General features: G+C 68.9%; 51 protein-coding genes, 3 tRNA genes and 1 riboswitch (1 of these 55 running past the window's edge). Of the genes, 28 read left to right on the top strand and 26 right to left on the bottom strand.

The genetic code is table 11. The features are described 5' to 3' along the window. The 4 genes from ACZ6S0_RS27015 to ACZ6S0_RS27000 form a co-directional block, all read left to right on the top strand. Positions 1–146 carry the 3' portion of a phosphotransferase gene (locus tag ACZ6S0_RS27015; RefSeq protein ID WP_465922108.1) on the top strand. Its footprint begins 616 nt before the window's first position, so 146 of the gene's 762 nt are visible here — the last part of the coding sequence; the start codon falls outside the window, past its left edge; the stop codon is at positions 144–146. A 194-nt stretch (positions 147–340) separates the two neighbouring features. After that, positions 341–1,474, top strand: a complete 1,134-nt coding sequence (locus ACZ6S0_RS27010) for a HesA/MoeB/ThiF family protein (RefSeq protein ID WP_465922107.1) — start codon at positions 341–343, stop codon at positions 1,472–1,474. Continuing rightward, positions 1,431–2,855, top strand: coding sequence for an AMP-binding protein (locus ACZ6S0_RS27005; protein ID WP_465922106.1), 1,425 nt, complete (start codon positions 1,431–1,433; stop codon positions 2,853–2,855). The genes ACZ6S0_RS27010 and ACZ6S0_RS27005 overlap by 44 nt, the downstream gene beginning before the upstream one ends. Positions 2,856–2,877: 22 nt before the next feature. Next, on the top strand, positions 2,878–4,203 hold the full coding sequence (locus ACZ6S0_RS27000; protein WP_465922105.1) for a condensation domain-containing protein: 1,326 nt from the start codon (positions 2,878–2,880) through the stop codon (positions 4,201–4,203). Between the two features lie 124 nt (positions 4,204–4,327). Here the strand turns inward: ACZ6S0_RS27000 and ACZ6S0_RS26995 are convergent, their stop codons facing one another. Continuing rightward, complete coding sequence (locus ACZ6S0_RS26995) at positions 4,328–5,644, bottom strand: 2OG-Fe(II) oxygenase (RefSeq protein ID WP_465922104.1); 1,317 nt, start codon at positions 5,642–5,644, stop codon at positions 4,328–4,330. Positions 5,645–5,739: 95 nt separating this feature from the next. On the opposite strand from ACZ6S0_RS26995, the gene ACZ6S0_RS26990 reads away from it, so the two are divergent. Beyond that, positions 5,740–5,958 (top strand): hypothetical protein, encoded by a 219-nt coding sequence (locus ACZ6S0_RS26990; protein ID WP_465922103.1) that lies wholly within the window; start codon positions 5,740–5,742, stop codon positions 5,956–5,958. A 237-nt stretch (positions 5,959–6,195) separates the two neighbouring features. On the opposite strand, the gene ACZ6S0_RS26985 is transcribed toward ACZ6S0_RS26990, so the two are convergent. Further along, the gene (locus tag ACZ6S0_RS26985; RefSeq protein ID WP_465922102.1) at positions 6,196–6,645 is read right to left on the bottom strand and encodes a hypothetical protein; all 450 of its coding nucleotides are present in this window, start codon (positions 6,643–6,645) and stop codon (positions 6,196–6,198) included. Positions 6,646–6,911: 266 nt separating this feature from the next. On the opposite strand from ACZ6S0_RS26985, the gene ACZ6S0_RS26980 reads away from it, so the two are divergent. Both ACZ6S0_RS26980 and selA read left to right on the top strand, forming a co-directional pair. Next, a tRNA-Sec gene (locus tag ACZ6S0_RS26980) sits at positions 6,912–7,005 on the top strand. A 27-nt stretch (positions 7,006–7,032) separates the two neighbouring features. Beyond that, positions 7,033–8,313: an L-seryl-tRNA(Sec) selenium transferase gene (gene selA, locus ACZ6S0_RS26975; protein WP_465922101.1), complete on the top strand. Its 1,281-nt coding sequence runs from the start codon at positions 7,033–7,035 to the stop codon at positions 8,311–8,313. A 146-nt stretch (positions 8,314–8,459) separates the two neighbouring features. Here the strand turns inward: selA and ACZ6S0_RS26970 are convergent, their stop codons facing one another. The 7 genes from ACZ6S0_RS26970 to ACZ6S0_RS26940 form a co-directional block, all read right to left on the bottom strand. Further along, positions 8,460–8,948: a hypothetical protein gene (locus ACZ6S0_RS26970; RefSeq protein WP_465922100.1), complete on the bottom strand. Its 489-nt coding sequence runs from the start codon at positions 8,946–8,948 to the stop codon at positions 8,460–8,462. A gap of 50 nt (positions 8,949–8,998) precedes the next feature. Continuing rightward, positions 8,999–9,529, bottom strand: a complete 531-nt coding sequence (locus ACZ6S0_RS26965; RefSeq protein ID WP_465922099.1) for a MauE/DoxX family redox-associated membrane protein — start codon at positions 9,527–9,529, stop codon at positions 8,999–9,001. Next, positions 9,530–10,018, bottom strand: a complete 489-nt coding sequence (locus tag ACZ6S0_RS26960; RefSeq protein ID WP_465922098.1) for a hypothetical protein — start codon at positions 10,016–10,018, stop codon at positions 9,530–9,532. 72 nt (positions 10,019–10,090) lie between these two features. Continuing rightward, entirely contained in the window at positions 10,091–10,249 is a 159-nt protein-coding gene (locus ACZ6S0_RS26955) for a hypothetical protein (RefSeq protein WP_465922097.1), read from the bottom strand. A gap of 7 nt (positions 10,250–10,256) precedes the next feature. After that, entirely contained in the window at positions 10,257–10,754 is a 498-nt protein-coding gene (locus ACZ6S0_RS26950; protein WP_465922096.1) for a hypothetical protein, read from the bottom strand. After that, positions 10,751–11,257 (bottom strand): hypothetical protein, encoded by a 507-nt coding sequence (locus ACZ6S0_RS26945; protein WP_465922095.1) that lies wholly within the window; start codon positions 11,255–11,257, stop codon positions 10,751–10,753. The genes ACZ6S0_RS26950 and ACZ6S0_RS26945 overlap by 4 nt, the downstream gene beginning before the upstream one ends. Positions 11,258–11,261: 4 nt before the next feature. Beyond that, the gene (locus ACZ6S0_RS26940) at positions 11,262–12,050 is read right to left on the bottom strand and encodes a hypothetical protein (protein WP_465922094.1); all 789 of its coding nucleotides are present in this window, start codon (positions 12,048–12,050) and stop codon (positions 11,262–11,264) included. A 236-nt stretch (positions 12,051–12,286) separates the two neighbouring features. Next, positions 12,287–12,364: riboswitch (ZMP/ZTP riboswitch) on the top strand. A gap of 23 nt (positions 12,365–12,387) precedes the next feature. Here ACZ6S0_RS26940 and ACZ6S0_RS26935 point away from each other — a divergent pair. The 3 genes from ACZ6S0_RS26935 (at position 12,388) to ACZ6S0_RS26925 (ending at position 15,740) form a co-directional block, all read left to right on the top strand. Next, positions 12,388–13,647, top strand: a complete 1,260-nt coding sequence (locus tag ACZ6S0_RS26935; protein WP_465922093.1) for a benzoate/H(+) symporter BenE family transporter — start codon at positions 12,388–12,390, stop codon at positions 13,645–13,647. A gap of 163 nt (positions 13,648–13,810) precedes the next feature. Continuing rightward, positions 13,811–14,170, top strand: a complete 360-nt coding sequence (locus ACZ6S0_RS26930) for a hypothetical protein (protein WP_465922092.1) — start codon at positions 13,811–13,813, stop codon at positions 14,168–14,170. Positions 14,171–14,270: 100 nt separating this feature from the next. Then, the gene (locus ACZ6S0_RS26925) at positions 14,271–15,740 is read left to right on the top strand and encodes a serine/threonine-protein kinase (protein ID WP_465922091.1); all 1,470 of its coding nucleotides are present in this window, start codon (positions 14,271–14,273) and stop codon (positions 15,738–15,740) included. A gap of 61 nt (positions 15,741–15,801) precedes the next feature. Here ACZ6S0_RS26925 and ACZ6S0_RS26920 read toward each other — a convergent pair whose 3' ends face one another. Further along, a complete protein-coding gene (locus ACZ6S0_RS26920; protein WP_465922090.1) occupies positions 15,802–16,332 on the bottom strand; it encodes a GNAT family N-acetyltransferase in 531 nt (176 codons plus the stop codon). Positions 16,333–16,522: 190 nt separating this feature from the next. On the opposite strand from ACZ6S0_RS26920, the gene ACZ6S0_RS26915 reads away from it, so the two are divergent. From ACZ6S0_RS26915 to ACZ6S0_RS26900, 4 genes are read left to right on the top strand one after another with little or no spacing between them, the layout of a single operon-like run. Continuing rightward, positions 16,523–17,968, top strand: coding sequence for a DUF3375 domain-containing protein (locus ACZ6S0_RS26915; protein WP_465922089.1), 1,446 nt, complete (start codon positions 16,523–16,525; stop codon positions 17,966–17,968). Then, positions 17,965–18,546, top strand: coding sequence for a DUF4194 domain-containing protein (locus ACZ6S0_RS26910; RefSeq protein ID WP_465922088.1), 582 nt, complete (start codon positions 17,965–17,967; stop codon positions 18,544–18,546). Before ACZ6S0_RS26915 ends, ACZ6S0_RS26910 begins: the two co-directional genes overlap by 4 nt. Continuing rightward, complete coding sequence (locus ACZ6S0_RS26905) at positions 18,543–21,920, top strand: ATP-binding protein (RefSeq protein ID WP_465922087.1); 3,378 nt, start codon at positions 18,543–18,545, stop codon at positions 21,918–21,920. Before ACZ6S0_RS26910 ends, ACZ6S0_RS26905 begins: the two co-directional genes overlap by 4 nt. Further along, complete coding sequence (locus ACZ6S0_RS26900; protein ID WP_465922086.1) at positions 21,917–23,185, top strand: Wadjet anti-phage system protein JetD domain-containing protein; 1,269 nt, start codon at positions 21,917–21,919, stop codon at positions 23,183–23,185. The genes ACZ6S0_RS26905 and ACZ6S0_RS26900 overlap by 4 nt, the downstream gene beginning before the upstream one ends. On the opposite strand, the gene ACZ6S0_RS26895 is transcribed toward ACZ6S0_RS26900, so the two are convergent. Both ACZ6S0_RS26895 and ACZ6S0_RS26890 read right to left on the bottom strand, forming a co-directional pair. Then, positions 23,150–24,094, bottom strand: coding sequence for a hypothetical protein (locus ACZ6S0_RS26895; RefSeq protein WP_465922085.1), 945 nt, complete (start codon positions 24,092–24,094; stop codon positions 23,150–23,152). The genes ACZ6S0_RS26900 and ACZ6S0_RS26895 overlap by 36 nt on opposite strands. A gap of 66 nt (positions 24,095–24,160) precedes the next feature. Further along, positions 24,161–24,556 carry a peptidase inhibitor family I36 protein gene (locus ACZ6S0_RS26890; RefSeq protein ID WP_465922084.1) on the bottom strand — a complete coding sequence of 132 codons (396 nt, stop codon included), beginning with the start codon at positions 24,554–24,556 and terminating at the stop codon, positions 24,161–24,163. Positions 24,557–25,075: 519 nt separating this feature from the next. Between ACZ6S0_RS26890 and ACZ6S0_RS26885 the strand changes: the two genes are divergently transcribed. Next, positions 25,076–26,596, top strand: a complete 1,521-nt coding sequence (locus ACZ6S0_RS26885; RefSeq protein ID WP_465922083.1) for a hypothetical protein — start codon at positions 25,076–25,078, stop codon at positions 26,594–26,596. Here the strand turns inward: ACZ6S0_RS26885 and ACZ6S0_RS26880 are convergent. The 3 genes from ACZ6S0_RS26880 to ACZ6S0_RS26870 all read right to left on the bottom strand — a co-directional run bounded on the left by ACZ6S0_RS26880 (position 26,541) and on the right by ACZ6S0_RS26870 (position 29,912). Next, the gene (locus ACZ6S0_RS26880; RefSeq protein ID WP_465922082.1) at positions 26,541–28,814 is read right to left on the bottom strand and encodes a hypothetical protein; all 2,274 of its coding nucleotides are present in this window, start codon (positions 28,812–28,814) and stop codon (positions 26,541–26,543) included. The two genes, ACZ6S0_RS26885 and ACZ6S0_RS26880, sit on opposite strands and share 56 nt — an antisense overlap. A gap of 241 nt (positions 28,815–29,055) precedes the next feature. Continuing rightward, positions 29,056–29,316, bottom strand: coding sequence for a hypothetical protein (locus ACZ6S0_RS26875; protein WP_465922081.1), 261 nt, complete (start codon positions 29,314–29,316; stop codon positions 29,056–29,058). Between the two features lie 38 nt (positions 29,317–29,354). Continuing rightward, entirely contained in the window at positions 29,355–29,912 is a 558-nt protein-coding gene (locus ACZ6S0_RS26870; protein WP_465922080.1) for a nitroreductase/quinone reductase family protein, read from the bottom strand. 89 nt (positions 29,913–30,001) lie between these two features. On the opposite strand from ACZ6S0_RS26870, the gene ACZ6S0_RS26865 reads away from it, so the two are divergent. Continuing rightward, positions 30,002–30,637 (top strand): TetR/AcrR family transcriptional regulator, encoded by a 636-nt coding sequence (locus tag ACZ6S0_RS26865; protein WP_465922079.1) that lies wholly within the window; start codon positions 30,002–30,004, stop codon positions 30,635–30,637. A gap of 135 nt (positions 30,638–30,772) precedes the next feature. Here the strand turns inward: ACZ6S0_RS26865 and ACZ6S0_RS26860 are convergent, their stop codons facing one another. The 3 genes from ACZ6S0_RS26860 to ACZ6S0_RS26850 form a co-directional block, all read right to left on the bottom strand. Beyond that, positions 30,773–33,169 (bottom strand): GDSL-type esterase/lipase family protein, encoded by a 2,397-nt coding sequence (locus ACZ6S0_RS26860; RefSeq protein WP_465922078.1) that lies wholly within the window; start codon positions 33,167–33,169, stop codon positions 30,773–30,775. 148 nt (positions 33,170–33,317) lie between these two features. Then, entirely contained in the window at positions 33,318–33,743 is a 426-nt protein-coding gene (locus tag ACZ6S0_RS26855) for an organic hydroperoxide resistance protein (RefSeq protein ID WP_465922077.1), read from the bottom strand. A gap of 112 nt (positions 33,744–33,855) precedes the next feature. Further along, complete coding sequence (locus ACZ6S0_RS26850) at positions 33,856–34,911, bottom strand: hypothetical protein (protein WP_465922076.1); 1,056 nt, start codon at positions 34,909–34,911, stop codon at positions 33,856–33,858. Positions 34,912–35,180: 269 nt separating this feature from the next. On the opposite strand from ACZ6S0_RS26850, the gene ACZ6S0_RS26845 reads away from it, so the two are divergent. Next, entirely contained in the window at positions 35,181–36,134 is a 954-nt protein-coding gene (locus ACZ6S0_RS26845) for a helix-turn-helix transcriptional regulator (RefSeq protein WP_465922075.1), read from the top strand. A 294-nt stretch (positions 36,135–36,428) separates the two neighbouring features. On the opposite strand, the gene ACZ6S0_RS26840 is transcribed toward ACZ6S0_RS26845, so the two are convergent. The 4 genes from ACZ6S0_RS26840 to ACZ6S0_RS26825 all read right to left on the bottom strand — a co-directional run bounded on the left by ACZ6S0_RS26840 (position 36,429) and on the right by ACZ6S0_RS26825 (position 39,194). After that, positions 36,429–37,004 (bottom strand): GNAT family N-acetyltransferase, encoded by a 576-nt coding sequence (locus tag ACZ6S0_RS26840; protein WP_465922074.1) that lies wholly within the window; start codon positions 37,002–37,004, stop codon positions 36,429–36,431. An 85-nt stretch (positions 37,005–37,089) separates the two neighbouring features. Beyond that, positions 37,090–37,269: a hypothetical protein gene (locus tag ACZ6S0_RS26835; protein WP_465922073.1), complete on the bottom strand. Its 180-nt coding sequence runs from the start codon at positions 37,267–37,269 to the stop codon at positions 37,090–37,092. Between the two features lie 401 nt (positions 37,270–37,670). Then, positions 37,671–38,474 (bottom strand): tetratricopeptide repeat protein, encoded by an 804-nt coding sequence (locus ACZ6S0_RS26830; RefSeq protein ID WP_465922072.1) that lies wholly within the window; start codon positions 38,472–38,474, stop codon positions 37,671–37,673. A gap of 634 nt (positions 38,475–39,108) precedes the next feature. Further along, positions 39,109–39,194: transfer RNA gene (locus ACZ6S0_RS26825), tRNA-Leu, on the bottom strand. 402 nt (positions 39,195–39,596) lie between these two features. Here ACZ6S0_RS26825 and ACZ6S0_RS26820 point away from each other — a divergent pair. Continuing rightward, on the top strand, positions 39,597–40,235 hold the full coding sequence (locus ACZ6S0_RS26820) for a hypothetical protein (protein ID WP_465922071.1): 639 nt from the start codon (positions 39,597–39,599) through the stop codon (positions 40,233–40,235). Between the two features lie 467 nt (positions 40,236–40,702). Then, positions 40,703–42,823 (top strand): chaplin family protein, encoded by a 2,121-nt coding sequence (locus tag ACZ6S0_RS26815; RefSeq protein WP_465922070.1) that lies wholly within the window; start codon positions 40,703–40,705, stop codon positions 42,821–42,823. Positions 42,824–42,940: 117 nt separating this feature from the next. On the opposite strand, the gene ACZ6S0_RS26810 is transcribed toward ACZ6S0_RS26815, so the two are convergent. Next, the gene (locus ACZ6S0_RS26810; protein ID WP_103957247.1) at positions 42,941–43,126 is read right to left on the bottom strand and encodes a DUF5703 family protein; all 186 of its coding nucleotides are present in this window, start codon (positions 43,124–43,126) and stop codon (positions 42,941–42,943) included. Between the two features lie 189 nt (positions 43,127–43,315). On the opposite strand from ACZ6S0_RS26810, the gene topA reads away from it, so the two are divergent. From topA to ACZ6S0_RS26765, 9 genes are all read left to right on the top strand, one after another. Then, complete coding sequence (topA, locus tag ACZ6S0_RS26805) at positions 43,316–46,018, top strand: type I DNA topoisomerase (RefSeq protein ID WP_465922069.1); 2,703 nt, start codon at positions 43,316–43,318, stop codon at positions 46,016–46,018. Between the two features lie 96 nt (positions 46,019–46,114). Then, positions 46,115–47,419: a metallophosphoesterase gene (locus tag ACZ6S0_RS26800; RefSeq protein ID WP_465922068.1), complete on the top strand. Its 1,305-nt coding sequence runs from the start codon at positions 46,115–46,117 to the stop codon at positions 47,417–47,419. Positions 47,420–47,494: 75 nt separating this feature from the next. Further along, positions 47,495–48,052: a helix-turn-helix transcriptional regulator gene (locus tag ACZ6S0_RS26795; RefSeq protein WP_465922067.1), complete on the top strand. Its 558-nt coding sequence runs from the start codon at positions 47,495–47,497 to the stop codon at positions 48,050–48,052. A 141-nt stretch (positions 48,053–48,193) separates the two neighbouring features. Continuing rightward, positions 48,194–50,236: a dTMP kinase gene (gene tmk / locus ACZ6S0_RS26790; RefSeq protein WP_465922066.1), complete on the top strand. Its 2,043-nt coding sequence runs from the start codon at positions 48,194–48,196 to the stop codon at positions 50,234–50,236. A 69-nt stretch (positions 50,237–50,305) separates the two neighbouring features. Continuing rightward, a complete protein-coding gene (locus ACZ6S0_RS26785) occupies positions 50,306–51,481 on the top strand; it encodes a DNA polymerase III subunit delta' (RefSeq protein WP_465922065.1) in 1,176 nt (391 codons plus the stop codon). A gap of 113 nt (positions 51,482–51,594) precedes the next feature. Further along, positions 51,595–52,122: a SigE family RNA polymerase sigma factor gene (locus ACZ6S0_RS26780; RefSeq protein WP_465922064.1), complete on the top strand. Its 528-nt coding sequence runs from the start codon at positions 51,595–51,597 to the stop codon at positions 52,120–52,122. Next, positions 52,119–53,225: a permease-like cell division protein FtsX gene (locus tag ACZ6S0_RS26775; RefSeq protein ID WP_465922063.1), complete on the top strand. Its 1,107-nt coding sequence runs from the start codon at positions 52,119–52,121 to the stop codon at positions 53,223–53,225. The genes ACZ6S0_RS26780 and ACZ6S0_RS26775 overlap by 4 nt, the downstream gene beginning before the upstream one ends. A 119-nt stretch (positions 53,226–53,344) precedes the next feature. Then, positions 53,345–54,220 carry a PSP1 domain-containing protein gene (locus ACZ6S0_RS26770; protein ID WP_465922372.1) on the top strand — a complete coding sequence of 292 codons (876 nt, stop codon included), beginning with the start codon at positions 53,345–53,347 and terminating at the stop codon, positions 54,218–54,220. Between the two features lie 170 nt (positions 54,221–54,390). After that, positions 54,391–54,467, top strand: a tRNA-Thr gene (locus tag ACZ6S0_RS26765). A gap of 113 nt (positions 54,468–54,580) precedes the next feature. On the opposite strand, the gene ACZ6S0_RS26760 is transcribed toward ACZ6S0_RS26765, so the two are convergent. The 3 genes from ACZ6S0_RS26760 to ACZ6S0_RS26750 all read right to left on the bottom strand — a co-directional run. Then, positions 54,581–54,721, bottom strand: a complete 141-nt coding sequence (locus ACZ6S0_RS26760; RefSeq protein ID WP_465922062.1) for a hypothetical protein — start codon at positions 54,719–54,721, stop codon at positions 54,581–54,583. Positions 54,722–54,874: 153 nt separating this feature from the next. Beyond that, positions 54,875–55,345, bottom strand: coding sequence for an HNH endonuclease (locus ACZ6S0_RS26755; protein WP_465922371.1), 471 nt, complete (start codon positions 55,343–55,345; stop codon positions 54,875–54,877). A gap of 386 nt (positions 55,346–55,731) precedes the next feature. Then, positions 55,732–56,270, bottom strand: a 539-nt coding sequence (locus tag ACZ6S0_RS26750) for a tyrosine-type recombinase/integrase (RefSeq protein ID WP_465922061.1), incomplete at its 5' end; no start/stop codon positions are given.

The following is a 56,270-nucleotide window of genomic DNA, read 5'->3' as shown; positions in this document are numbered from 1 at the left end:
AGGCGCAGGAACGCATGCGGGCGCGGGCGGCGCAGATACGCAGATTTGGCCGGGGCCCCGACGAGCTTTACATCAGGCTGTTCAAACGCGGCGTCGCCGACAATCTCGACCAGGCGATTCAGGAGCTTTCTGACTTTCCCTTGTAAAAGAAACCTTCACTGGGCAGAATACACTCGAGGAAACCGTTCCGCGAAAGGGGTAGCAATGAGACGGCGTCCGGTCCTGGTGAAGCTCGAGGAAGCTGAACTGCGTGTGGGCGCGGTGACCGCTTCGAATTCTTCCGGCAACTGACAGCGCCACGGGTGAGGCGATCCCGCCTCACCCGTTCCAGGAGGAGCATGTGACGGAGTGGCGTCCTCGCCTGCGGGAAAGCGTGATCGTCCAGGCCGATGGCCAGGAACTGCTGTTCCTGTGCACAGCGGACAGAACTGTCAAGAGATTCGCCGCCGACGCCTTTGTGAAACACCTGATAACGCTTCTCGACGGCACTCGTACATATGCCGAGATCGAGCGCGCCGTAGGTGACCCGCAGGCGCTCGGTGAGGTGCTGCAAATCCTCACGGAAGAAGGGTTGCTGAGTCGCGTCGGGCACCTGGAGTCGTCCTTTTCAAGGCTTGGCGAAGAGCGTGCCGAATTTTACGACCGCCAATTGCGGCTGCTCCAGGATTTCTGCGACCAGGGCCGCGCCGACGTCACCAGCGGCGTACGGTTGCAGGAGCGGGTCGACCGCTCGACCGCGGTGGTGTGCGGCGTCGGCGGGCTCGGTGGCTGGGTCGCGCTCTCCCTGGCGAACGCGGGGGTAGGCACCATCCGCCTGTGCGACTTCGACCGGGTCGAGCCGTCCAACCTGACCCGGCAGACCCTGTTCGCCTTCGCCGACGTGGGAGCGCCCAAGGTCGAGGCGGCCGCGGCCAGGCTGCGGGCCGCCAATCCCTTTGTCACGGTCGAGACCTTCGACCGGCGCGTCACGTCGTCCGCCGACCTGACGGACCTGGTGGACGGGGCGGGCATCGTGATCAACGCGATGGACCTGCCCACGCCCAACCAAACGGCCACGTGGGTCAGCGAGGCATGTTGGCCGGACGTGCCGCACATACTGGGCACCGGCTACGCGTACCACATCGGGGTGCTCGGCGCGACGGTCCTCCCAGGCAGAACGGCCTGCTGGACGTGTGTGCGGGCCGAGACCTTCGCCGACCACGGGCGCCACCGGATGGAGTCGCTGATCGGCAAGCGGCAGAAGGCGGGCGCCATCGGGGCGTTGTGCGGGTTGGTCGGCACGATCCTGGCCTGGGAGGCGATCCGGGTCCTGGCAGGGCTGGACCCGGCGTTGAGCGGCCGGTGGAGCGAGGTGGACTTCTGGCCGCTGGAGATACGCTCGCGCCCCATCCCGCGGCGACCCGACTGCCCGATCTGCGGAGAGGAACGCGATGGAGCTCCGTTCCAGCGACCGGACGGCCCTGATCACTCCTGACGGTACCGAGGTCAGCTATCGTGCGCTGGCCAGGCTTGCCGACGACTGTGGCCGGGAACTGCCGTCGGCCGGCAAGGTGCTCGTCGCGCTCACCGGGGACCGGGAACTCGGCACCGTGGCGGCATACCTCGGTGCGCTGCGGGCGGGCCACGCGGTGGCGTGGCTGGGCCAGGCCCGCGCCCGCGAACTGGTGGCGCGCTATCGCCCCGAAGTGGTGATCGGTCCCGCTCGGCATCTGGGCACGATCCTGCCGCCGGACGGCTACCGCCTTCGAGGGGGCGAACTGGCCGGAGTGTGTGTGGCGGAATCGACATGTCCAGCCGTGGCGGAGATCCACGAGAACACCGACCTCCTCATGGTCACCTCCGGCTCGATCAGCGGCGGCCGCGGCGTACGTCTGTCGGTCCGTGCCCTGCACGCCAACGCGGAGGCGATCTGTTCGGCCCTGCTGCTCGGCGGGGCCGAACGGGCTGCCCTCGCCCTGCCCCTCCACTACTCCTACGGCCTGTCCGTGCTCAACAGCCACCTTCTGGCCGGAGCGAGCCTGCTGCTGTCGGCGCAGCCCGTCACGAGCACCCGCTTCTGGCAGCACTTCGCCGCCTCTCACTGCACGAGCGTGGCCACCGTGCCCGTGCAGGCCGAGTGGCTCGCGCGCACTCGCCTGCCGTGGCGTGCGGGGACGGTGACCGTTTCTGGCAGCCGACTGGCCCCGCCCACGGCGTACCGGCTGCATGAGCGCCAGGAACGGGTGGGCAGCCGAATCGTCAAGATGTACGGCCAGACCGAGGCCACCGCGAGGATCGCCGTCCTGTCGCATGAGGACTTCCCCGCTCATCCCGACTCCGTCGGCCGGGTGATCCGGGACGGTCGGCTCACCGTCGTGGACGAGCACGGTTCGACGCTTCCGGACGGAGTGACGGGCCGGGTGCTCTTCGAGGGGCCGTCCGTGATGCAGGGCTACGCCGAGAACAGAGCCGACCTCCGCCTCCCCCGTACGTCGGGTGAGGCCCTGGACACCGGCGACCTCGGACACCTGGCGGACGGCTACCTCCACCTCACCGGCAGGGCCGCCCGGCTCGTCAAGCCCGGCGGGAGGCGCGTGCACCTCGACGCACTGGAGGACCGTTTCCACGAATTCGGCGCGGTCGCCGCGATCGGCACGCCCGACGAACGGGCGCATGTCTACGTCGTCACCACAGAGAGCGAGGCCCTGCGCCGGCTGAGGAGTGAACTCACCGCTGAGCTAGGAGTCGAGCCCACCGCCATTCAGCTCCATCCCGTCGACGACCTGCCCTGCCTGCCCAACGGCAAGATCGACTACCGCTTCCTGACGCGGGAGGCGGCCGGCCAACGTCGGAGACGTCTTGACGAGTCCAGATGATCACGTTTCATGACAGGCAACCATGAGCGAACGAACAGAGAACGTTCCGATTCCCACTCCTCCGCTGCCGCCCACGGAGCTGGCACAGACCTGGGGGCAGCACTCGATCTGGGAGGGCGTCTCCAGGGCTCCCGGCCACTCGCGGAACCTCAACGTGGCCGTCTCCTGGCCGATCCCGCCAGGCTCGACCGTCGCGCAGGTGCTCCGAGCCCTCGGACGGACGGTGAGCGCGCACGACTGTCTCCGCACCCTGTTCTCCGCCCCTGGCGGGATCCCCCTGCAGACGATCGCGCATGCCGACTCCCTACCCGTCGCCGTTCTGGAGACGGACGAGCCCGAGGCCGACGTCGTCCAGCGATTCCGGCAGCACGTCGCGTTCGATCACGCACGCGACCTCCCGTGCCGTTTCGTCGTGCGATGCCGGGACAACCGGCCCGTCGGGGTCGTCGCGGTGCTCTGCCATCTCACGGTGGACCTCCAGGGCACGACCGCTCTGCGGCGAACCTTCGAGGACGCGATGGCGTCGACGGCGCCATGGCAACCCCGCGACCAGGCGGCAGCCGAGGCGAGTGCCCGATACCGGTCGATGAGCTGGGGAGCGTGCTCGTACTGGGCTCGTGAGCTGGCCGAACGCGGGGAGCCGCTGTGGGGCCGACCGTGCCGCACTCCCGAGGAGCAGCCGATCATCCATGCGCGGCTCCGATCGGGGACGTTGGCCGCCCGAGCCGGGGCACTGCAGGCGCGCCACGGATTGTCGCAGACCGCTGTGTTCCTGGCCGCGACCGTCGCCGTCCTGTTCGCGGCGCGCCCGCCGGTCCGGCCCCTCTCGGTCGAGGTGGTCTCGGCCAACCGTTACCTGCCGCACGCCGCCGAATACGCGGGTCCGCTCTCTCAGACCGGTCTGCTGTCCCTCAGCCCCCGCGCCGGGGCCACCTTCCTGGACCTGGCCGGGGAGATCACCCGCCGCTCCGTACGGCTGCACGCGAGCGCGTACTGGAACCCGGCCGAGCTGGCCTCGACGCTGCAGGGCGCCGGGCTGTCCGGCGACCACCACCGGCACACGAGCGTGATGTTCAACCACATCCGCGACGCCACCAGGAATGGTGGGCCTGCCGACGCGGACAGCAGTCTGGAGTGGCTGCCCAACTGGGATTTCCAGCCGAGCCACTGCTCCATCATGATCGGCGGCGACCGGGGGCGGGTGATCGTCTCCGTCCGTACGAACTCCGCGTACGCGGATCGCGCGGAGGCTGCCGGCATCGCCTGGGGGTTCGAGACCGTGCTCGGGGCGGCCGACGATTCCGGCGGTCAGGTGCGCATCGGCGACCTGGAGCTGCCGGATCGGTGAACGGCAAGCGGCTGGGCGAGGGACCTCCTCCTGATCATGGACAGGTGGTCCGACAATGGAGCGACCCGCTCACGGGCCTCCGGGATGTCCCTGGGCGAGCCATCGCGGTGAGTCCGTCCAGCGCCTACCCCGGAGACGCCCCAGCCCGGTCGGCGGAGCCCTGGCCGGCGGAGCCCTGGCCGGCGGAGCCTCGGTTGGCGGAGCCTCGGCCCCGAGGCCAGATGACCAGTGCCGCTCGTCGGTACCAGCGGTCCAGGGTGTTGCCGTAGTTGCCCATGTAGCCCTCGTACTCGGAGGAGTAGGGCGTCATGTCAGCCGTCGGGGTGGTCGAGGCCACCTCGGCGTCGCTGAGGTCCAGCGAGATGTCCTCGAGCCGCCCTGTTTCCGGGCCGATCCAGTGGGCGAGCGTGGTGGAGGTTTCGATCAGATCCTGAAGGACGTACCGCCTGTCATCCGCGCTGGGCGAGTCCTCGTGGTCGTCGGGGTCCTCGTCCTCATGGTCGCCGTACCACGCATCCTCGTCCTCGTCGGGATCGTAGGCGTCCCAGGTCTCCTGGATCTCCGCGAGGGCCAGCGTGATCTCGCAACCCGCCCGCTCCGCCGCAGCCCGCAGCAGGGCGCCCCGCCCGGCGTCGGAGCCCTTCAACCGGGACCAGCTCAGCCCGCGGGCGGTGTACTCATGGTCGAGGAGGTACGCCAGCCGCACCGGCGGATCGCCCCCGCGCCGGCTGTACGGGACGACGACCGGGGTGCTGAAGTGCGTGTGAAGGCAGGCCGCGAGGTCACTGACCAGCGGATGCTCGGCCACCGCGTCCTGACTGTCGCCCGACAGGAGCAGGTTGTAGGTGAGGGTGACGCGATTGCCCGTCTTCACAGGAAGAACCTGGTGCCGGCAGTCGGCGTAGAAGGCCACCAGTGAGACCGTGGTCTTCAGCCCTCGGTATTTCGTGGTCTTGCCCTGGTGCTCGATGACGAGTTCGCCGCCGGTGTGCGCGGACGGCAGCGTCACCACCAGGGTCGCGACCATGGCGTCGTCCTTCTCGGAGTCCTGGTGCGCGACGAAGAACTGCCCGGTCTCGTACAGGAGCATCGAGTGCAGGTCAGGTGTGAGCTCGCAGTGTGGCGGCAACCCCAACTCCTGGCGCATTCCATCGAGGACGGCCGCGAACGCCTCCGTCCACTCGACGCGCACCAACTCCTTGGGAATCTCCCAGGTGTCGCGTACTTCCGGGTCGGTCAGGGTCTGCTCGCCGCGCCCGAACCGCGCACGGCGCCCGAGCCCGCGCAGTTGGACGGCCTGCTCATCGGAGACGGGAAACCGCAGCGGGCCGACCCCATCGACCACCACCGACAGGTCGGTCTTGGGAAGCTTCCGACCGACGCTGGACGCGGCCGGCTCCGCCGACGCGTCAAGCAACTCGGCCAGTCGTTCACGGGCCATGCCAGGCACGGAGTCCCCCTTGTTGGTCGCGAGACCAACAAAGCTACTGCGTGGGGCGAGCGCTCCGGCGGGCCATTCAGGAACGCCGTCCGCGGATGCCGAAGACCACGACCGGGAACTCTTGCGCGGTACTCACCTCGGTCGGCGGTGACCTCACGCTCTCGACGTTGCGCGGCACCTCCAACTGTTCACGGGAGCAGGAGGCGGGCGAGTTGTTCGGCGCTGAGCGCGCGGATGCCGTGGTTGACGGCTTGCCGGTCGGCGAAGTCGATGCCGCGGTCGGTGAGGGCGGCGGCGACGTTCGGCTTCGGTAGCTGTTCTCGTTCGGGCCAGGCGGGCAGCGGGTCCAGGCCAGCGCCCGGTTGTCGATGAAGCCCGCTCTACACAGCGGCGAAACACCCCCGCGTGCGCGGGGCCGACACACCGTCCGTGCAGGCCGAGGTCAGTGCCCGGGGAACACCCCCGCGTGCGCGGGGCCGACGCTCAAGCTCTGGCGTTGGCGGCGCGTACGATCCATCCGGTCGGTCGGCGGATCTCTTCGCCGCGGCCGCTCACTCGGCGCCGTCGATGGACTGTCCGCCGCTACCGTCGAACGGATTGGCCAGGTCACGGGCGATCTCGGGATCGCTCCAGGCCAGAGCGGTGGAGGTCCACGATCGGCGGGCTCGGGCGTAGGGCAGCAGTTCGCCGGTGTCGGCTCCGGCCAGCAGGTGAGCGAGGAGTTCGCGGACACACTGCGGCCGCTCGTGCTCCGGGAGCCAGGTCAGCCAGGGGAGGTCCTCGGCCAGGGCTTCTTCCGCCAGGACCCGATTGGAGCGAGCCACGATGGTCATGGATCGGGCCAGCGTGAGGAGAGCGGCACGGGCCGCCTGGTAACGCTCGTCGCGTACCAGCCAGACGTTTTCGGCGTCTCGCCGCTCCAGGAGCACATCGGCAACGTCGAGTTCAGGGAAGACCTCGTTGCGGTCACGGGCCAGCGCGCTGAAAGGGAACGTCTTCATGAATCCAAACTACCCATCGAGTGCATCACTAGTGCAACACTAATGGTGAAGAGCGTGGGATAGGCGTTGAGATCCGCGTTCGCAGGTTGGGTGTTGACTCAAGGATCTGCAGGATTCCACCACGTCCAGGCTGGAAGCGGTCCCGGGCTGAGCAAGCCCGGCGACCAAGGTCATCCGGCTCGCCGGGAGGGATCTTGCAGCTACAGCCGCTCCCGGTGCCGTATTGCGTGAGTCTGATGGTGTTCGTAGGGTTTATGATCCATTTTGGAGGTGTCCAGGAGTCTGGTGGCCCGCCTGGTCTTCAAAACCAGTGGCACCGAGTGGCTCGGTGCGGCGGGTCCGAGTCCCGTCCGCCTCCGCTGATCAGCGCGTTCGGGATGGTCGTGAGTGGATCGACGCAGGTCTGTGCCGCGGACGGATGTCATGCTGGCCGACCCTCGGCTGGTCGCCGCGCGGGAGGTACTCGGCCGTAGCCTCGTCAAGGCCGCGGTGACGGATGCCCAGCAGCGGGTCCGCGAGGGCGTCACCGACCCCGGCGACGCGGTGGAGGCCGCGCTCGCCTTCCTTCCCACGTCCGCGGGCGGGCTCAGGAGTGTGGTCAACGCCACCGGTGTGCTCGTGCACACCAATCTGGGCCGGGCCCCGCTCTCACCTGCCGCCGTCGCGGCGGTCACCGCGGCCGCGGGCTACACCGACGTCGAGTTCGACCTGGCAGACGGGCGACGCGCCCGCCGTGGGCGTACGGCTCTCGCCGCGCTGGCGCAGGCGGTGCCCGAGGCGGGGGCCGTGCACGTGGTCAACAACAACGCGGCCGCGCTCGTGCTCGCCGTCGCGGTGCTCGCGCCGGGCAAGGAGGTCCTCGTCAGCCGGGGCGAGCTGGTGGAGATCGGCGACGGGTTCCGCCTGCCCGAGCTGCTGGAGTCCGCCGGTTGCCGGCTCCGCGAGGTCGGCACCACGAACCGTACCGCCCTGCGCGACTACCGGCACGCCTGCGGCCTGGACACGGGCTTCATCCTCAAGGTCCATCCGTCCAACTACCGGATCGAGGGGTTCACCTCCGAGGTCTCCATCCAGGAACTGGCCACGATCGGGCCGCCCGTGGTGGTCGACATCGGCTCGGGGCTGCTGCGTCCGGAACCCCTGCTGCCCGGCGAACCCGACGCGGCCGGCGCACTGCTCCAGGGCGCGGCACTGGTCACCGCGAGCGGCGACAAGCTGCTCGGCGGCCCCCAAGCTGGTCTCCTGCTCGGCGACGAGGATCTCGTGGAACGGCTGCGCCGCCATCCCCTCGCCCGCGCGCTGCGGGTGGACAAGCTCACTCTGGCCGCGCTCGAAGCGACCCTGCGCGGTCCGCTGCCGCCGGTGCACCGCTCGCTCCACGCGGACGTCGCCGAGCTGAGGGAGCGTGCGGAACGACTCGCGCGACGCCTCGGCGGCCACGCTGAGGCGGTGGCGACCGTGGCCAGGGTCGGCGGCGGGGGAGCGCCGGGAGTGGAGCTGCCCAGCGCGGGGATCGCCGTGGACGAGGACCTGGCCGCACGGCTGCGCTCCTGCGATCCTCCCGTGATCGGCCGGGTCACGGGAGGGCGGCTGGTGCTCGACCTGCGCGCGGTCGAACCCGGTCAGGACGAGGTCATCGCCGCCGCGCTGGAACGCGTGTGCAGGTGATCGCGACGGCCGTGCCCGGCGGGGATCGAGAGCGTCGCCGTCAGCGGGCGGACCGGGCAAGGGGCTTCCCGAGGTGGCGGCCGCCTTGGCCCGGCCGCCCCCAGGGCCGGTAGCGCCCCAGATCAGCTACCCGGCATCGTCGGCAGCTAGGAAGGGACGGCGTCCAGTTGGGTGCGCGAGGTCTCCGCGAACATCTGGAGGTCCGTCTCGGATCCGGTGCCGGCGAGCACGATGAACCTGTCCTTCGACATCGCCGCCACCTCCACCTCGCCGTCGTGGCGCGCGACGTTCTTGGGCCCGCCCACCGAGGTGACGGTGCCGACCGCTCCGCACTCCGCGTGGAAGAACTTGAACGCGTCCATGGCGTCCACCCCGCTCGCCACGACCTGCGTCATCGTGGTCCCGTCCGCCGCCGTGAAGGAACGCCACCAGGTCGCGGCCTCCATCGGCGCGATGGCCCGATTCCCGCAGGGCACCAGGCTCGCGTCCAGATCACGCCAGCTTCCCTGTGAGGTGCCCGTGACCGTCCACGTCCGGCCGTCCTGCAGTTGGCCCGGTTCCAGGAGGAGCGAGGGCGGGTCGGCCTGCACCGGCGTCGTGCCGCAGGCGGCGCAGAGCAGTGCGATGAGTGTCACGAACATACGGTTCAACGGCTGAATCCTCTCTCCGGCCTTCTTCACCTGATCTACTGCCCGTGAGCCGTGGAGGTTCCGAGAAGATCGGTCATCTTGTCGGCGACGATCAGGAAGCCCGCCACAAAGGCGGCGAGCCCGCAGGCGAGCAGCCGGGCGCCCGCCTCAGCCGGTACGGGCGGCCAGCCTGCGACGAGCGGTGCCGTGGCCAGTGCCAGCACCACGGCACGGCCGACCTTCATGGCCGAGACCGGGCTGGTCTCGTCGAGGCATCCGCACGGCACCCTGCCCCTGCGTCGCAGCAACACGGCCAGATAGGCGGCCAGTGCCAGGTACCAGAGCGCCACGGCCGCGGCGGCGAACCGCAACAGCCGCGCTTCCCCGGCCAGCCAGCCCGCCAGTACGGCGGCGCCGGCCAGGCCCTCGGCGGGGCCTGCCAGCGGCGCGAGCCGTACCAGGAAGGCAGGGAGCAGGTCGTGTGATTTGATCACCGCTGTCAGGCTGCCGCGGCGCACCGCGGCAACCACGAGCAGCACGGCGCCCGCCAGGGCGAAGCAGGCAGGCAGGACGTCAAATATGGTCATCTATGTCCATACGAGGGCGAGCGCGAGCATCAGCAGGAACCCGGCGGCGCACAGGCGTCCCACCCAGGCCGTCGAGGCCAGCAGCTTCGTGTCCCACTTGCGCGGGTCGCCGCTGAGCGCGCGGGCGAGTGGCATGAGCGTCCTGCCCACGCCGAAGCCCAGCCCGGCCAGCAAGCCCGGTCCGAGCCCTCCGGCCAGTACGACCACCAGGACGAGCAACTGAGGCAGCGCGGTCGGGGTGAAGGTGCGCACTCCCGTGCCCATCTCGAAGCCGAACTGCAGCGGCCCGGAGAAGTCGGCGCGAGGGATGACGTCCTGCGGCACGAGCCGACGGTTCTGCGGCAGCGACAGCGGCCGCCCGGCCAACTCGAAGAACATGATGACGGCGACGACCGGCGCCAGCGCCCACAGCCGCACCGCTTCCGGGATGATCGAGGCCAGCCCGCCGAGCGCCCCTGTGACGAGGCCGGCCAGCAGCGCGCCGATCATGAGCCCGGTGCTGAAAACCGGTAACTTGCCTCGCCAGACCGACGAGGTCAGCAGGTCCGCTGAGTTGAGGCTTCAAACGGAGCCGGACAGCGAGAACCCGGCCGTCACCCCCATCAGCGTCCAGGCGAGCAGGGCGAACGACGGGGTCCAGAACTGGTGGGCGGCCAACACCAGGGCCGTGCTCAGCGCGATGCCGAGCGCGACCCTGGTGGCGGCGAAACTGTTGCTCATCCGGTGCTCAGGGGTTGGACCAGGAGCAGATGTAGAAGTACGTGGAGCCGCAGGTGGCGACGTTTCCGTCAGCGCAGCGGTAACGGGTGCCGCTGTGCGTCCAACGCCAGGCGTTCCGGTCGGCCAGGCCGCCCGCTCCGCACGCCTTGATGGCGTAGCTGTTGTAGCAGGTGCCGGAGGAGCGCAGGAACCAGCCGTCCGAGCCGCAGTAGCTCCTGGAGTAGGTGCCGCCCACGCAGACCTTGGTGTTGTTGTTGTACCCAGAGGTGCTGTCGTAATTGGCGCAGTTGGTGTACTCGTTCCCCACGGCCGCCTGGGCGCTGTTGTTCCTGCCCGGCAGGGCGGACAGCACGTTCAGGGCCAGGGCGCCGCCCAGCGCGCCGGCGGTCTTGAAGATGGTTCTGCGGGAGGGCGCCGACCACGTCAGGCGGGGGCGCCTGCCGCTGTCCGGCTCGTCTTCCACGGAGGGCACCTCGGCCCAGTAGCGGTCGACATCGACTGTCATGCGTTCAACCTCTCTGAGGGGCTGACGGTGAGAAAGGCGTCGAGGTCGTCGTCGGAGCCGACGACCCTGCGCCATTCCTCCGTCCCGTCGGCGGAGTACTTGACCAGTGTCGGGGTCGCGCCGACGGCGACCGTGCCGAGCAGGGCGGCGTCGATGACGGGCAGGACCTGGCTGTCCGCCACCCACTCGGCGCAACGGTCGGCGGAGGCCAGCAGTACGGCGTGCGCGGACAGGTCCGGCCCTGCCACGGCGGCGAGGTGGCGGGCACGGTCCCGGCAGTTGGGGCAGAGTTCCGACACGACCAGGACGAAGGTCGGCAGCTCATCGTCGGAGCCGAACCTGGCCACCGACCTGACGGCCGGCGCCGCGGGCGCGGCCGCCTGCGCGCGCAGCAGCTTGCCCTGCAGTTCGCGGACCATGTTTAGCAGCGCGGCGAAGGCGAAGAGCAGCAGCACCGTCCCCAGGAAGGACAGGACCGCCAGCGAGTCCAGGAACGCCCTCATCGGCCTAGCTCAGCCTGCACGAGATGGACTCCACGACCTTGACGAAGCGCGCGTCGTTCGGGTCGGCGGCGACCACGGTCGTCGCGGTGGAGTCGTTGACCATGAAGGCGGAGCGGGTCTGCACGGTGCCGTTCGCGTCGCGCTCGTCGACGCGCCACATCGAGCCGCCACGCACCCGCTTGCCCGCGGCGAGCGGGATCGCCTCCGAGGCTTCCGCGACCGGCTTGACCTGGACGTTGCAGACCTGGTCGATGGTGTTGACCGCCAGCAGGTTGCCGAGCGTCTGGCCCGATCCCGCCCGGGGCAGCATGGTCAGCCCTTCCGGCGTGTCTTGGACATCGAACTTGGCCAGGATGTCCATGAAGATCTCGAACGGGACGCCCGTGCCGGGGATGAAGGTGGAAACCTCGTTGTGCGGTCCCACCCACACCATGGTGGTTCCGCCGTTCTCCGGGTCCTCGAGCGACATGATCCGGCCGCCGTTCCACTGGGCTTCACGCACGGTGTAGCGGGGCCAGTCGCCCATCTGCTTGGAGACGAGTTCGGCGGATCCTGCCGGTGTGATCTGGAACCGCATGCCGCCGGCGGGGCCGTGTGCCCAGATGAGATAGGCCCAGCCGCTGATGAAGGGCTCGGGTGCTCCGTCGACCGTGAGACTCTGTCCGTTGGGTGCACGTAATTGCAAGGGGGTGCCTTCCAGGAGGGTGGAGGAGGGTACGCCGAGTCGGTCCGCCTGGGCTTCGTGCCGGGGGGATGGTGTACGTGGGCCGGCGCTTTCGCCGGGCTCGATCAAGATCGAGGGGAATATCTCACGCGATCTTCAAGAGCGTCAAGATCTTGTCGAGCCCACGGATCGGGCTGCATACTCGCAGCAGCGAGACGCCGGTCGTAGGCGAATTCCTGGGCGGCGTCCCCGTCGGGCAGGCCCGCATGGCGTCCATCGGGAACACCCCCGACGCGGCGCTTCCATCCGCGCGGGCCGTCACCGCGGAACGGGCGCGCCGACACGAACCACCTGGGTGCCCGTATTCTTGACGTCGCGACTGGCGTAGCCGGATGTGACCGGCGTGGAGCGGGTGAGCGACATCGACCGCCTGGGTGTCCCTCGGTCATCAAACCGGAGGGACATCATGCACTTACGGGAAGAATCCACATCAAGCGGCGCGGGTGGCCGGAGGCGAGCCGCCGTGCGGGGTCGTCGCGTTACGGCGGCGTCGGCGCCGAAGGGTGTGTTCCCGCCGATCTCCGCTGGTGTGGTTTCGGCACTGGTCGGGTTCACCAGCGCCTTCGTGGTCGTCCTGGCCGGCCTCGCAGCCGTGGGCGCGGATCCGGACCAGGCATCGAGCGGGTTGCTCGCGGTGAGCGTCACCATGGGACTGTCCAGCGTCCTGCTCGCATGGTGGACCCGGATGCCGATCACCGTTGCCTGGTCGACGCCTGGTGCGGCACTGCTCGCCACGACCGGGGCAGTGGAAGGAGGGTGGCCCGTCGCGGTCGGCGCGTTCCTCGTCACCGGCGCGCTGATCGTGCTCACCGGGCTCGTGCCGCAACTCGGCGCGCTCATCGCCCGCATCCCCGCTTCGGTGGCCCAGGCGATGCTCGCCGGCGTGCTGCTCCAACTCTGCCTCGGACCGATCACCGGGCTGGCGACGAACCCCCTCCAGGTCGCGCCGGTCGTGGCCGTCTGGCTCCTCGCCGCGCGGTTCCTGCCCCGCTGGGCGGCCCCCTTGGCGTTCCTGACCGCCGCGATCGTCATCGGCGTCCACGTCGGGACCTCGGGGACCGCGATCGACCTCGCGACGCTCACGCCGCGGGTGGAGATCACGACGCCCATCTTCACGCTCGCCGGAGTGATCGGCATCGCTCTGCCGCTCTATCTCGTGACGATGGCCTCGCAGAACGTCCCCGGGGTCGCCGTCATGAAGGGTCTCGGTTACGAGGTGCCATGGCGGAGATCGATGCTCGTGACCGGCGTCGGCACCGTCCTCGGCGCGCCGGCCGGCGGGCACGCGATCAACCTGGCCGCCATCAGCGCGGCCCTCGCGGCCGGACCGGAGGCGGGCGAAGACCGCTCACGGCGTTGGATCGCGAGCGTGAGCGCGGGCATCGTCCTCGTCGGGCTCGGCATCGCCTCTGCGGCGTTCGGCGCCCTCGTCTCCCTGGCTCCGGCCGGGGTCATCGCCGCCGTGGCGGGACTCGCCCTGCTCGCCACGTTCACCGCCGCGCTGAGGGCGGCGATCTCGGAGCCGGACGAGCAGATACCCGCCGTCGTCACCTTCGTGACCGCCGCGTCCGGCATCGCGATCGCCGGGGTGAGCGCCGCCTTCTGGGCACTCGTCGCCGGGCTGGTCGTCCGCTCCGTCCTCCGACTCGGAAGACGGCCGACCTGACGATCCGGGCGTCGGTGCCGCGCCGGGTGGCCGCCCGCTCCGACGTTTCCACAAATTTGGGCAAGTCCGGCTGAATGCCCCAATATGGGCCAATCTGGTGAAGGATGGATCATCGTGTTGTCCGCCGCACCACGGCGGAACTCGCTACTCCGGAAGGAAACCGATGCGCGTCCTCACCCTCCTGGCTGTGGGCACCTCTCTCCTCTTCGCGGTCCCGTCGACCGCGCAGGCCGCCACCGGCTCGTCCGCCGCCTGGCCCTCCTGTGTGAAAGCCAGCCGTACCAAGCTGAACAACAGCGGATGGTCTGACCCCAAGTGGCAGGTCTCGGTCTCCAACAGGTGTGCCAGCGGAATCAAGTACGCGATCGTACGCGACCGGCAGTCCGACTTCGGTTACGTGGCGGTCGCCTCCGGCAAGAGCCACAGCCGCAACATCGGCAAGTACTCCTTCGGGCACGGGGCCTCCGAGCCCGACGGCGTGAAGATCTATTACCGGGGCACCCGCTACACGAAGCGTTTCTGACGCCGGATGACGCGATCAATGACCGCGAGTCTGGACATTCGGCAGATCCGCCCGGAGACGCACAGGTAGGCTGCCACAACTTGGCTGCAGACGAGGGAGCATGGTGGCCGCGGAGACACAACCGGGACGTCTGATCAGCGGGCGGTACCTGCTGAAGTCCATTCTGGGAGGCGGGGGCTTCGGACGGGTCTGGAAGGCCCACGACGAATCTCTCGACGTGGATGTGGCGGTGAAGGAAGTCTGGCTGCCGTCGGCCACCTCTGACGAAGAGCATACGCAGCGGCTGCGCCGCGCCGAGCGCGAGGCGCGCAACGCTGCCCGGCTGCGGTCGCATCCGCACATCGTCACCGTCCACGACGTGGTGGTCGAGGATCAGGCGCCGTGGATCGTCATGGAACTCGTCGACGGCGGTACCCTCGCCGAGCAGATCCTCCATGGCCCCATGGCGACCGGCGCCGTCGCACTGGCCGCCAGAGGGCTGCTGGACGCCCTCAACACGGCACACGCGTCCGGCATCGTGCACCGGGACGTGAAGCCGGCGAACGTGATGATCGCCCGGGGCGGCCGCGTGCTCCTCACCGACTTCGGGATCGCCGTGCAACAGGGCGACACCGCCCTCACGGTGAGTGGTGGGTTGATGGGCTCGCTGGAGTACATCGCGCCGGAACGGTTCAACGGCGTGGACAGCGGCGGTGCGGGCGATCTGTACTCGCTCGGAGTGACGCTGTACCAAGCGTTGGAGGGGGTGTCCCCGTTCCGCCGGGACACCCCGACGGAGACGCTCACCGCTGTGCTGCTGGGGGAAGCGCCCGTTCCCCGCGACGCCGGCGGGCTCGGGACGCTGATCACCCGGCTGCTGGACAAGAACCCGGCCAACCGCCCCACCGCAGCCGAGGCCCTGGCCATGATCGATGCCCTTGAGCTGCCCCGGGCGCCGAACAGCCCTGTGGCGTCGGCCGGTTCGGCGGCCCGCACCGAGAACGTCCCTCCTCCACCGCCGCCCACGTTGCGGGAGCAGGTGCCCGCCTTCGGTGACCGGTCACGGTCCGGTTCTGGCGTGCCGCGCAATCGTAAGATGCTCATCGCAGGTGGCGCGGTGCTCGCTGTGGCGGTTGCCACGGTCGCCATCGTCGTGGCCACCTCGGGAGACGGAACTCAGGCCCCGCAGGCCGGTTCGTCCGACACGGCCGCGGACCGCACGGCACCCGCTGCGGAGCAGTCCGGCGCGAAAGGGCAGGGCATGCCGCCGGGGTGCGAGAACCAGTCCGACGTCATGGCCAAGTGGACCCAGGTCCCGGTCAGCGGAACGGTGCCGCTTCCGCCGACCGAGAACGTTCTGACCGAGATCGTGGACCTTCAGACGGCCAATCTGGCCAAGGCGGTTCGCCCGGCGCTCAAGACCGCGCTCCAGAACGACATCGACACTGCCGAGAAGGCACTCAAGGCGCTTCGTGCCGATGACTCCGAGACGTATCGGCAGGCCGTGACGAAGGACAAGCTTCAGCACCTGACCGAGATCTCCGACGCCTGCTTCTTCAACGATCTCGGTCCGTCGCAGTCGCCGGGTTGACCGCGAGTTCGGGTCATCAGCACACGGGCAGCGCGTGATCGTCGCGGGACCTCGTAGCCCATCAGGTGGCTGAGGGCCGCAGGCCGAGCCACTGCTCGGCGTCCCAGGCATGGAACCGCTCGACCTCGGCGAACCCCAGCTTCGCCGCGAGGCGCATCGAGCCGACGTTGGCGCTCTGGGTGGTGAGCACCACCGGCTCGCCGGGAAGGACGCCGTCGAACCAGTCGAGTGCCGCCGCGCACGCCTCGGCGGCGTACCCCTGCCCCCAGGCCCTCGGCAGGAACAGGTAACCGAGATCGGCCTTCCCCGCAGCAGCCGGGCGACGGTGCCCATCTGCTCTCCTGAGCAGTATCTGGCCGATCATCGCCCCGTCGAGCTCGACGACGAAGCTCCCGGGCCACCGCTCGGGCACCTCGGGCATCTCACGCTCAAGCTCGTCACGCGGGCGGGGACCGCCGAGGTAGGTGTGCACCTCTGGCGAGGCGAGCAGCTCGATGAACGTCGTACGGTCCCGCGCCTCGGGCTCACGAAGCACGAGCCGCTCGGTCCGGATCAGCTCAGGTGGCCAAGCCACATGTCCCAGATCTGACATGCGCGCAGGCTAACAACTCATCAGGGCGACGTTCACCTTGGGCATGAACGCGTGGCTCACCGGCCTGAATCGATCCTCGCAGGCAGCCGGCTCGACAGCACCACTTGTAACTCCGAATCGGTGGGCTTTGGCGGATCTGCCGGACGTTGTCGGTCTCCGTGCCTAACATGTGCGCGGGGATGGTGAGGCGATGGAGTTCGAGGACATCAGTGCGCTGCGACGGCGGAGTGTCGCGTGGCGGTTGCTGCGTGCTGATCACGCGGCCCTGGTGTTGAGCTTCCTCGGGCGGGTGTTCGTTGATGAGAACGCGCGGTCGGTCTCGGCAGCGGATTTGGCGGGCCGGCTGGACGATGAGCTGTACGCGCTGAACGAGCGACTGGGGGAGGGAACCTTCCCGAAGACGGCCAAGGCGTACCTCGATGACTGGGCCGATCCCCGGGCCGGATATCTGCGCAAGTACTACCCGGAAGGCTCGGATGAGCCGTACTACGACGCGACACCGGCGGTGGAGAAGGCGCTGGCGTGGCTGCGGTCGCTGACGGACCGGTCGTTCGTCGGCACCGAGTCGCGGTTGAACACGATCTTCGACCTGCTGCGGCAGATGGTGTTCGGGGCCGAGGCTGATCCGGAGGCCCGTCTGGAGGAGCTGAGGCGGCGGCGTCGGCAGATCGACGAGGAGATGGCGCGGGTGGCAGCCGGCGACTTCGAGCCACTGGGGCCCACCGCGCAGCGTGAGCGCTACCAGCAGTTCACGAGTACGGCGCGGGAACTGCTGGCTGATTTCCGGGAGGTGGAGGCGAACTTCCGGGCGCTCGACCGGCGCCTACGGGAGAAGATCTCCGCCTGGGACGGCTCCAAGGGCGCGCTGCTGGACGACATTCTCGGGAGCCGGGAGAGCATCGCCGACACCGACCAGGGCAGGAGCTTCCAGGCGTTCTATGACTTCCTGCTGTCGAGTACCCGCCAGGAAGAGCTGGCCGGGCTGCTGGAGCAGGTACAGGTGCTGGAAGAGATCACCGAGCCGGATCCGCGGATGCGGTACGTGCACCATGACTGGCTGGACGCCGGTGAACGTACTCAGACGACCGTGCGACAACTGTCGGAGCAACTGCGGCGCTTCCTGGACGACCAGGTGTGGGCGGAGAACAGGCGGGTGGTGGAGATCGTTCGGAGCATCGAGAAGCACGCGCTGACCGTGCGGGCGTCCGGGGACCTGCCGGTGACCATGGAGCTGGAGGGGACCGCTCCGGAGCTCGGGTTGCCGATGGAGCGGCCTTTGTACGCGCCGCGGGTGCGGCGACCGATCAACAGCGCGTCGATCGAGGCGGGCGGGCAGGAGTTCGAGGCCGATGCGCTGTTCGAGCAGTTCTACATCGACCGGGCGGAACTGGCGGCCGGGGTACGGCGGGCACTGCAGGGCCGGGCGCAGATAGCGCTGGCCGACCTGGTACGTGAGCGACCGTTGACGCACGGACTGGCCGAGTTGGTGAGTTACCTGGCGCTCAGCGACGACACGTTCTGTCTGGTGTTCGATGAGGCGCGCGTCGACGAAGTGGACTGGATCGATGAGGAGGGAACCGAGCGGCGGGCGAGGCTGCCGCGGGTCACCTTCGCCCGTACGGAGGTGAGCCGGTGAGCGCGGAGTTGTCGCTGGCGGTGACCCAGGTGATGAAGGGCGTGGTGTACCGCGACACCCATGAGAAGGCGTGGCGGCATCTGCTCGATCTGCAGGCTCAGGTCCGTGACCACGTGGCGGTGCTCGGGATGTTGCTGGTGATCGACGAGGCCGAAGGATACGCGTTCCTGCGCTCGCGGCCCGAGCAGGAGGGAGAGGAAGGGCCGCCTCGGTTGATTCCACGCCGGTCGTTGTCGTTCCACGTCAGTCTTCTCCTGGCGCTGCTGCGTAAACGGCTGGCCGAGTTCGACGCGCGCGGCGGCGATACCCGGCTCATGCTGACCAGGGATCAGATCGTGGAGATGCTGGCGATCTTCCTCCCGGCGGGAAGTAACGAGGCGCGGCTGGTCAATCAGGTCGACGCGCACATCAACAAGGTGATCGAGTTGGGCTTTCTGCGGCGGGTCACCGGTCAGGACAACCTGTTCGAGGTACGGCGGATCCTCAAGGCGTTCGTGGACGGTCAGTGGCTGGCCGGGTTCGAGCAGGGCCTGGCCACGTACGCGGTTCAACTGTCGGGGACAGAGGAGACGCCGTGACGGAGGCACTGTTCAGCTCGGTCGAGCTGAGCGGCGACGAGGGGAAGAGCCTGGCGGGCTACCGGCTGAGCCGGCTGGAGCTCTACAACTGGGGCACCTTCCATGACAAGGTGTGGACCTTCCGTATCGACGGGCGTAATGGTCTGCTCACCGGCGACATTGGCTCGGGCAAGTCGACGATCGTGGACGCGGTGACCACGCTGCTGCTGCCGGCACAGCGCATCGCCTACAACAAGGCCGCTGGAGCGGAGACCAGGGAACGCAGCCTGCGTTCGTACGTCCTGGGTTTTCACAAGTCGCAGCGCAACGAAGAGACCGGTACCTCTCAGCCGGTGGCACTGCGCGGTGCGGACTCGTTCTCGGTGATCGTCGGGGCGTTCGTCAACGAGGGGTACGAGGCGACGGTGAGCCTGGCGCAGGTGTTCTGGATGAAGGACGCCAACCAGCCGGAGCGGTTCTACGCGATCGCCGATCGCGACCTTTCTGTGGCCGCCGACTTCGCGGACTTCGGCACCGACATCGCCGCACTGAAGCGTCGGCTGCGCGGAGCCGGAGCCCGTACGTACGACGCCTTTCCCGAATACGGCCGCGACTTCCGACGCCGGTTGGGGATCGAGTCGGAGCAGGCCATGGAGCTGTTCCACCAGACGGTGTCCATGAAGTCGGTCAGTGACTTGAACGAGTTCGTCCGCGACCACATGCTGGAGCCGTTCGACGCCGCCGCCTGGACGGCCAAGCTGATCGCCCACTTCGACGATCTGACCCGTGCGCATGATGCGGTGAAGCGGGCGGAGGAGCAACTGGCGGCACTGACGCCGCTGCTGGCCGAGTGCGAGCGCTATGAGGTGCTGCGGACGGAAGTCCGTGGGATGGAGGGGCAGCGGGAGGCGCTGCGGTACTTCTTCGCCGACCGTAAGGCCCGGCTGCTACGGCAGCGGATCGATCAGCTCGGTGAAAGGCTGAGCGACCGGCAGCGAGAAAGGCAGGAACTCGCTGACCGGATCAGAGTCCTCAAACGGCGGCTGGACAGCCTCGTAGCCGAACGGGACGGCAAGGGCGGGGCGCGGATCGGTGAGCTGGAGAAGCTGATCGACGAGGCCGAGCGGAGCCGGGACGACCGGGCCGGCCGGGCCAGGGTGTTCGCCGACCGGCTGACCCGTGTCGGCCTGGCGCCCGTGGAGACCACGCAGCAGTTCGCCGTACGGCTCCGGGAGATCACCGTCATGGCGGCGGCCACCGAGAAGAAGCGTGCGGAGCTCCAGACCAGCCTGGAAGAGCTGGGGCTGGAACGGCGGCGGCTCGCAGAACGGGCGGAAGAGCTCGGCAAGGAGATCCTCAGCCTGCGTGGTCGCAAGAACAATCTGCCCAGGAAGAGCCTGGAGCTGCGGGCCTGGCTGTGCCGGGAACTCGACGTACGGGAGAGCGACCTGCCGTTCGCCGGGGAGCTGATCCGGGTCCGACCGGAAGAAGACCGGTGGGAAGGCGCCGCCGAACGATTGCTGCGCCCCTTCGCGCTGTCGATGCTGGTCGCCGAAGACCTGTACACCGAGGTGTCGGACTGGATCAACGAGCACCATCTCGGGACCCGGATCGTCTACTACCGGGTCCCGGCCGCTCTACCGTCCTGGAGCCCGGACAGCCGGGAGAACGGTCCGGCGCTGGCGGCCAAACTCGAGATCAAGGACAGTGAGTTCTACCCGTGGCTGGAGCGGGAGCTGGCGGTGCGGGCGGGTCACCTGTGCGCCGAGACGATGACCGATTTCCGCCGCGCCGCATACGCGGTCACCGCTGCCGGTCAGATCAAGGGCGGCCGTGGTCGGCACGAGAAGAACGACACCACACGTATCGACGACCGCAGCCAGTACGTGCTGGGCTGGACGAACGAACAGAAGATAGACGCCCTGCTCCGACAGGCGGCCACCGTCCAGGAGCAGCAGAACACCCTGAGCACCCGGCACGGCCTGCTGAAAGGTGACCACGACACCTGCCTGGACCACATGAAGGTCCTGGCTCAGCTCGCCGGGACCACTGACTTCAGCGAACTGGACTGGCACAGCCAGGTCAACCTGATCGAGGACCTGACCGCAGAACTCGCCACGCTCCGGCGGGCCTCCAGCGAACTCGAACGCCTCACCAGCGAGATCGATGCCGTCAACGGCGACCTGGAACAGGCCCAGCTCGACCAGGAAGCCTGCCTGAAGAACATCGGCGGCCTGGAGAGCCAACTGAAGACAGCCGACGAAGAGGTCGAGAAATCCGCAACGATCCTCGCCGAACCGGCCGCTGCCGGGGCCGTGACACATTACGGTGACCTGGAAAAAGCATTCCCGGGCACCGGCGACCCGGCAGACTGCGACTCGGCCCAGGCCGAGGCAGGCACCGCCCTGAGCGAGAAGATCGACCGGCGGCTCAAGTCGCAGAACAGCCTTGCCGGCAGAATTGCCACCCAGATGGCGTCCTTCCGCGGCAAATACCCGAGCGAGACCACCGATTTCGACGACTCGGTCCACTCGGCGCCTGGTTACCGAGAACTGTATGACCGCCTCGTCGGCGACGATCTGCCCCGGTTCCGCGAACAGTTCAAGATCTATCTCAACACCAACACCATCAACGACATCGCCGGGTTCAGCTCCAAACTCAGCCAGCAGGCCGACCTGATCCGCCAGCGGGTCGGTGTCATCAACGACTCCCTGCTCGCCGTCGAGTACAACCCTGGCCGCTACATCCGCCTGCAGGCCGAGCCGAGCCCCAACACCGACGTACGCGACTTCCAGGCCCAACTGCGTGAATGCACCGCAGGGACGCTGTCGGGCAACGCCTCCGACCAGTACTCGGAAGAGAAGTTCCTCCAGGTCAGCCGGCTCATCGAACGGTTTCGTGGTCGCGACGGCCTGACCAGTGAAGACCGTGCCTGGACCAAACGCGTCACTGACGTCCGCAACTGGTTCGTGTTCTCGGCCTCCGAACGCAACCGCTTCGACGATTCGGAACATGAGACCTACTCCGACAGCAGTGGCAAGTCCGGTGGGCAGAAGGAGAAGCTCGCCTACACCATTCTGGCAGCCTCGCTGGCTTATCAGTTCAAACTCGAATGGGGCGTCACCCGGTCCAAAACCTTCCGGTTCGCGGTGATCGACGAGGCCTTCGGCCGCGGCTCGGACGAGTCGACCAGGTTCGCCCTCAAGCTGTTCCGCAGCCTCGGACTGCAGCTCATGATCGTCACACCGCTGCAGAAGATCCACATCATCGAGCCGTTCGTGTCGGCCGTCGGCTACGTCGACAACGTCAACGGCCAGTACTCCCGGCTGCAGACCCTCACCATCGAGGAGTACAAGGCCCGCCAGATCGCTCACGCAGCGGGCCTGCGCCAATGACCTGGACGACGCCGGACGATGTCCGGGCCTTGCTCACGAAGCGCTGGTCGTCCGGCAGATACCTGACCGGGCTCGCCACAGGAGAACCCTGGCAGCCGATCGACGTGCCGATCCGCGGACCCCGCCCGAGCGAGCTGGCGGCGCGCTTCGAGGAGATCCGCACCTGGGTCGCCCAATGGGAGAAGCAGACCCGGCTGCGCGTGGAGTACAAGCCGATCGGCGGCCGGACCATCGGCGTGAACACCATCCCCGCCCGCGCCTGGATCGACGATCAGGACACCCTCTGGGGCCTGCTCAAGACCACCGGCGACGTCCGCGCCTTCCGTGCCCTCCATGCCGACGCCGCTGGATCACCTCAGATCGCCGCGTGGATGGCCGCCAACCCCATGAAGGTGCTGGCTCTTGCTGACACCTGGCCATCGATCATGGCGACCGTTCACTGGATCGAGCAGCATGCTCGCGCGGGCATGTATCTGCGGCACATCGACGTACCCGGGGTCGACACCAAGTTCATCGAACGCCACAAGGGGGTGTTGACCGCGCTCCTCGACGCTCGACTCGGCCCGGCGCGCGTCCGCGACGATCTGCCGCGTTCGGACTTCGAAGGACGATACGGCTTCCGCAAGAAGCCCCAGCAGGTCCGCTTCCGTCTGCTGGACGGGGCGCATCTGGCTGGTTTCACCGACTTGACCGTACGTACCGAGGAGTTCACCTCTCGACCCCCCTCGGTGACCACCGTGTATGTCGTCGAGAACGAAACCAGCTATCTGGCCTTCCCCGCCGTGCCTGGTGGCATGGCCATCTTCGGCAGTGGCTACTCCGTCGGCGTGCTGGAATCACTTCCGTGGCTGGCCGATACCGAACTGATCTACTGGGGAGACATCGATACCCATGGCTTCGCCATCCTCGACAGGCTCCGCAGCCGGTACCCGCACGTCATCTCGATGCTGATGGACCGGGACACCCTCATGGACCACCAAGCGCACTGGACCGAGGAACCCAGTCAGGTCACCCAGCCGCCCGCCCACCTGACGGCGGCCGAGGCGGGCCTGTGGCACGAACTACGCGCCCACAGCCACGGCCCCTCGATCCGCCTTGAACAGGAACGCATCCGCTTCTCCGCGATCACCGAAGAGATCCAGGCAATGAACACGCAGGCCCGCGTTCCGCTCAGGCACCCACGCGCGACGCGGGCGTCACCGTCTCCGAGCGATGCTCCGGAGCAGGCGCTATCCGTTCCCGATGACCTGCTCGGCCGCGCGTAGTTCGGCGTCGCGGGCCTGACGGAACCTGTCGAAGTCCGCGCGGTGGGTGGCGATGGCGTCGAGCTGGACGCGTGAGTCAGCGGTGGACCAGGCGGCGACCAGGCCGGTCGTCCGCTTGCAACCGACGTCGGCCTTGGCGACGGCGATCTCCAGGGGCGAGGGCTGGGCGGACCTGGCCCAGGCCGGATCGGCGGCGGCGTCGAGGGGCATGCCGTAGGCGAAGCCCTTGGCTTTCATGCACCTGCTCCACGCGCCGAACACCGCGACGACGGCGGGAACCCGCTGGGACGCCTCGAAGGTGTCGCCGATGAAGCCGTTCAGCCGCTGCTGGTCGAGCTTGGGGACGCCCTCGGCCAGCCGCGTGCGCGCGGTGTTCCGGCAGCCGCCCTGCCCGTCGTGCCCGTACGCGGCGCGCCGCTCTGCGGCGGGCAGCGCGTCCCTCCGTCGCCACACCTGCTCGCGCGCCTGCTGGTCAGGGGCCAGGGGCGGCAGGTGGTAGCCGTAGCGCTCGGCCACCTCGGGCTCGATAACGCCGTACCGCCTGCGGTGCAACGGGTCCGTGTCGGTGCGCGCCGGCGGCGGCAACATCTCCCAGTCGAAGCCGGAGCCGCGCATGCATGCGCGCGTGAGCAGGTCTTCCGCGTACTCGATCGTCTGGATGTCGAGGCGGGAAAGGATGAAGTCGTCGAGGGGGACGCTGAGGCCGCGAGCCTCCGCGCTCACCTCGGGGGGCTTATCGGCCAGTGCGATGTCCTCCGGCGTTCGCGCACACCCGGCGAGGACCACCAGGGCGGCGAGGAGAACCAGAGCCGCCCCGTGGGGCGGACAGGTGCCGAGGGCGGGGCGGCGGCGAGCGACGTGGGAGGGATGCGCCGATGGGAAGTGGCCGGTGCGCCGGGGGATCGGCATGGTGTCCCTCCTCGTGTCGTCTCGCGGGATGCCGCCCCGCCGCCTGCCGGATTCTTCGGGACCCTGCTAGATCACGAAGCGGACCGAGCTGGCCACGTTGTCGAAGTTGGAGGGGTTGTTGCTGTTGTGGGTGAGGTCGCTGTCGGAGGAGTGGGCGAGCGCGGAGTAGGCGGCGCCGGTGTAGTTCGCGTTGGCGTACATCACCGCGCGCTGGTCGCCCGAGTTCCTGAACGAGCTGATGTTGTCGCTGATGCTCGCCCCGCTGCCGCCGGACCAGTAGTTGTTGATGAAGTTGGCGTCGTTGCCGCTCAGGTGGGCCGAGCGGCCCTTGTAGTTGTCGTGTTCGTACACACTGAGCGAGCGGGGCGCCTGCGCCTGCGCGCCCGCCGGGGATCCGGCCGCAAGCAGCCCGGAGATCCCCAGCACCGCGGCACCGACAGCCGCACCGAACCTGTGCTTCATACGCACTCCCTGGGTAGGGCGCCTACCAGGCGCCGCAACGGTTGACCCTTCGCGATGGGAAGGGACATGGACGACCCTGCCCACTCCATCGCTCTGAGTATTTTCAACATAACTTAAAGTAGCTGATCGTGTTGGTGACGCGAGTGGGCGATATGCGGCGGCCCACTGGCAGAGACGGGCCGCGGGTTGAGGTAGCTGCTGGTCAGCGGCCTGCGGGCGCGGCGCAAGCGGTGGATCTGCCGACCAAACCGGCTACGCCGTCGACGACCACGGCGAACCCGTGACACTCGGGCTGGTCTACCAGCGGGGCCCCGGTGGCAGGCCACCACGCCCGACGGCCGCCGCGTACTGATCCACCGGGCGCACACCCGCACCCCGCATAACCCTGGCGTAACCAGATGAGGTTACGCCCAGGTGACCGATCGCTCGATCTACTTCTCCACCGAGCCGGAATCGCCCGACCGTCCGGAGACAGGTAGACGGCAGGAGCCAGGACCGTCCGGCCGTCTGGAGAGAGCGATGACACCCCACGACCCGCCTGCCGCACCGGCCGCCGCAGGCGGCCCGGTCACCACGGGCACATGGCCCCGGCTCGCCCCGCCCGTGCCGTACGGCAGACAGCGCGGACCGCTCTCGGGGCACCGGGCGTTCACGGTGGTGCTCGGCCTGGCGGCGGCGTTGCGCGTGCTCACCATGCTGAACTATCGCCCGGCGCAGCTCTTCTGGTACGACTCCTTCACCTACCTCGACACGGCCGTCCACCTGCGTCCCGCCGTCGGCTTCCACCCCGCCGGATATCCGTTCCTGCTCGCGCTGCTGCGCCCCTTCGAGAGCGTCGAGCTGATCGCGGGCGTGCAGCACGCCATGGGCCTCGGGATCGGCATCATGATCTACGCGCTGCTGCGCCGCCGTTCGGTGCCCGTCTGGGCGGCCGTGCTCGCCTGCCTGCCGCCGCTGTTCGACCTCTCCTTCCTGCGGCTGGAGCACTCGGTGTTGTCCGACACCATGCTCATCTTCCTCGTGGTCGCCGCGACCACGGTGTATCTGTGGCGGCCGGTCCCGTCTGCGCGCACCGCCGTCGCCACCGGACTGCTGCTGGCACTCGCCGGTCTCACCCGTACCGCCGCGGTGGCGCTGCTCGGCGTGTTCCTGCTGCACCTGCTGGTACGGCGGGCAGGCTGGCGACCCGTGCTCGCCCTGGGCCTGACGGTCGCCCTTCCGCTGGCCGCCTACGCCGCCTGGTACCACCAGCACCACGGGCGCTTCGCGCTCAGCGGATCCGACGGTGTGGCCCTGTGGGCGCGGACCATGACCTTCGCCGACTGCGACGTGATCAAGCCGCCCGCGGACGAGGCGCGACTGTGCCCCAACGGCACCGTGGTGGACGCGGCCTCCGAGTACGTCTGGGCGCCCGACGCATCGATCAACCAGCTCGGCGGCGACCGTACGGCGTACAACGGCCTGGCCAGGTCGTTCGCGGTGCGGGCCATCCTCGCCCAGCCGCTGGACTACCTGGCCGACGTCGCCCACGACGTCTCGCTGGCCTTCCGCTGGACTCCCGTCCGCCACCCCGACCGCACCCCACCGTGGGTGAGCTTCCCCCGTGGGAACTGGCCACTGCCGGAACAGCACGCGCTGATCGGCAAGGTTCGCAGCGAGTACGATCCCGACCTCCGAGGGCTCAGCTCCACCGAACCGTACGCCACCGTCATGGCCGCCTACCCGTTCTACCTGCGCGGGCCGATCCTGGCAGCGATCCTGCTGGTGGGTGGTCTCGGCGCGCTGCTCCGGCGGCGTACGGCCGTGCTGCCCTGGCTGGCCGCGGTGTTCCTGCTGGTCGCCCCGGTCGCCGTACTGGACTTCGGCCACCGGTACGTCCTGCCCGCCGTCCCGCTGGCCTGCCTCGCCGCGGCCCTGACAGTGCCGAACCTCGCCGCGGCAGCGTCGCGACCGTCCGGAGCCTTTCGGCAGATGGAGAATCAGGTCACTTCCGGTTCCGGTGGACGATCTCCCTGTCGCCCTTGCCGGGATACGCCATGATCAGCAGCCGCTGCCCGCTCTGCACCTCGCCCTTCCAGGGGAACCAGGCGTGGTGCACGCGGATGCGGTAGTGCCCCTTGCGCCCGTTGAGGGCGAGGTTGGGCAGTTCGGTGCCGCTGAGGCTGTCGTAGAGCACGATCTCGCCGCCCGGGCTGTAGTAGCCGACCTCGACCACCTTGTCCCAGCCCTTGGTCTCGACGGGCGGCCGGCGGGTGTAGGTCTCCAGGGTGACGCAGAGGTCGAAGTCGGGGTGGGTCATGACGGCCAGGATGCCGCGCGCGGAGGAGACCAGCCCGTTGCCGGGGTCCATGTCCGGCTCGGTCTCCTCCTCTCCTTCCCCCTCGTACGTCTGCAGCACCCCGTAGTCGGTCCACTGCGGCTCCTTCATCCGGATCGCCCGGGCCGGCTTGGTGCGCGGGCGGTGGCGCGGCGTGGCGTCGCACATGGCTTGGGAGTCGGCCTGCATCGCCGCGATCTCCTGGTCCTGCTTGGCCTTCGCGGCCTGGACGATGGTGGTGGCGCTGGGACAGATGCCGGCCAGAGGATTGGTGAGGGACGCGCGGTCGATCTTCAGCCGGGCCAGCTCCCGTGGGTCGTTACGGGTGTGGACGCCGCACAGGTGGTGCCCGTAGGCGAGCACGACCTGGTCGGGCGTGGTGTCGGGGAACACGTGCAGGTCCTGTGCGCCGTAGTCGTCGCGCAGGGAGCACACGAACTTCTGCTCGGCCGTCAGCTCGCGCGGCTCCGCCTCGCCCATGTCGATCTTCCACTGCTCGGGCCTGTCGCAGTCCGTGACGGGGCCGCGGGCCTTGTCCGCTGCGGGCAGCAGGCACAGGGCCACGGCCGAGGCGAGCCCCGCCAGGAGGACGTGGTGGCGGACGCGGTGGGCGGGCGGGGCGGCGTACAGAAGGAGCAGGATGAGGCCGGAGGCGGTGAGCGCGAGGGCGTACCAGAGCGGGGAGATGCCGGGGGAGAGGAGCTGGGCGCCCTCGTAGGGGACGACGGCGCCCCGCTCGACGTAGAGGCTTTCCGGGTAGAGCCACAGCTCCCCGAAGAAGGTGGAGTGCTCCGAAGTGAACGCGCTCACGGCGCCGGCCCCGCCCAGCAGGAACAGGCTCAGCGTCGTGGCACGCAGTGACGTACGCGTCCGCCGCCGCACGGTGACCAGGATCAGCACCGCCGGCGCGCCGACGCCGACGAGGAGGTCGAGCGCGACCCAGTACGCGGTGGCCTCCGACCCGGTGTACTCGCGTACCGCGTCACCCAGCACGTTCTTCGGTCCGAGCCAGAACGGCACCCCCTGCGCGAGGTTGACGGCCGCGGGGACCAGCGGGAGCACGATCGCCACGGTCGGCAGCGGCCACCACCTGGCGCGCGCCCGCACGGGCTCCGTCCGGGGCGCGGAAGGCTGGAGCGTGCCCAGGTCGTGTGCGGACCGCGCCCACCAGACCAGCGAGAAGACCGAAACCGCGCCCAAGAGCGGGGGCATCAGCAGCTTCCACGGCACCGCGTCCGAGCCGCCGTACGCCACGATCGAGACCGAGCCGGACGAGAGGAGCGAGAAGAGGACCGCGATCACGCCGGCCCGTACCGTCGCGCCGCTCCAGCGCGGATCCCGCGCCTGCGCCACCAGCAGCGACCCCAGCCACACCGACCACAGGACATCCAGCGCCCAGGTCCAGTTCTGCCCGGCGAAGAGGTAGTTGCCCGTCTGGTACGCGATGGTGGTGACGGCGTCGTGCATCACGCTGAGCATGCCGGTCACGAGCATGAGCACCCGTGGCCATCGGCGGGTGCTCCCCCGCAGCACGCGGAAGAACAGCCATATCACCACGAGCTGGATCACATCGGCGACCAGCGACATCCACCACAGGTAGGGGATCGGCAGTTGCCAGGTCAGGGCGTACACGACCATGGCGTAGAGAGCGACCCGCAGCAGTCGCACCTCCCAGCCGTGCCGCGCCGGTTCCCCGCGCAGCCGCCCGCGCAACACCTCCCGGTACGCCCACGCCTGCACCGCCGCGATCGGCACCAGCAGGGCGGGCAGCCACGGCCACGCCCGGATCTCGTCCGCCATGTATCCGTCCGGGTCCGCGACGACTCTCCACAGGGGGACGAGGTCGCCGGTGACCAGTCCGACGACGGCGAGGACGATCACGACGGCCAAGTAGAGGGCCGCGAAGCCGGCGGCGAGCCGGCCGAAACGATGGCGGCGCATGAGGGACTCCGGAATGGGGGTGAGGAGGAAAGCGCCCAACCCTACTGATCCCCGGCCAAGCGGATCAAGCGCCGACTCCCGCAGGTCCTCGGCCGGCCGCTCCGGTACCTCCGGTGCCGGGATGTGACCGACGCGGGCGGCAGCATGGCAGACACCACTGACCACACGAGCCTGCCGCCAGGCCGACCGCTCCACGAACGCCGCGCGAGCGAAGCCGATCGCTTCAGGGCCGTAAGACCGTTCACCAGCAGCGCAGGTCCCAGGTGCCGGAGTAGATCGTGTCGACGGCGACCGACACCTGGCTGGCGGACTCCCGCGAGGCGCTGACGCTCACCTCGGAGAAGTGCGCGTCGGTTCGCAGGAAGGGGGACGCCTCGTAGTACCGCTTGATCTCCTCGGGCGGGCGATCGGTGCGGAGGGTGAAGGCGAAGCCGACCCAGCAGTCACCGGAGTCACCACGTTGGCTCCGCGCCCTGCGACAATCTCGGGAGAAGGCTGCCATGGCCGACTATCGGGCAGTGCCGACCCAGGGCCGCGGGGTCACTTCCCGAGGAGGGGCGAACTGGGGGCATGTCCATCGGCACGCTCCAGGATGATGACGGGGATCTGCCGGCCTGAGGCCGCCTCGAACTCGGCGAACTTCGGGACGAGCGCTATTTCTTTCAGCCAGATGCGCTCGCGTTCGGCTCCCTCCGCGAGCCGAGCTACGGCCGGCACCTTTTCTGTGCCCACATCCGTACCCACCTCGACCGTGACGCGCGGATTCGCGATGAGATTGCGGTACCACGCCGGATGGCGCGGGCTGCCGCCGTGGGTTCCGAAGACGGCCCAACCATCCCCGACCGGCTGGAAGAACAGCGGGTTGATCCGCTCGCGTCCACTCTTGGCCCCGATGTTGTGCACCAGGATGAGCGGCATGCCCCGCTCGGGGAAACCGGGCACCCGAGGCGGGATGGGGCGACCCGCGGCGAACTCCTCCTCGCTACTCCAAGGCGCGTACCCGGCGTTCGCTCGGAACTCGGCAATGATCCGGTCGTTCCAACTGCTGGCGACAGGTGAATCGATCTGGTTTGCGGTTGTTTCCAAGGACTCGTGCACAACATCCCCCTTCGATATCCGGAGCACTTGCTCCTCAAAGGTAACACGGGCGGAGCGTGCGCTCCGGATAGGGCGGTACGCTCGGAGCCATGGCAGTAGGCGAACCGACCGGCGGCAGCCGACGCCGCGCGCCGCGAGCTGACGCGGCCCGCAACCGGGAAGCGATCATCGAAGCCGCGAGCGAAGCGCTGGCCGTTCAGGGCACCGGGGTGGACGTGCGCGAGATCGCCCGCCGCAGTGGCGTGGGGATGGGGACCCTCTACCGGCACTTCCCGACGAAGGAAGACCTGGTCCAGACAGTCCTGCGCCAGGAGTTCTCCAGGTGGGCGGAGTCCGCCCGACAGGACGCGATGAGCGCCGAGGACCCCTGGGCGGCCTTGGTCGGCTTCTACGAACAGGCACTGACCGGCTATGCGCGCCACAGCGCCGTGATGGAGAGCTTCGCGCTGACCTGGTCGACCCCCGACCGTGAAGGCATCGAGCAGCTCCGCCTCGTCATCGAGGAACTTCGTGCCAAAGGCGCGAGCCTGTTGCGCCCCGGCCTCACCACCGACGACCTGCTGCTCCTGCTGGTCTCTTTGGGGCACGCGGTCGCCATCACCGACGCCTGCAGCCCGGAACAGTGGTACCGACTGCTTCACATCTGCCTCGACGGCCTACGCGCCGACCATGGCGAACCACTGCCCACACAGATGCCGCAGGACACCGGCTTCGGCGGGCAGTAGCCCTACGGCCGCCTCCCTGACGGGGCGGGAGATCAGCAGCGCGTTCACCCGGTGGTCAGCATCCCACGGGCTCGCCGCCGGAGGGCGCCAGGCCGCTCCCGAGATCCGGACCGGCCGGCGGTCCGCGGGACGGTGCTAGTTGCCGCCGCGGTTCAGCCAGGCGCGGACCGCGCCGCCGTGATAGACGACCAGATAGTCGGCCCTGCCGTCACCGCTGATGTCGGCGAACGTGACGTACTCGCGGGGGTAGTCGGACGCGTGGGCCCAGTCGTAGCGGGGCTCGAAGCTGCCGTTGCCGCCGCCGCCTCTGTTGAGGAAGGCGTGCACCGCGCCCTCGACGCTGACCTGCAGGTAGTCGGCCGCGCCGTCGCCGTCGCCGTCGGCGAACCTGACGGCCGCCAGCGACGAGCCCTTGGTGCCGCCGGCCCAGTTGAGCAACAGTTGCCAGTACTCGGGCTCCACGTTGCCGTTGCCCCCGCCGCCCTCGGGATTCCACAGGTTCCGGTACACGTGGACCGCGCCCTCCGCGCCGACCCGCAGGATGTCGTCGCGCCCGTCCCCGGTGACGTCGGCGAAGCGGATGTTGGCCCGGTTGAACGACTCCTCGTCGAAGGCGATCCCCTTGTAGACGAGTTCGAGCCGGTCACCCGTCCCGGGGAGGTTGAGGTAGGCCCGTACCTGGCTGTCGGAGCCGACTACGAGGTAGTCGTCGCGCCCGTCCCCGTTGAGGTCGGCGAAGCGCACCTCGTCCCCATGGACGTCGATCTTCTGGCCGCCGTCACCGGGTTGGGCTCCCGGGTCGTATACGCCCACGTCCACCCAGTCGGGGAACCCGGGCGTGCCGACGGTGTTCACCGAGGCGCGGATGCTGCCGTCGTCCCGCACCTGGAGGTAGTCGGCCCGCTTGTCGCCGTTGAGCTCGGCGATGATCGTACGGCCGACGTTGTGACCGTATCCGGGGGCGATCACGCCCAGCTTGCGCCATCCCGGGCCCAGAGCCGTGGTGCCGTCGGACGGAGGGGCGGGGGCTGTGCCGTCCGCCGGGTTGCAACCCATGGGCGGCCCTTCGGCCCCCGGTGCCTGGATCCAGCCCTTGTCGTGGGCCTCCAGCACGCCTCCGAACCAGGCGGCGGCCATCTTGGCGTAGCCGGTGTCCGTCGGGTGTGCGTCGTTCTGCAGTCCGTCGCTGACCAGCACCCGCTTCATGTCCACCAGGAGGACGTGCTTGCCCTCCTGCTGCAGGTCGCGTACCACGCCGGGCAGCGCCGCGTTGTAGGCGTCGATGCGCGGCTGCAACCCGGGCTTGCCGGTCGGGATGAGCTTGGCGACGAGCACCGTGGCAGCCGGTGAGTCGTTCAGCGCCCGGCCGATCAGGGCCCTGATCCTGGCGGGCGCGGACGACAGGTCGAAGCTCTGGTTCATATCGTTGGTACCGGCGTGCAGGGTGATCAGGTTCGGCTGGTACCGCCGCACGGTGCATTCGGCGACGAGTGCGATCTCGTCGATCCGGTCGCCCGGGTGGCCCTCGTTGTCGGAGTCGCTCATCGTGCCCTGCTTCACCGACCCGACGAAGTTGACATCGCGCGCGAGCTTCTTGAGGTGGCCGAACAGTTCGTCGCGGTAGCCGTTCCCGTCGGTGCTCTGCACGCCGAAGGTGATCGAGTCTCCGAGCGGCATCACCCGAAGTCCCTGGTAGATCTGGAGGTCGGAGATCGCCTGGCGGAGGTTGCGGGCGACGTCCTTGATGAACCGGCCCGCGTCCACGCACGCCTGCTTGAAGGTCTCCCACCCGGCGGCCAGCTTCCTGCCCAGCCGGTCGATCTCCTGTCCCAGCCGTTCGATGTGACCGGGGAGCACGTCCTTGGCCCAGTTCTTGACGCCGGCCTCCCAGGCGGCGCCCGTGGCGGCCATGACGATCGCCCCGCCCAGCGTCTTGGCCCACGCCCGAGCGTCCTTCAGGGTGCCGTCGATGGTCTGGATGATCAGGCCTCGCGTCATGCCGCCGACGAAGCCCCCGATGGAGACGCACATCACCGCCGCCTCGGGGAAGAAGCCGATGCAGATGGCCCGCATCACCAGCCCGGTCAGCCCGCCCGCGACCGTGGCCAGCACCTCGGCCCACCACGAGGCGTTCGTGAGCGGCTGGCCGCCGTCGATGCGCATCGCGATGCCGGTGCTCGTCATCGACAGTTGCCCGTGGAAGTCGGGCCAGTTGTCGAAGTCCTCGCCGCCACCCTCCATGCCGTGCGGGTTGGCCTGGAAGTCCTCGCGGAAGGTGTCGCTGAGGCGCGGGTTACGGCTCTGCGTCTCCTCGAGGATCCGGGTCATCTCGTCCCGGTCGTACTGCTCTCCTTCCAGGGTCAGGGTGACGGACTCCGCCGCCACGGCCACGGAGAACTTCCCGGCCGGGCCGCCCGGCACGGCGAACCGCGGCACCGCCGCCGCTGTCACCGGGGGTGTCAGCCCCAGTAACAGCGTCACCACCAAGGACATGATCAAGGCCAGGCGGCCGGTGGTTCTCCGCGTGTTCACGCACACCTCCATGTTCGAACAGTTGCTCATCCCGAAGGCAGGCGAGGACGGCGTGAATGCCCCATTGACACTCGCGGGTGGTGGGAACCGCTCGAAGGCGGGTGGTCCGCCAGCTTCGGTCCACTCGGCGGCAGCCGTCCGAGATCCCCTACTGGACCACGGCCTCGAGGGCCACCTCGATGTTGCCCCGAGTGGCGTTGGAGTACGGGCACACCTGGTGCGTGGCCTTCATCAACTCGTCGGCGGTGGCCTGCTCCAGGCCGGGCAGGTGGGCTGTCAGCGCCACGGCGAGGGCGAAGCCACCGGTCCCCGTCGGGAACAGGCTCACCTTCGACCGCACGGTCGACTCGGACAGTTCGACTCCCGTCCCCTTCGCGACCAGGCGGAGTCCGTTGTGGAAGCAGGCGGCGTATCCGGCGGCGAAGAGCTGCTCCGGGTTGGTCTTGTCGCCGCCGGGGCCGCCCAGTTCCTTCGGGATCGCGAGGGCTTCGTTCAGGACGCCGTCGAGGGACCGGACTTGGCCGTTGCGGCCGTCACCGGTCGACAGGGCCTCGGTGGCGTACAGCTCAGACATGGTGTTTTTCCTTTTCGCGGATGTCAGGGATGACGGTGGGCGGAAGGTCGGGCCGGTGCTTGTTCGGCACTGGCCCGGGGAGAGAGGGGTCGGGGCTGAGCGGTGGTACGGGTCAGCGCACGTTGACCGGGCGCAGCGTGAAGCCGTCGTTCGGCTTGCCGGCCAGCAGGGCGGCCAGGCCGCCGCTGAGCGTGTAGGTCGTGCCATTGGGGCCGGGTGTGATGGAGCTGGTGACTGGGTCGGTGATGGTGTCGGTGACCTTGACGGTGGCGGACTTCCAGTCACGGTCAGGGCGGACCCGTTGCACGATGGCGGCCTTCCCGGTGAGCAGGCCGCTACTGACCACGGCGAGCGACTTGTCCGGCAGGATCCGGATGCCTGCGGTGAGGGCGTTGAGGTTCTTGGAGAGCTTGACCTTGGTGGCCTTCTGGGGGTTGTCGATCGGTACCCGTATCAGGCTGCCGTCGGCTTTGGCGATGATGAGGATGTTGCCGGGTATCCATGTGACGGCGCTCATGCCCACGTTGTTCAGGAAGTTCGGGACGTTCACGTTCCCGGCCAGCAGGTCGTCGCGCAGGAGGACGGAGGCTTGTCCGTTGCGGTCGATGCGGAAGATCGTTGGGGAGAGCTGGTCGACGGCGTATGCTGTGCCGTTCGGTGCGATCGTGACGTCGGCCACGAGGTGCTGTTTGTTGTCGTTGGTGACCTTGTTCAGGTCGGCGTACCAGAGTCGGTGTCCGCTGCCGATGGCGTAGGCGGCGACGCCTGCGACCTTGAATGTGGTGGCGGGGCTGGAGCGGTCGGCTGTTCCGTAGTCCACGTTGCCGGCCAGGATCCGGTTCCTCTTGGTGTCCACCCGTACGGCCTGTACGGACACCAGCTTCTTGTCTTCGATGATGGCGCGTACCTTGCCTTTCTGGTCGACGGAGGAGATGGTGCTGTGCGCCAGCGAACCCGTGACGAACTTCCGGGAGCCGGGGTAGTAGTCCGCGGAGTGGGGGAAGACTCCCGGCCCCTTGGCCTCGATGACGGGCGCCGTCTGACGGGTTTGGCTGGCGGTGGCGTGCTGGTCAGTAGTGGCGAGGGCGCCGGTGGTGCCGGCCAGCGTGGTGCCGAGGACCGTCATGGCGGTGAGGGCGGCGGCGGCCGCGAGATGCTTCGGCTTCATGGGACGTTCTTCCTTGTTGAAGGCGATGTCCGGCCTGGTGCGCGCCGGGCATCGGCGGGGTTGCCGTGTCCAAGTGGGGTCGGGTCGAGCAGTAGCCGGTGCCGTGTCAGGTTCCGGCTTGCGCTGATGTGCTGTTCCGGAACCGGCACTGCGTACGGAGCCGGTACCGCGTTCTGCTCGTGGCGTCGAGTTTGCTGCCGTCGGCTGTTCGTAGCCTGCCCCTGGCGGGGTCAGGCTGCCTGTCGTTCCGGTGCTCGATAATTTGGTTCATGAGCACGAAGACGGGGTTGGGGGAGTTCCTGCGGATGCGCCGGTCGCAGTTGCAGCCGGCGGATGTGGGGCTTCGGGATTTCGGGGAGCGTCGTCGTGTGCCGGGGTTGCGCCGTGACGAGTTGGCGCAGCTCGCCGGGGTGGGCCTGTCCTACTACACGCGTCTGGAGCAGGGGCTCTCGCTCAACGCGTCGCCGGAGGTGCTGGACGCGCTGGCTCGTGCGCTCGGTCTTGACGAGGTGGAGCGGGCCCACCTGCACGACCTGGCCGGTGCCTCGCGCCGTACCGGCACCCGGCGCAGGCCGGTGCCGGAGCGAGCGGGAGCCATGACCCAGCAGTTGCTCGCCGCGTTCGGTGACGCGCCCGCGGTCGTGCTCGGCCGCCGCAGCGACGTACTGGCCTGGAACCGTACGGGACACGCACTGTTCGCCGGGCACCTGGACCCGGACATCCCCGATCAGCCCGACCAGCGTCCGAACACGGCCCGGCTGGTCTTCCTGGACGCGCACACGCGCGACCTGTACGTGGAGGACTGGCCGAAGAAGGCCAGGGACGTGGTGGGGAAACTACGGCTCGCCGCCGGGCAGCATCCGGACGACCCCCGGATGGCCGCGCTGATCGGCGAACTGACCATGAAGAGCCCGGAGTTCGCCAGCATGTGGTCCGAGCACCGGGTCAGGAAGTGGGACCTCGCGACCTACCGCATGCACCATCCACTCGTAGGCCGCATGCAGCTCAATCTCCAGACCCTGAACGTCCCGCAGGAGGACGGCCAGCGCATCATCGTGGCGACCGCCGAGGCCGGCACCGGGTCAGCGGCAGCACTGAGCCTTCTCGCCCAGACCGGCACTCCCAGCGCTGTCCGGCCCGTACCCCAGGCAGGGCGGACCGAGACTGCCGGATCCCCGGGATACCAGGCCGGGGAGAGCACTTTGACCGCAGCTCAGGCGTGATGAGGCATTGGCGTCGCCGACCCGACTCACACGTCACCTGATCCAGAAGAGACACGCCTCATCGGCCCTGTTGAGGACCGCTGTGGCATAGAACCGTCTCCACGCTTTCTGGGATTGACAGGGGCGACCTGCCCGTGTGTCGGGTTCCTTCGGTCTCGTCATCGATCTCACGTAGAGCGCGGTGACAAGGGTCTCCGGGGCGGACCGCTTCTACTCGACACATATCGAGGTCATCTCGCATGAAAGATCGCGAACGCGAGTGGGGCGCTGCTGGGCCTTCGTGTGCGGCAGTGGTCAGCCTTGTCGGCGGAAGTCCAGCATGTAGAAGACCTTGTCGTAGCGGTGTTCGTCGACGGCGACGAAACCGGGCAGACGGCCATATTCGGTGAAGCCCAGCGACCGGTAGAGGTGCAGGGCATTGGTGTTGTCGCCACGGGCGTCCAGGGTGAGGACCTCAATACCAGCCTCCCGTGCGTCAGCGATCAAAGCAGCGGTCAGCGCCCGACCGACCCCACGACCATGGGCGGCAGCATCTACCGCGATCTTCTCCAGGTCGGCGTGTGGCCGGTGGGTCGGTCGGCCGTAGCGGAGCCAGTACCCCAACCCGACAAGCCGATGGTCGAGGTATGCGACACGCAGAGCCGCATCCCCGGCCTGCACCGCAGAGACGACGTGGCCAAGAAGCTCCGCCACCTCATCCAGCGTGGGTGGTTCCACCCAGCCCAGCGCGGCGCCTCCACTGACCAGGTCTGCCAGGATCTGGTGGGCCGACTCCGCAAACCGGACCTTCAGCTCCGGATCGGAAGTCAGCTTCATGGCGTCAAGGATGGCGAGCTCAGTGGTCACTCCGCTGGTCATGGCAGGATCCATGACGGGCAGCCTAGCCAGCCCAAGGCCCAGCCGAGACCCCGCGATCCAGCCTCGGCTGCGGACAATCCATTACTGACCCACGCTTCTAGCGGTGCTCCTGTCTCAGCCACTCGGCCACCGTACGGATGACGGAGTCCTGCCACTCCTGGCTCTGTGGGTTCGGATAGTGCGGGTCGTCGTGCACGGCGAAGCCGTGCTGTGCACCCTCGATCTCGACCAGTTGGCACGGTGCCCGGAACTGCGAGACGGCTGCCCTGAACGACACGCCCAACTACCGCTGCCGCTTCCCCGAGGAGTACGCCCTGGCCAACCACATCATGCATCCCCGCAACGTCTATCTGCGAGAAGACCGTGTCGTCCTGCGACTGGACCGCTGGCTCGGCCGACTGTTCGCGCCGCACAACGTCGATCAGACTCTCGACGTTCTGGCGGCAGCGCAGGATCTGGTCCCGCCGGAGGCCCAAGCCTTCGCCGTGGCACGCCGTCAGATCGCCGAGTGCGATCGCAAGCTCGCCCAGCATCGGGCCGCCCTTGAGGCGAGCGCTGCCCCGGCTCTGGTCGCCGGGCGGATCCAGGCAGAGCCCGTCCGTGGGAACGCGGCCGAAGGCAACTCGTCCGCGTTGGTTGGTCTCAGAAGAGCGACCGCCCCCACACCTAGCCAGAGCGTTAGGCTCGGCCACTGCCCAGTACCGTGTCGATCAGGGCCTCCGCCGCCCCTGGATCGCCGGCGAGCCGCCCGGCCTCGCGAATCTGCTCCTCGTCCAGGGCCCCGGCCGTCACCAACTGGATCGCCTCGTGGATGCCGTTTCCATCGCCGTGCGCGAGCATGACGAAGAACCAGCGCACCGCCTGCACCGGGTCCGGCGCGGTGCCGAATCCGTCGCGGTACCAGCAGGCGGCGGCATTCATCGCCCCTGTATGCCCGCGCTCGGCAGCCCAGACGTACCAGCCCAGCGCTTCCTCGTCCCGGTCCAGCGCCGACAGTCGGTCGGCGAGCACGACACCGGCGACGACGATCCCCTCCCGCGCGGCAGCCTCGAGCAGTCGTAGGGACTCGTCGGGGTCGTCAATCAGTTGTGCAAGGTTGAACCGGCCGTAGGCGTCCCCGGCCTCGGCGGCCGCCCGGAAAAGCTCGGCGGCACGCTCGTGGTCCTCTTCGACACCGAGGCCCATCACCAGCATGTGCCCGTAGGTGCGCTGCCCGGCCGGGAGTCCGGCCTCGGCCGCTGCGCGGGCGTACGATACAGCCAAGGGCAGGGCCGACTCGCTGAAATACTCCAGATAGATCCCGGCGAGCAGCGCGGCGGCCTCCGCTGACCCGCCGTCCGCCAGCGGTACGAGCTCGGGGGTAACGCGGGCCGCCAGCTCGGCGCCCTCCGCACTGCCCTCCATGGCGGCCCGGACGAAGGCGTGCCCCGCAGCTACCCAGTCCCCGACTTCGACGGCTCTTCGTCCCTCGTCCAGATGCATGCAAGGACTCTAGCTAGCAGAGGTGAGGGCTCAGAGCACTCAAAGCAGCCGTGAACGCCCCAGCGGGCGGCGGAGCCGGAGCGTAGCTACCGGTGTTGACCCCGAGATAGCCCAACCTCTCCGCACGCCTGGCGCTGTGGCGACCATCAGGGTCAGTGTCCGGCCCGGCTCCCTGTGTATCTCGGTGACCTCGTGATAGAGATCGCGAGGGAGATCGTTGGTGTCGCCGGGCCGATGGGCTGCCTTGGTCACATCCACGCTGCCGTCGATGAGGGTGTTTCGGTGCTCGGTATACCCTCCGGCCAACACCTGCGCCACGAACGGCCAAGGATGACTATGTGGCTGCGGAGCGTTGTTGCCGCGAAGATCCGGCTCGAACCATATGTTGATCCTCCGGAGAGTCCCTGCGGGATGCTCACGAAGCGTTGGTTCGGCTTTGTACGGCCGGAGCGTCTGCTCGTCGGGGACGAGAGTCCAGCCCTGAGGATCCACAAAGCGTTCCAAGGTGAGGGCACCCAACTCTGGTGCATGGGCCGCGATGCCTGTACGGCGAACTCGGCCTGCGTCTGACCTGTGAACGGCCAGAAACGCAGTGATCGCCCAAGCTGAGCTTGGACGATCATGTACGAAAGCGTGTCCGAGGGGGGACTTGAACCCCCATGCCCATCACTGGGCACTAGCACCTCAAGCTAGCGCGTCTGCCTATTCCGCCACCCGGACGTGGTGCCTGCACGTGGGACCGTCATCCCGCGTCGGCTCAGTAAGGTTAGCAAACTCTGAGGAGTGCGTCATACCAAGAAATCCGTGCTCGGTCGGCGAGCCGTTCTGACGTCCGGGGGATGGGGGTGGCGGGGGCTTCTGATGGGGGTTTCGTGGGGCGGAGGGGGGTGGATGCGGTGGTTGGGGGTGGTTTGGTGGGTGGGGAGTTGGTGAATTTCTGGGTCTCGGGTGAAAAGCTCTTGCGGCAACCTTGGGTGGTGCTACGGTTACGGACCGTTGAGGGGTGAGTCCACGGACCGGCCTCATGATGTGGGGCCGGTTCTGGACTCTTGAGGAGGGCGCATGGCGTGCGAGGCGGTACGACGGCTGAGGGCTACGGCCCGTGCTGTCTGCCGCCCGCGCGTGACCTTCCCGGCGCAGGGCGTGACCACCGATCGGGCCGTCCGGATGGCGCGGTTCGCGGCCGGTGCCCGTCGGGTCGTCGTGCGAGCTGTCACGATCGGCGCCCTGGTGGCCGCCGGGTGGTTGCTCGCGGTTCTGTTCGGCATGCTCACCGCCGCTCCGGCGGCCGCGGATTCCACCGCGGCGACAGGCGCGGCGGTAGACGGCATGGCGGCGGAGGCGGCCGGGTCGTCCGAGTCCGGGGTCGTCGCACACGAGTCCTCCGCATCACCATCCGATCACGCCATGAAGTCTGATGGCGCCCAGGCTGTAACCGGTAGTCCCGTGGTGTCCGGCGGTGCCGGGGCCGGTCGGGGCGTGGCGGTCGACAACGCTGAGGCCATGGCGGGGCGTACGGTCGACGGCCTCAACAGCCAGCGGGATCCTGGCCTGCCAACACCTTCCAGCGCAGGAAAGATCCTGGACACCAATGGTCTGGTGCCCAATGGCGGTGGCAACGGGCCGTTCGGGTCCGCGGCCGGGGACGTCGCGAGGTCCGTGTTCGACCCGCGGCTCCAGGCCGGGCGGGCCCCTCTGGCGCGTCTGCTTCCCCCGGTCGTCCGCACAGCGGCGGACGACCCATCGTTCTCACCTGACTGATCCCCGCGCGCACGCCGGCCGGGGCCGACCGAAGTACACCGAAGTGCGAAGTACGACGGCGGCTCACTCATCCTGAGCTCGGAGTCCTAGCAGGTTCTGAGCCCCAAGCCAGGTCGGTGGCGCATTTCAAGCCAGCGGCGGAGTGTGGTCTGAGCCCCTCCGCCCGCGGGTGAACACGTCAGTTCGGTTGGTTCGCGAGCCTCGAGGTCTCCGCTGTTGGTGAGACCTCAAGACATCACGCGAATGTCATCAAGCGAATGACATCGCGCGAGCGGCGGCGCACGTACGACATCACGCGAGCGACTTCACGCGGTGGCGTCGTGCGCGGCGAGATCGTGTGAAATCTCACGACATCACGTGAGATCGCGTGACGTCTCCTGTGACGTCTCCTGTGACATCTCCAACGGCCTCGGGCTGTCCGCGAACCGTTCAGGTAATCCCCCCAAGAACCAGTAGGAGCATTCATCATGCGTACGTGGGCGAAGGCAACGAGCCCCGCGGCCCTGCTCGCCGTGGCCGTCATGTCGTTCGGCGGCACCGGTACCGCGCTGGCCGACACCTCCGGCGACGGGTCCGTCGGCGGCGGCAACCAGGTCGACCTGCCGATCTCCCTGCCGATCGACATCAGCGGCAACGCCATCGCAGGCGCGGGCAAGTCGGAGGCGACCTCCCAGGGCGGCGCCGAGGTCGTGAACTCGGGCCGTCCCGGCATCCCCAACAGGACCTCGGGCAACGGCAGCGTGCTCGGCGGCAACCAGGTGAACGCGCCGATCAGCGCCCCGATCAACGCCTGCGGCAACGCCGTCTCCCTTTTCGGCAAGTCGGACGCGGGCTGCAAGGGCGGGGCGACCGTCCGTACCCAGGGCAAGGGCGGCGCGGGAGGCAACCACACGTCGGGCAACGGCAGCGTGCTCGGCGGCAACCAGATCACCGCGCCCATCAGCGCCCCGATCAACGCCTGCGGCAACGCGGTGGCGATCTTCGGTGACGCGACGGCGGGCTGCAAGGGCGGGGCGACCGTCCACAACACCGGTGTGGGCGCGGGCGGCAACCGTACGTCCGGCAACGGGTCCGTGCTGGGCGGCAACCAGGTCATAGCGCCGATCAGCGCGCCGATCGACATCTGCGGCAACTCGGTGGCCGTGCTGGGACGGGCGTTCTCCGGCTGCCAGGGCGGCTCGTCCGTCACGAACGACGGCGGCTCCGGCCCTCGCTACCACGCGCGGCACGTGACCGCGGGCTCGACGGGCAACGACACCGACGGGCGCTTCGGCGTCGGCAGCGGCAACCAGGTCGTCGCGCCGATCAGCCTGCCGATCGACGCCTGCGGCAACGCCGTCGGCAACGCGACCGCCGGGTGCCAGGGCGGGGCCAAGGTCTCGCAGCACGGTTCGGGCGGCAACCGTACGTCGGGTGCGGGCGGCGTGCTGAGCGGCAACCAGGCGGTGGCCCCGATCACCGCTCCGATCAACGTCTGCGGCAACGCCGCGGCGGTGCTGGGGCACGCGTTCGCCGGGTGCAAGGGCGGCGCCACCGCGAAGAACCCCGGCAGGAACGCGGGCGGCAACCGTACGTCGGGCGCCGGTGGCGTGCTGGCCGGAAACCAGGTGATCGCGCCCATCACGGCGCCCATCAACGTCTGCGGCAACGCCGCGGCCGTCCTGGGCCGCTCGCAGGCCCACTGCAAGGGCGGCGCGGGCGTCTGGCCGCACCAGGGCGTCGGCGGGGGCGGCAACCGTACGTCGGGCACCGGTGGCGTGCTGAGCGGCAACCAGGTGGTCGCGCCGATCACCGCTCCGATCAACATCTGCGGCAACGCCGCGGCCGTGCTGGGTGACGCCGCCGCCGGGTGCCTGGGTGGCTCGCACGTCGGCAAGCCGGGATACGAGCGGCCCGGCGGGTTCGAGCGCTTCGCCCGCGCCAACACCAAGGTCGCGGCGGCCAAGGGCGGGCTGCTGCCCATCACGCCCGCGCTGCCGCTGCTCGGCGGGGCCGAGGGGGTCGGCGGCAAGGTCGGCGAGGTCGCCCAGCAGGTGCAGGGCCTCGGCAGCACAGGCGACCTGACCAGCCGGCTCCCCGGCGTGGGCAACCTCGGCGAGGTCTCCAAGCAGCTCGACGGCGCCGGGGTGGGCAACGCCACCCACCCTCTGGAGAGCGTCGGTGGTGTCAGTGGTGTCAGCGGCGTCGGGCAGCACCAGCTCCCCGTCGTCCAGGACGTCTCCCAGACGCTCGGCCTGCCGCAGCTCCCCGAGCTGCCCGGGCTGCCCGGCCAGGCGCTGACCCCGGCCCAGCCGAAGCGCACCGCGCTCGCCGCGGCCGACAACCGGCGCCGGACCACCTCGGCCGGCCCGGTGTCCGCGCTCAACCCGGCCACCGACCTGCTCGCCTCCACCCCGGCCGGCGGCGCGGTCTCCTCGGCCGCCCGCAGCCTGCCGGTCGGCGACATCGGCCTCATGAGCGCCGAGCAGCCCGCCGGCGTCACCGGGATGAACTCCGGGTCCCTGCTCGCGCTCGCGCTCGGCGCGATGCTGGCCGCCTCGGCGACGATGTTCGCGACGGCCCGCCGGTTCCGGTTCGGCCGTAAGTAAGGGAATCGGAAAGTACGTAACACGGCACGACTTCTGCTCACAGCCTGTGAGTAGTCAGCACTAGACGCTTTGCCCGTTCCGGGGGCGCGGCCCGGGGCGGGCAAAGTCATGTCCGCGTCAAAGTGTCCTGCGTACTCGCATGATCTTGCGGCGCAGGCGTACGTGCCGGCTGCCGTCGGGGTGGACGCGGACGCGTGCCAGCTCCCACTGACCGTACTCTGCGTGTTCGGTCAGCAGTTGACGTGCTGCTTCGCGAGTGAGGTCGCGCGGAATGAAGATATCCATGTAGGAGTAGTCGAGCACAACGATTAGTCTCCAGGGTGAGTCAGGGCGCCATGCCGCTCGATGGGCCTTATTCTGCGTGCTTGTGGATGGACCCGGAAGCTAGTGGGTAGCCCGGGGGAAGGAAATTTCCGCGAGTCGGGTTACCTTTCAGTCTGTGCCGACTCCCGGCAGGGGGATTTGCAAGCGAACAGTGAGGTAGGAAGCAGCGTGCCAGCCCAGAACGGCAGCACCGGCGGAACACGCCTGGTGATCGTCGAGTCGCCCGCCAAGGCGAAGACGATCAGGGATTACCTCGGTGCTGGCTACATGGTCGAGTCCAGCATCGGACACATCCGCGACCTGCCGGAGAAGGCCGATGACATCCCCGAGAAGTACAAAGGCGCGCCGTGGGCGCGGCTGGGGGTCAATGTCGAGCACGAGTTCGAGCCACTGTACGTCGTCAACCCCGACAAACGATCACAGGTCGCCAAGCTGCGTCAGCTACTGAAGGACGCCGACGAGCTCTACCTGGCCACCGACGAAGACCGCGAGGGCGAGGCCATCGCCTGGCACCTGCGCGAGGTGCTCAAGCCGAAGGTGCCCGTGCACCGGATGGTGTTCCACGAGATCACCCCGCAGGCGATCCGCGACGCCGTGGCCAACCCCCGCGACCTCAACCTGCGCCTCGTGGACGCCCAGGAGACCCGGCGCATCCTCGACCGCCTCTACGGCTACGAGGTCAGCCCCGTGCTGTGGAAGAAGGTCAAGCCGCGGCTGTCGGCCGGCCGGGTGCAGTCCGTGGCCACGCGGCTGGTGGTGGAGCGCGAGCGGGAGCGCATGGCGTTCACGCCCGCCCACTATTGGGACCTGCAGGCGCTGTTCGACACCGACAAGCCCGAGGAGCGGCCGCGCGACTTCACCGCCACGCTCACCGGGGTCGACGGCAAGCGGGTGGCGCAGGGGCGCGACTTCGCCAGCACGGGGCGGCTCAAGAACGCCAACGTGCTGCACCTGTCCGAGGCCGACGCAGGGGCGCTGGCCGGGCGGCTGCGGGGGGTGTCGTTCGCGGTCAAGTCCGTCGAGCGCAAGCCGTACACGCGTAAGCCGTACGCGCCGTTCCGTACGACGACCCTGCAGCAGGAGGCCAGCAGGAAGCTGGGGTTCTCGGCGAAGTACACGATGCAGGTGGCGCAGCGGCTCTACGAGAACGGCTTCATCACCTACATGCGTACCGACAGCATCACGCTGTCGGAGACGGCGGTGGCGGCCGCCCGGTCGCAGGCGATCAAGCTGTACGGCGCCGCGTACGTCCCCGACAAGCCCCGCGTCTACTCCAGCAAGGTCAAGAGCGCCCAGGAGGCGCACGAGGCGATCCGGCCGTCGGGCGAGGAGTTCCGCACGCCGGGCGAGACCGGGCTGTCGGGCGACATGTTCCGGCTGTACGAGCTGATCTGGCAGCGTACGGTGTCGTCCCAGATGAAGGACGCGGTCGGCGAGTCGATCACCGTGAAGGTGGCGGGCAGGTCGTCGGCCGGCGAGGACGTCGAGTTCAGCGCGTCCGGGCGGACGATCACGTTCCACGGGTTCCTGAAGGCGTACGTGGAGGGGGCCGACGATCCGTCGAGCGACCGCGACGACGCCGAGAAGCGGCTGCCGAACCTCGCGGAGGGCGACCCGCTCAGCGCGACGCGGCTCGAGGTGGCCGGTCACTCGACCAAGCCGCCCGCCCGTTACACCGAGGCGTCGCTGGTCAAGGAGCTGGAGGATCGGGAGATCGGGCGGCCTTCGACGTACGCCTCGATCATCGGGACCATCCTCGACCGCGGCTACGTGTTCAAGAAGGGCACGGCGCTGGTGCCGTCGTTCCTGGCCTTCGCCGTGGTCAACCTGCTCGAGCAGCATTTCGGGAACCTGGTCGACTACGACTTCACCGCCGAGATGGAGAAGGTGCTCGACGACATCGCCAACGACCGGGCCGAACGCGTGCCCGAGCTGCAGCGCTTCTACTACGGGACCGACGGCGACGAGGGCCTGAAGGAGATGGTCACCGACCTGGGCGACATCGACGCCAAGGAGATCAGCTCGTTCCCGGTGAAGGACTCCGACATCGTCCTGCGGGTCGGGCGCTACGGCCCCTACCTGGACAGGGACGGCACCCGCGTCAACGTGCCCGAGGACATGACGCCCGACGAGCTGACGGCCGAGAAGGCCGAGGAGCTGCTCTCGCGGCCGACGGGCGACCGGCAGCTCGGGAAGGACCCGGCGACCGGGCACATGATCGTGGCCAAGGACGGGCGCTACGGGCCCTACGTGACGGAGGTCCTGCCCGAGCCGGCCGCCGAGGAGGAGACGCCGAAGCGGCGTACGAAGAAGGCCGATGCGCCGAAGCCGCGTACGAGCTCGCTGTTCAAGTCCATGTCGCTGGACACGATCACGCTGGACGACGCGCTCAAGCTGCTGTCGATCCCGCGGGTCGTGGGCGACCTGGAGGGCGAGGAGGTCGTGGCGCACAACGGGAAGTTCGGGCCGTACCTGAAGAAGGGCACCGACTCGCGCTCCCTCGCCTCCGAGGGCGACCTGCTGACGGTCACGATCGAGCAGGCCAAGGAGCTGTTCGCGCAGCCGAAGCAGCGCGGGCGGGGGCGGGCCGCGGCCGCGGCGCCGCTGCGTGAGCTGGGCGACGACCCCAACTCCAAGAAGCCGGTGGTGGTGAAGGAGGGGCGGTTCGGGCCGTACGTGACAGACGGGGAGACGAACGCCTCGCTGCGCAAGGGCGACACGGTCGAGGAGATCACGATCGAGCGGGCCGCCGAGCTGCTGGCCGAGCGGCGTGAGCGGGCGCCGGCGCCCAAGAAGGCCGCCACCACCACGACCAGGAAGGCGCCCGCGAAGAAGGCCCCGGCGAAGAAGAAGCCGGCCGCGAAGTCGTAGCGCTCCGCAGGGGCGTCTCAGGTCGCTCCACGAGGGCGTTTCAGGTCACAGTCCGGCGGCCGCCGCGGTGCGGTCGCCGGACGTACCATCGGTTGTGTGTTCGTCTTGATCTTCGTGGCCGGGGTCCTGCTGGCGCACTGGTACCTGTGGAGCCGGCTGGTGCGTCACACGACGGCGCCCGGACGCGCGCGCAGGGCCATGACCTGGGGCCTGCTCGTGTTGCTCCTGGTGCTCGTGACGACGTTCGTGGGCACGAGGATGGGGCTGGAGAGCTGGCTGGCCTGGCCGGGTTACGTCTGGCTGGCGCTGATGTTCTACCTCGTGGTCATTCTGGCGGTGCTGGAGATCCCGAGGGCCGTCGTGGCGGCGTTCCTGCGCAGGGGCGAGCGCGGTTCCGAGCCGGTGGTGGTTCCCGAGCCGGTGGTGGTTCCCGAGCCGGTGGTGGTTCCCGAGCCGGTCGGGGTTCCTGAGCCGGTCGGGGCGGCGGCGGGGGCGGCGGCGCCTGACGGTGGTCCGGCCGCGCCCGAGCCCGGGGCCGTCGAGCGGGCCGCGCCCATGAGCAGGCGGCTGTTCCTCGGGCGGACCACCGCGGCCGTCGCGGGGGTGGGCGCTCTGGGGACGGTCGGCTACGGCATGACGAGCGCGCTGGGCGACCCCGTGATCGAGCCGGTCAAGGTCACGCTGCCGAAGCTCGACCCGCGCCTCGGCGGCCTGCGGTTCGCCGTGGTGAGCGACATCCACCTGGGGCCGCTCACGGGCGTCGGGCACACCGAGCGCATCGTCCGTATGATCAACGGGCTCCAGGCCGACGTGGTGGCGATCGTGGGTGACCTGGTGGACGGGTCGGTGGCCCAGCTCGGGGCGCTGGCCCGCCCGCTGCGGCACCTCGAGTCCCGCTACGGGGCCTATTTCGTGACCGGCAACCACGAGTACTTCGCGCCCGAGGGCCCCGGAGAGTGGATCGAGGAGCTGGGCGAGCTGGGCGTACGCTCGTTGCGAAACGAGCGCGTGGAGATCCGGCACCAGGGCGCCGTGCTCGACCTGGCCGGCGTGAACGACGTCGGCGGCGCCCCCAGCGGCGACGGCCCCGACTTCGGCAAGGCGCTTGGCGGGCGCTCCGCCGAAGTCGCGGCCGGCCGCTCGACGGTGCTGCTCGCCCACCAGCCGATCCAGATCGAGGAGGCCGCGCGGCACGGCGTCGACCTGCAGCTCTCCGGGCACACGCACGGTGGTCAGATCGCGCCGTTCAACCTGGTGGTGGGGCTGCAGCAGCCGGTGGTGGCGGGGCTGGCGCGGGTGAACGGCGTGCAGGTTTACGTGACCAGGGGCGCGGGATTCTGGGGCCCGCCGGTACGTGTGGGTGCGCCACCCGAGATCACGATGCTTGAATTGGGTAGCTGACTTTTCGTAATGCGGTAGTCACGGCATGCCATCTTGGCGTAGAGTATCCGACCGGATACCTTACGGAGGTGGGCATTGGTCTCCTCGCCGATGGAGGACACGCTCGGGCAAGAGGTCGCCGTGTGGGCCAGGCGTGGCGGGCTGCTGTTCCGGCAGGCCAGGCATGCCGCCAGCCTCAACCAGAAGGCGCTGGCCAGCGTGAGCGGCACGTCGCGGACGACCTTGTCGGCCTACGAGCACGGCAGGAAGTCGCCTACGCTCGAGACTGCGGGGCGCATCCTCGACGCGGCCGGGTTCCGGTTGGTGCTGGAGGCCAAGATCGAGTGCGTGGCGCACGTGGCCCGCGACGGGCGCGCGTTCCACGTGCCCAGCAGGCTGCCGCGGCTGCCGGTGGCCGGCGCGCTGGGGCTCGTGCGGGTCGGCGAGCGGGTCCACGACCTGGCCGACCGTGACGGGCGGCGGGTCGCCTACACCGCGCTGCTGTGCGAGGGCGACCCCGATGAGCTGCTCGATCACGTCGACGGGGTGCTGCTGATCGACCTGTGGGACGAGCTGGTGCTGCCCGACGAGATCCGCGCCCAGTGGCGGCCATTGGTGGAAGAGGCGCGACAAGAGGCCGGAGTTATGAATTGATGATGTTTTTGGGGGCCTATTCCAGGGGTGTAACCTGCGCCCGGGCCCGTTCCCGTAATACCCTCAGCCACGGGCAGCCGGGAATATCCGGCTCGTCTGATGTCCACCCACTTCTGGTCAACACCTGGATACGCTGAAATCATGACTGTCCTTGGCCGAAGCCGCCCGGCCCACGTGCTGGCCAATGCGCCGTTCCGACGGCTTTGGATGGCCATGTCGGTCTGCAGCCTCGGCGACTGGCTCAACCTGCTGGCGCTGACCGCCCTCGCGGGCAACCTCACCCAGGGTGACTACCGGGTGCAGTCGCTGGCCGTCGGCGGTGTGTTCATCGCCAAGATGTTGCCGGCCGTGCTGCTCGGGCCGCTCGCGGGAGTGTTCGCCGACCGGTTCGACCGGCGCCTGACCATGTTCTCGGCCGACCTGGCCAGGTTCGCGGTGGTGCTGTCGATCCCGTTCGTCAACAGCTACCAGTGGGTGATCATCGCGACCGTCCTGGTCGAGTGCGTCAACCTGTTCTGGGTCCCGGCCAAGGATGCCACGGTGCCCAACCTGGTGCCCAAGGCGCAGCTCGAGTCGGCCAACCAGCTAAACCTGCTGGTCACGTACGGCACCGCGCCCGTCGCCGCCATGCTGTTCGCCGCGCTGTCCGTGGCGGGCGACCTGGTCACCGGCCTGGTGCCGTTCCTGTCGGGCCGTGACGTGACCGGCCTGGCGCTGATCGTCAACGCCTGCGCCTACCTCGTGTCGGCCGTCCTCATCTTCACCCTGCGTGACATCCCCAAGCGCAACGGGCACATCTCCACGCCGTCCGTGCTCAAGCAGGTCGTCGAGGGCTGGCGGTTCGTGGGCGGCAACCGGCTGGTGCGCGGGCTGGTCATCGGCATGCTCGGGGCGTTCGCGGCGGGCGGGGCCGTGGTGGGCGTGGCCAGGATCTACGTGGAGGCGCTGGGCGGCGGCGACGCGGCGTACGGCGTGGTGTTCGGCGCCGTCTTCGTCGGCATGGCGCTGGGCATGTTCTTCGGGCTCAGGCTGCTGCGCGAGCTGTCGCGGCGGCGGCTGTTCGGGCTGGCCATCACGGTCGCGGGCCTGGTGCTGGTCGCCATCGCGCTGGTGCACAACCTGGTGATCGTGGTCATGCTGACCGTGGCGCTGGGGGCCTGCGCGGGCATCGCCTGGATCATCGGCTACACGCTGATCGGGCTGGAGGTCGAAGACGGGCTGCGGGGCCGTACGTTCTCGTTCCTGCAGTCCACCGCGCGGGTGACGTTGCTGCTCGTGGTCGCGGTGGCCAACCCGCTGGCCGCGCTGTTCGGCGTCCACGTGCTGCAGTGGGGCGAGTTCAGCTACCGCTTCGACGGCACCAACCTGGTGCTGATCATCGGCGGGGTGCTCGCGACGGCCGTCGGCGGGCTGGCGCTGCGGCACATGGACGACAGGACGGGCGTCTCCCTGGCGGCCGACCTGCTCGCGGCGGTGCGCGGCGAGCGGTTCCCCGCCGCGGCGGCCGAGCACGTGCCGGGGCTGTTCGTGGCGTTCGAGGGCGGCGAGGGGTCGGGCAAGACCACCCAGTCGCGCATGGCCTCCATCTGGCTGCGCGACCAGGGCTACGACGTGGTGCAGACGCGCGAGCCGGGCTCGACCAAGGTCGGCATGCGGCTGCGGGCCATCCTGCTCGACGCGGCCGAGCGCGGGTTGTCGGCGCGCTCTGAGGCGCTGCTGTACGCCGCCGACCGGGCCGAGCACGTGGAGAAGGTCATCAGGCCGGCCCTCTACCGGGGCTCGATCGTGGTCACCGACCGCTACGTCGACTCCTCGCTGGCCTACCAGGGGGCGGGGCGGGCGCTCGATCCGGAAGACGTGTCCAAGATCAACGCCTGGGCCACCGGCGGGCTGGTGCCGCATCTGACCGTGCTGATCGACACACCGCCCGAGGTGGGCCTGGCCCGGCTGGGCGGGGCGGCCGACCGGATCGAGTCGGAGCCGCTGGAGTTCCACGAGCGGGTACGCAAGGAGTTCCGCGCGCTGGCGGCGGCGGCCCCCGACCGCTACCTGGTGGTCGACGGCACGCAGCCGCAAGACGTGATCACCCGGCAGATCCAGGACCGGATCCGGGAGATCCTGCCCGACCCGGTGCCGCGCGAGTCAGAAGACATCACGGGCACGATGCCCGCGATCCGCGACTAGCCGCACCACCGGCGCCTCCTGTCGCAGAGACCCCACCGGAACGCGGTGAAACGCGGCTAGCCTTGCACCGTGACGGTTTTCGATGACCTCGTGGGGCAGGACCAGGCGACAGCCGTGCTGTCGCGGGCCGCGGCGGCGGCCGGGGAGGTCGTCGCGGGCGGGCGCGGCGCCGGCATGACGCACGCCTGGCTGTTCACCGGCCCGCCCGGCTCCGGGCGGGAAGAAGCCGCCCGCGCCTTCGCCGCCGCGCTGCTGTGCCCCGACGGTGGCTGTGGTCACTGCGACCAGTGCCACCAGGTGCTCATCGGCTCACACCCCGACCTGGAGTCCGTACGTCCCCAAGGGCTGTCCTACAGCGTCAAGCAGACGCGTGAGCTGATCCTGCGCGCGGCCGGGGCACCGACGCAGGGGCGGTGGCGGGTCATCCTGTTCGAGGACGCCGACCGGGCCACGGAATCCGCCGCCAACGCCCTGCTCAAGGCCATCGAGGAGCCGCCGCCGCGGACGGTGTGGCTGTTGTGCGCGCCCGCCCCCGACGACCTGATGATCACCATCAGGTCCCGCTGCCGCCTGGTCAACCTGACCACGCCCGCCACCGACGCCGTCGCGCACGTGCTGGCCACGCGTGACAGCGTTCCGATGGAGACCGCCAGGTTCGCGGCCCGAGCCGCCCAGGGGCACATCAGCCGGGCCCGCGCCCTGGCTCTCGACGAGGGAGTCAGGCGGCGGCGGGAGGCGGTGCTGAGCATCCCGCGTTCGCTGACCGGCGTCGGGGAGTGCATCTCGGCGGCCGAACGGCTGGTGAAGACGGCCGAGGAGGAGGCCGCCGCCGCCACGGCCACGCTCAACGAGAGCGAGACGTCGGAGCTGCGCAAGCTGTACGGCGAGGGGTCCACCGGCAAGGGGCTCAACCGCGGGCTGGTACGCGGCGGGGCCGGGGCGCTGAAAGAGCTGGAGGACCGGCAGAAGTCGCGGGCCACCCGGATCAAGCGCGACTCGCTGGACGCGGCGTTGCTGGAGCTGGTGTCGTTCTATCGGGACGTGCTGACGATGCAGTTCGGGGCGGCCGGGGTCGAGCTGGCCAACGACGACCTCCGCTTCGATCTGGACCAGTTGGCCAAGTCGTCCACGCCCGAGGAGACGTTGCGCAGGATCGACGAGATCATGCTGTGCAGGGAGCGGCTGGCGGCGAACGTCAATCCGCAGATGGCCGTCGAGGCGATGATGCTGGCGCTGCGGCCCTGAGGCGCTGCTCTGGCGGCGGCCCTCGATCTGGGCGTTGACCAGGCCCTTCGTGGGTGGCGGAAGATAATCGGGTGGCCCGAGCAGCAGACGGGCCCGTCAGGCGTCTCTGTTACGTGGAAGTCGAACTACTCACCCAGCGAGAAGGTCTCGCGCGCCAACGTGTCGATGTTGCGTCGATCTTCGCCGAGCACCATGTGGGTCTCGTCAGGCTGGCCCTCATCATGGTCGGCGATCAGGCGAGCGCCGAGGACGTCGTACAGGAGGCGTTCGCGCGGGCGCATGCCGGCTGGGGAAAGTTACGCGATGCCGACAAGGCTCTGGCCTATGTGCGTTCCGCGGTGCTCAACGGGTGCCGGTCGGTGCTGCGCAGGCGGGCGACCGTGTTCCGGCGGGCGGTGCCGTACGAACCGCCTGTCTGGTCGGCGGAGAGCGCCGCGCTGCTGGGCGAGGAGCGGCGGGAGATCCTGCTCGCGCTGCACCGGCTGCCGCGCAGACAGCGGGAGGCGCTGACGCTGCGCTACTACTTCGACCTCAGCGACCAGGAGATCGCCGAGGCGATGCGGGTCGGCGCGAGCACGGTCAGGTCCACGATCACCCGAGGGCTGGCGGCCCTCGGCCGGATGCTTGGGGAGGATTCATGAACAGCCCTGTGGAAGACAGGCTCAGGGAGGCCCTTGGTGGCGCGGGGGCGACGGTGGACTCCGGCACGCTGCGTCCGCTGCGGGCGCAGGAACGGCGGGGGGTCCGGATGAACCTGCGGCTGGTGACCGCGGCGACGGCGGTGGTGCTCGCGGGCGCCACGACCTTCGCCGTGGTGGCTGCCGAGGGTGGCGACGTGGATGGCGCGGTGGCGATGAGCCCGTCCTCGGTGCTGGACGAAGACGCCGAAATGGCCGTCTTCCTCTGTTTGAAGGCGGACTCGGAGGAAGTGGCGACGGAGGGAGCGGACCCGACGGAAGCGCCTCCCCAGAGAGAAAGGTGCAAGGGGAGCGTCACTCCTGAGGAGGTCGAGGCGATCGAGCGCAAGCTGAAGGCGTTCCCTCAGGTCCGGGACGTTTACCTGGTGGATCAGGCGAACGCCTACGAAGACCTCAAGAAGACCTTCGCGCACAATCAGGCGGTGCTGGACGAGGTGCAGATCATCGATCTGCCGCAGTCGTTCAGGGTGACGTTCGAGAAGGGCGCTGACAGGAAGGGGGTGTCGCGAGACCTGGTGCCGGTGGCCGGGATCTGGGAAGTCATGGATCACGCCATAGTAGGACCAGAGGTGCAGACCGCGGCCGAGCTCAAGTGGGGGATCAGTGTCTTCCTGTGTAAAGAGGGATCGGCCATGCCTGCCTGCGGTGGAAGCATGAGCGGGAAGGGCCTCGACGCCAAGGCGACGAAGGAGGGGAAGGGGGCGACGGCTGCCGAGAAGAAGGCCCTCGAAGAGCTGATCAGGAAGACGCCCGGGGTCGACCAGGCCGTCTTCGAGACCGAGGCGGAGGCCTACCAGAACTTCCGGGAGCAGTTCAAGGACAACAACCCGGCACTTGTGAAGGCGACCAAGGTGGAGGACATGCCGGAAGCCTTCAAGATCAAACTGAAGCAGCAGTCCTCGTCGCGGGACGTCATCAAGAAGCTGCGGAAGCAGCCAGGGGTGGCCCAGGTCGTTGACCAGTCGTGCATGGCCGACGAATTGGCGCTGATGGCCAAGTTCGGGGTGGTCCTGCCGGACGGCAAGATCTGCCCCGTCGGCGACTGATCCGGCGAACATCCGCCCGCTCACCCCTGACTCCTGGCGCGCGGACGCACGTAATGTGTGAACGGAGGCCGCAAGTAATCCCCTAGGCCGCGTCAGGAGGCGAGCTCGAGCTCATGGGAATGATCATGGCCGTGAGCTTCACCCGCTACGGGAGGCTCTACTACCTCGATCCCGGCGGGCACAGCCCCAAGGTGGGCGACAAGGTGCTCGTACCGACGGACTCGGGTCCCGAGGTGGCGGAGTGCGTGTGGGCGCCGCAGTACACGAGCGAGGACATCGACGGGCTGCCGGTGTGCGCGGGGCCGGCCGAGGAGGAGCACCTGGCCCGCGACGAGTCGAACAAACGTCGCCGGGCCGAGGCCCGCAGCGTGTCCAAACGGTTGATCAAGCGGCACACGCTGCCGATGAAGGTCGTCGGCATCGACTACCTCGACCACGACAACGTGTACACCGTCTACTTCTCGGCGCCGCACCGGGTGGACTTCCGCGCCCTGGTGCGCGACCTGGCCCGTAACCTCCGGGCCAGGGTCGAGTTGCGGCAGATCGGGCCCAGGGACGAGGCGCGGCTCCAGGGCGGCATCGGCCCCTGCGGCCGCGACCTGTGCTGCGCCACGTTCCTGAAGGACTTCGAACCGGTCTCCGTACGCATGGCCAAGGACCAGGACCTGCCGGTCAACCCGCTGCGGATCGCGGGGGCATGCGGGCGGCTGATGTGCTGCCTGAAGTACGAGCACCCGCTGTACCAGGAGTTCCGCGCCTCCGCACCCCGGGTCGGGGCCCCCGTGGAGACTCCCCAGGGGGCCGGGACGGTGGTGGGGCACAACGTTCCTTCCGACTCCGTGGTGGTGCGGCTCAACGATGGGGGGCGACGGTGCGCCTGCTCCAGGGCGAGTGTGTGCGGGCCGAGGAAGGCGTACGACTCGGCGTACGAGGGGGGTGCGCCTGGCGCGCCTGGCACGCCTGGCGCGCGGACCGGTGGCGGGGACACGGATTAGCGACTGCCTTCCGTCTGCCTTTCCGTCCACCTTTCCGTCCACAGGGCACGGGTAGCGCGAGGGGAACCGCGTCGAGTCCCGGGTGGGGTCGTTCTGTCCGGGCATCGGGTGATCGGGAGGAGCGAGAACCCCTCGGGCTCCTGTAGACTCGTTCACGCTGCACGGCAGATGCCGCCTTAGCTCAGTCGGCCAGAGCACTTCACTCGTAATGAAGGGGTCTGGGGTTCGAATCCCCAAGGCGGCTCCAGGTCAAAGGCCCCTCGCGATGATCGCGAGGGGCCTTTTGCTAACGCTCTTGCTAACACGCCTTGGTCAGCAGCACCATGATGCGGGTCTGGAGCTGCCGACAACTGCCTGCCTTCAGTCGCTGGGCTGGCTGCGAAGGATGCCGACAGCAGCCAACGCGGCGAGTGCTATGACAACGGTTGCGAGGATTTCGCGTATCTCATCCGGGTTGTAGCCCACCTGAAAGCTCAGGGTCAGAACGAGAATGATGATCACGAGGGAACGGGATCCTCGTGGGGCGGGTGGGCGTTCAGGGCGCCGATGAGTCATCATGGATGGGGGCTGCCTGCCTCTCGAAGGGGTTGTGGCCCCCGCCGGTCTCTGCTCATGCTTTGGTAGGCGCTGCAGGGGCCGGCGGAGTCTGAGCTGTCAGTCGTCTGACGCGGTTGAAGTTTGGTCGATAACTGCTTCCCCTAGGCGGTGTGCCAGGGCGTTGCGGTCTTGCGGTGTTAGGCGTTGATAGCTCGTCCATACCTCCTCGACTGGCGTCATTGGCTTTCCATTCGCAGCGATCCAGGCGAGGAGGCGGACTCGATCCTGTGGCGAAAGGCTCTGCACCTTCGTCCAAACATCCTCCACGCGGAGCAGCGTTAGTGACCGTCGGGCCCTCTGTGCATTGCAGTTGGCGCACAAGGTAATGATGTTGTCGGGAGTATCACTCCCGCCAGCAGGTATGGGCACTAGGTGAGCAATTTCCAGAGGAGCGTCCCTCAGGCCGCAGTGGGCGCAGACGAAGCCATCGCGTTCAAAGATCGCTTGGCGGTCCGGACGGTTACGGGTCAAGCGGCTTGTGTGCTTGGTTCGCCGACCAGGCTCCCAAACAGGATCGCCTGCCGCCATGAAGCGCATCTCAGAGGCTCCAAGGCTCGGATCTGACCGTGGGGTTTCGATCTGCCACCCGAAGTCGCGGAGGTCGCGCAAACGTCGACTGACCTGGCTCACGCCAGGGAATGCATCACGTAGCTGCTCGCTCGTAAAAACGTTGCCTTCGCCAACCTCCTGACTTAGCCACAAGGCCGCGCGAACCATGACCCCAAGGCCGTCATGACGCCAGCTCGGAGGGGCTTGAGCGCTATCGGCGTCCATTCTGATCTCCTGAGACATGTACGCGGGTGAACCGCACCAACGAGTTAAAGCGTACACGGATTTGCCTTGCCGCGGCAAGCCGCGGCAAGGCAAATCCGTGTCGAAGTTGCCGCGGCTTGCCGCGAGGGCTGACCGGAGCCTCACCGCTCTTCAGCGAGAGCACATGCGAAGATCTCGGCCGCAGCGGTCTCTGCTGAGCGAATAACGTGGGCATATACGCGTAGGGTGATGGCTGGATCGGCGTGGCCGAGGCGGGCCGCGACGACGTGTACGGGGACGCCGGCCAGGAGCAGCAGGGTCGCGTGTACGTGGCGTAGGTCGTGCAGGCGGATCATCGGTAGTGGGTCGGTGGTGGTCTTGTTATGGGCCTCTATGAGCTTGCGCGGCAGGCCCGTGACGGTCGTGGGGTAGATGGAGCCGCCCCAGGCCGTCGTGAACACGGTGTCGTCGATGCCCTTCCAGGAGTCGCCGACGCGGGCCTTCTCGGCTTCTTGAGCCTTCTGGTGCTCGCGGAGTTCGGTCGCCGTGGTGTCGTCGATGCTGACCACGCGAGTCCTCCCGCTCTTCGTGGTGCCTTCGACACGCGGGTCTGTCCAGTGATCGGCTCTGGCCCACTTTCGGTGGTGACGGACCGCGGTTAGCCGAGCAGGATGCGATGGCGGAGGAGTGCGAAGCCGGC

The organism is Nonomuraea sp. NPDC051298 (genome assembly GCF_055586305.1).
Note: the sequence above shows the minus strand (reverse complement) of the source record. Positions and strands in the feature narration are given on the sequence as shown.

Excerpts from the sequence above, each read along its gene's own strand:
- ACZ6S0_RS27005 (WP_465922106.1), top strand. The coding sequence starts at position 1,431 with ATGGAGCTCCGTTCCAGCGACCGGACGGCCCTGATCACTCCTGACGGT.
- ACZ6S0_RS27000 (WP_465922105.1), top strand. The coding sequence starts at position 2,878 with ATGAGCGAACGAACAGAGAACGTTCCGATTCCCACTCCTCCGCTGCCG.
- ACZ6S0_RS26995 (WP_465922104.1), bottom strand. The coding sequence starts at position 5,644 with ATGGCCCGTGAACGACTGGCCGAGTTGCTTGACGCGTCGGCGGAGCCG.
- ACZ6S0_RS26990 (WP_465922103.1), top strand. The coding sequence starts at position 5,740 with ATGCCGAAGACCACGACCGGGAACTCTTGCGCGGTACTCACCTCGGTC.
- ACZ6S0_RS26985 (WP_465922102.1), bottom strand. The coding sequence starts at position 6,645 with ATGAAGACGTTCCCTTTCAGCGCGCTGGCCCGTGACCGCAACGAGGTC.
- ACZ6S0_RS26965 (WP_465922099.1), bottom strand. The coding sequence starts at position 9,529 with ATGACCATATTTGACGTCCTGCCTGCCTGCTTCGCCCTGGCGGGCGCC.
- ACZ6S0_RS26960 (WP_465922098.1), bottom strand. The coding sequence starts at position 10,018 with ATGATCGGCGCGCTGCTGGCCGGCCTCGTCACAGGGGCGCTCGGCGGG.
- ACZ6S0_RS26955 (WP_465922097.1), bottom strand. The coding sequence starts at position 10,249 with ATGAGCAACAGTTTCGCCGCCACCAGGGTCGCGCTCGGCATCGCGCTG.
- ACZ6S0_RS26950 (WP_465922096.1), bottom strand. The coding sequence starts at position 10,754 with ATGACAGTCGATGTCGACCGCTACTGGGCCGAGGTGCCCTCCGTGGAA.
- ACZ6S0_RS26945 (WP_465922095.1), bottom strand. The coding sequence starts at position 11,257 with ATGAGGGCGTTCCTGGACTCGCTGGCGGTCCTGTCCTTCCTGGGGACG.
- ACZ6S0_RS26935 (WP_465922093.1), top strand. The coding sequence starts at position 12,388 with ATGCACTTACGGGAAGAATCCACATCAAGCGGCGCGGGTGGCCGGAGG.
- ACZ6S0_RS26930 (WP_465922092.1), top strand. The coding sequence starts at position 13,811 with ATGCGCGTCCTCACCCTCCTGGCTGTGGGCACCTCTCTCCTCTTCGCG.
- ACZ6S0_RS26925 (WP_465922091.1), top strand. The coding sequence starts at position 14,271 with ATGGTGGCCGCGGAGACACAACCGGGACGTCTGATCAGCGGGCGGTAC.
- ACZ6S0_RS26920 (WP_465922090.1), bottom strand. The coding sequence starts at position 16,332 with ATGTCAGATCTGGGACATGTGGCTTGGCCACCTGAGCTGATCCGGACC.
- ACZ6S0_RS26915 (WP_465922089.1), top strand. The coding sequence starts at position 16,523 with ATGGAGTTCGAGGACATCAGTGCGCTGCGACGGCGGAGTGTCGCGTGG.
- ACZ6S0_RS26900 (WP_465922086.1), top strand. The coding sequence starts at position 21,917 with ATGACCTGGACGACGCCGGACGATGTCCGGGCCTTGCTCACGAAGCGC.
- ACZ6S0_RS26895 (WP_465922085.1), bottom strand. The coding sequence starts at position 24,094 with ATGCCGATCCCCCGGCGCACCGGCCACTTCCCATCGGCGCATCCCTCC.
- ACZ6S0_RS26890 (WP_465922084.1), bottom strand. The coding sequence starts at position 24,556 with ATGAAGCACAGGTTCGGTGCGGCTGTCGGTGCCGCGGTGCTGGGGATC.
- ACZ6S0_RS26885 (WP_465922083.1), top strand. The coding sequence starts at position 25,076 with ATGACACCCCACGACCCGCCTGCCGCACCGGCCGCCGCAGGCGGCCCG.
- ACZ6S0_RS26880 (WP_465922082.1), bottom strand. The coding sequence starts at position 28,814 with ATGCGCCGCCATCGTTTCGGCCGGCTCGCCGCCGGCTTCGCGGCCCTC.
- ACZ6S0_RS26875 (WP_465922081.1), bottom strand. The coding sequence starts at position 29,316 with ATGGCAGCCTTCTCCCGAGATTGTCGCAGGGCGCGGAGCCAACGTGGT.
- ACZ6S0_RS26865 (WP_465922079.1), top strand. The coding sequence starts at position 30,002 with ATGGCAGTAGGCGAACCGACCGGCGGCAGCCGACGCCGCGCGCCGCGA.
- ACZ6S0_RS26855 (WP_465922077.1), bottom strand. The coding sequence starts at position 33,743 with ATGTCTGAGCTGTACGCCACCGAGGCCCTGTCGACCGGTGACGGCCGC.
- ACZ6S0_RS26850 (WP_465922076.1), bottom strand. The coding sequence starts at position 34,911 with ATGAAGCCGAAGCATCTCGCGGCCGCCGCCGCCCTCACCGCCATGACG.
- ACZ6S0_RS26845 (WP_465922075.1), top strand. The coding sequence starts at position 35,181 with ATGAGCACGAAGACGGGGTTGGGGGAGTTCCTGCGGATGCGCCGGTCG.
- ACZ6S0_RS26840 (WP_465922074.1), bottom strand. The coding sequence starts at position 37,004 with ATGGATCCTGCCATGACCAGCGGAGTGACCACTGAGCTCGCCATCCTT.
- ACZ6S0_RS26830 (WP_465922072.1), bottom strand. The coding sequence starts at position 38,474 with ATGCATCTGGACGAGGGACGAAGAGCCGTCGAAGTCGGGGACTGGGTA.
- ACZ6S0_RS26815 (WP_465922070.1), top strand. The coding sequence starts at position 40,703 with ATGCGTACGTGGGCGAAGGCAACGAGCCCCGCGGCCCTGCTCGCCGTG.
- tmk (WP_465922066.1), top strand. The coding sequence starts at position 48,194 with ATGACTGTCCTTGGCCGAAGCCGCCCGGCCCACGTGCTGGCCAATGCG.
- ACZ6S0_RS26775 (WP_465922063.1), top strand. The coding sequence starts at position 52,119 with ATGAACAGCCCTGTGGAAGACAGGCTCAGGGAGGCCCTTGGTGGCGCG.
- ACZ6S0_RS26770 (WP_465922372.1), top strand. The coding sequence starts at position 53,345 with ATGATCATGGCCGTGAGCTTCACCCGCTACGGGAGGCTCTACTACCTC.
- ACZ6S0_RS26755 (WP_465922371.1), bottom strand. The coding sequence starts at position 55,345 with ATGGCGGCAGGCGATCCTGTTTGGGAGCCTGGTCGGCGAACCAAGCAC.